This is a genomic window from Myxococcus sp. XM-1-1-1 (assembly GCF_020037095.1).
Taxonomy (GTDB): Bacteria; Myxococcota; Myxococcia; order Myxococcales; family Myxococcaceae; genus Myxococcus; species Myxococcus fulvus.
Map to the genome: position 1 here is coordinate 1 of NZ_JAIQDH010000023.1, position 56,469 is coordinate 56,469.

Below are 56,469 nucleotides of genomic sequence, written 5' to 3' on the forward strand. Positions count from 1 at the left end.
AAACCGCGTGGGAGAGTAGGTCGCTGCCGGATTCTTTTTGAGAAGCCCTCGTCGCCTCGTGCGACGGGGGCTTTTCTCTTTTCCAGCTCCCATCGCTGAACACATATCAGACCCCCAGCGAAGTTCGCGCTGAGGGTCCGAGGTATGGCTCAGGCAACTCGGAGCACGACCTTGCCCACGGTAGCGCGGGACTCCAGTTGCCGGTGGGCTTGGGTGGCGTCTTCCAGCCCGACCACCAACCCCAGCTTCACCCGAAGCCGTCGGGCCGCGAGGGCCTGACCCAATGCCTCTCGCGCCTGGCGCTGCAGGGCGGCCGGGTGCGGGGTGCGCAACCAGTACGCGCTGACCTTCAGCGACTTCGCGTAGAGCGCCTCCACCTCGAATGCCGGCGGAGGACCACTGGCGTTCCCGTACGCCACCAGGTGGCCGAAGGGCGCGAGCGACTCGAGGCTGCTCGCCCAGGTGCTGGCGCCCACCGAGTCCAGCACCAGCTCCACTCCGCTGCCTCCCGTCACCTGCTTCACCCAATCCGAGACTGACGCCGAGCCTCCGTACACGAAGACCTCGTCGGCGCCTGCCTCTCGCGCCAGTGCGGCTTTGTCCGTGTTCGACACGGTCCCCAGCACCACGGCTCCCAAGGTCTTGGCGAGCTGGATGGCGAGAAGACCCACGCCTCCCGCCGCGGCGTGGATGAGGACCCGGTGACCTTGCTGCACCTGCGCTGACGTGAAGAGGAGATGCCAGGCCGTGAGGCCCTGCACGAGGAGCCCCGCTGCCTCCTCGAAGGAGACGTGCTCGGGAAGCTCCAGGAGCTCATCCACCGAAGTCGTCGCCAACTCCGCATAGCTCTGCTGCGCGAGGGCCACCACTCGCTTGCCGACCCATCGTGAGTCGACACCCTCGCCGACCTGGTCCACGACCCCCGCGGCCTCGCTTCCGAGAATTCGTGGGAGCGGGGCCGTGGCGTCGTAGAGGCCTCGACGGCGTTCCGTGTCCGCGAAGTTCACGCCCGCAGCCCTCACCCGGATTCGCACCTGGCCAGGACCCGCTGTCGGGTCTGATACCTCTTCCAGCCGCAACACGTCCGGACCGCCTATCTCGTGGTAGCGAATCGCTCTCATCCCCGCGTCGTAACGACGAGGTGACTTCGTCGCCGCTGCTCGCTCGCGAGGATTCGCGCGACGCCGAGGTGCTCCTGCTCTCGCACTGGTCCCTGACTGAGGGCCGACTGGGTCCGCTGCGGCTGTCGCTGTTCCGCTGTTGTTGACCCATGGACGTGAAAAAGTGGGGGAACGAAGCGGGAACGCCTCGTGTGACTGGCCTCGGTCCACCGGGCTTGCTTGAGTGGCGCTCCCCCCACGCAAGAGGAGCCTCCTGAATGAAGCTGCTTCGTCCCTCGCTTGGTGTCCTGCTCGCGGCCGGTTTCTTCGTCGCGCCCATGCGCTCCGATGCCGCCACGGTCCGCGTCGGGCTCGGGGCCGACTATTGGATTGATCAAAGCGCGGCCTTCAGCTTCCTGCTGGGCGTGGAAGGCCGGCTCGCGGGGCCTCTCTCGGTGGGCGCTCGCTTCGGCGCCTCGCTCATCACCGATGGCAACGACGTGGGAATCCCCCTGGATGTCGTCCTCCGCGCGAACATCGCCAGCGCGGGGGTCTACGTCGAAGGACTCGTGGGGCCCTGGATTGTCATGGGCCGTGGCGATGCGCTTCGCGCGCATGCCGCCTTCGGCTTCGGCCTGCAGGGCAAGGCCGCGAGCATCGGCGTGGAGGTGGGCTACCTGGACCCCGACCCCGTCATCGGTCTGCGCCTGGGCTACAAGTTCTGAGGCTCAGTAGTGCGGTGGACGCTCTTGCTGACGGGCGTCCACCAGCCCGGGCTCGGCCTCCAGCTTCTTCTTCAGGAGGTCCAGCTCCACGCGCAGCGCCTCGATGACCCGCTGCTGCTGATAGAGCACGTCGCTCAGCTCCTGCAGCGTCTCCTGCTGCTGCATGTAGCGAAGCTCCAGCTCGGTGATGCGCGACTCGTCCATGGGGCCCACCCTTACCTCGGAGTGGCCCCCGTCGTCCCTCCCTCGCAGCTCCCCGGCGTCCTGCCATGAACGTCCAGGAACACCTCCAACGTGCGCGCGAGCTCCTCGCCCGGGGCCAACCCGAGCTGGCCGAGTCCGCGCTCAGTGACGCCATCGACGCCTCCGTCGCCCAGGAGGACCTGGTGCTCCTCACCCGGGCCCGCTTCGCCCTCGGAGAGCTGCTCTTCCAGCAGGAGCGCGATGACGAGGCCCTGCCCTACCTCCTCGCCGTCGTGCGGACCGAGCGTGTCGATGGCTCGGTGGACCATGAGGTCAAGGCCTCCGCGCGCATGCTCCGGCAGATTCGAGGCATCGAGCCTCGCTGAGCCCCGCGCCCTGTCAGGGGACGCTGCAGGACTGGCGGATGAGCTCCATCCGTCCGGAGAAGCGACGCTCGAGGTCCATCCGCGTCAGTCTCGCGTCGTCGATGCGCCGCGCCTCGAGCTGCATCGCGCACAGGGCCGCCAAGGCCTTGGGGCTTCTCAAGTCGAGTCGGTCCGCCTGTCTCAGGGCCTCCTGGGCACCGTCCACATCTCCCAGGCGGAACAAGGCCAGCCCCAGCTCGAAGTGAGCGAGCGAGAGCCTGGGGTCCTCCAGCGTCGCCTTGCGCAACACCGCCACGGCCTCCGCTCCCTGGCCGGCCGAGCGCAGTACCAGCGCCTGCTCCACCAGCAGCCGCGCGAGAGGGACCTTTCCCCGCAGCGCCATGAGCACCGCGAACGCCTCCGACGGCCGCTGGGCCGCGCTCAGCAGTCGCGCGTAACGAAGCCCGATGAGCGGCTCTCCCGGGGCCTTCTCGAACGCGGCCTTCATCGCCTCGGATGCGCCCACCGTGTCGCCACCCCGCTCCCGGAGCTCCGCTCGGAACACGTCGGGCCGGGCGTCCATGGGCGCCAGCTGGTTCGCCCGCTCCAATGCCGTGCGGACACAGCGCTCCATCCGCTCCACTTCACAGACGCGCGCGAGCAGCAGCTGCGTCTCCATCGCCTCGGGCTCCCGGCGCTCCGCCGCCAGGGCCAGCTCATGTGCCTCGGCCGGGGCGCCGTCGAGCAGCAGCTCCGCGGCTTCACGTAGCTCCGCGGCCGTCGCCTTCGGATGCTCTCGCAAGGGGAGCAGCAGCCTGACGCGCTGCTCGGGCAGCGGGGTGGCTCGAGCGATGCTCAGCTCCTGCTCCGGCATGTTCCTGGGCAGGAACAGCGGGATGAGGTGAATCAGGAACGCCACGCCACACACCACCAGCATGCCGCGCAGGCCCTGATCGACCCGCCAGCGCCGTCGCTTCCCGGCTGGCACCTCCTCGGTGAGGGGTTGCTGTCGCTCTGCTTCCATCCGCCGCACGTCCCGTTCTCGCCCAGCCGCTGGCGCGGCTCACACTGCCCGAAGTCGCGGCCGGAGGCCTCGAGGCAATTCGACCCCGCAGCTCCAGCACAGCTCGAAGTTGCCCGGGTTCTCCTCCCGACAGCCCGGACACTCCACCGTGCGCGAGGCCTCCTCCTGGTTCTCCTTCAGCTCCGCGACCACGGCTCGCGCCTGCTCCACGTCCTCGGGATGGAGCCAGAGCTCCACCCACGTCTCGCCGCTCGGAATCTCTCCGGTCAGCGGGGCCAGCGACTCGCCGCGCACCTGGACGGACATTCCCTCGGCTTCCAGCGTCCCCGCCAGCAGCCGCGCCTCTCCCACCGTGCGGTGCACGGAGAACTGCACACGCTTCATGTCTCTCTCTTCACAGATGACGGGGCGGTCGGCAACCACACCCACCGCTGCCGTGCCGCCTTCTCTCACCGAAGCCTGCTCGTCTGCTTATTGTTCATGCTTTGTCACAACCCACATGGGTCGACTGTCGCCTGTCCCCCGGTGTTTGCCTTTCACCGCGCGTCCAGGTGAAGATCAACATCGGCGGGGCGCCGCCCGAGCGTCTCCCGGTGCGCCCTCCACCCACTGTGTGAAGCCTTTGTCCAGGATGCGAGACGCCGTCCCATGCGTGCGCACGCTCTCCAATTCCGTTCGGCTCTTCCCACACACCTCGCGTGGGTTCGCTACGGCTTCGCCGTCCTCTGCGTGAGCCTCGCGGGACTCGCCGCGTGGTGGTTCGTCTTGCCTGGGGCCACGGCGCTCCTGCTGTCGCTCTCGGCCGTGCTGCTCGCGGCGCTCACCGGAGGCGCGGGACCCGCCGGGTTGGCGACCCTGGTGGGGACGCTCCTCTGCATGCTCGGTCCCGCATCGCCAGCGAGCCCCTCGGCGCCGAGCACCGTCGCCCTCTTCCTCATCGTGGGGGCGCTTGCCTCCCTGCTGGCGGGACGACGTGTACAGGTACCAGAGCGCGTCACGGCGCCCTCGCTCGTGACACCCGCGCCGTCCTCCGGCCTGGAAGCCCACTTGCTGCGAAGCCTCAACGACGCGGTCCTGGCCACCGACAACCGAGGCGTCGTGCGCTACCTCAATCCCGCGGCCGCGCACCTGCTGCAGTGCTCGGAGGCGGAGGCCCTGGGTGTTCCCCTCTCACACGTGCTGCGCTCCCGCCCCGAGTCGGGCTCCTTCCCGCTGCGCCAGGCGGCGCCTCCCAAGACGTGGTCCCAGTGGCCCCGCGCGCTGAAGCGACGCGACGGCGGAGAGCTGCCCATCGAGGAGTGCACCGTGTCCCTTCGCGGGGCCGATGACGAAGAGCTCGGCGCCGTGTGGGTGTTCCGCGACGCGACGGCGCGTCGACAGCTGGAGCTCGAGCGGACGCGGTTGCTCGAACGCGAGCACGCGGCGCTCGCCGAGGCCCAGGTCCAGCGCGAGCGGATGGAGTCACTCTTCCTCCAGGCCCCCGTCGCCATCGCCGTCTTCCGTGGGCCGGACCATGTCTGTGAGCTGCTCAATCCCCAGGCGTGCGCGCTGCTGGAGGTGGATGCCCACGCCATCGGCAAGCCGCTGCGCGACCTGCAGCCCGCCATGGACCCCGGCATGTTGCGGCTCCTCGATGACGTCTACCGCGACGGCAAGCCCTTCTCCGGGCGCGAGGTGCCCCTGGCCTCCGCGTCTCCCTACGTCACCCCGGCGCTCTCCCGACAGCAGCGCTTCCACGACTTCAGCTGGCAGCCTTGGTGTGATGCCCGAGGCGTCGTCCAGGGCGTGATGGCCGTCGCCGTGGAGGTGACGGGACTGGTGGTGGCCCGACGCGCCGCGGAGGACCTGGCGAGGGACTTGCGCGAGGTGGTCCAGTCCCGCGACGAGTTCCTCTCCATCGCGAGCCATGAGCTGCGCACCCCCATCACCTCCGTCCAGCTCCAGCTCCAGTTCCTGCTGCGCGGCGCGCCGGCGATGGGCTCCGAGGCCACGGCCTCGCTCGTGCGTCGCCGCGTCGAGTCCACGCTGCGCTCCGTCGCCCAACTGCACCAGCTCGTCGCCACGTTGTTGGACGTGTCCCGCATCCGCGCGGGTCGACTCGACCTGCATCGTGAGCGGGTGGACCTGTCGTCACTCACTCAAGAGATGGTGTCCCGCGTCCAGGAGGACGCGGCGGGCGCGCGATGCCCCGTGCGGCTCGTGGTGTCCGAGCCCCTCGTCGGCCACTGGGACCGCGTGCGGCTGGAGCAGGTCATCACCAACCTGCTGTCCAATGCCTTCAAGTACGGCGCGCAGCAGCCCGTGGACGTCCTCGTCACGCGCGAGGACGGCTACGCGCGCTTGAGCGTGAAGGACCATGGCATCGGCATCGCTCCCGAGGACCACGCCCGCATCTTCCAACGCTTCGAGCGCGCCGTGTCCCAACGCCACTACGGCGGCTTCGGGCTGGGTCTCTGGATCGTCCGGCAGATTGTCGAGGCGCTCCAGGGCGACATCCGCGTGGAGAGCGCGCCCCACGCGGGTTCCACCTTCATCGTCCGGTTGCCCTTGCAGGACTCGACCACCGCGGCCGACGCGGCCCTCTGACTACTCCTCCTGGCGGAGCTCGTGGGGCAACACCACGTGCGCATGGCGCGGCGCGCGGGTGTGCAGCTCCCGCGTCAGCAGGGCGTCCAGCTCCCAGAGCAGGAGGTCGTAGAGCGGGCCCGCGCCTTTCGCGGGAAGGCGCTCCGTGGCCAGTCGGACCCGAGGAGACTCCTCGTCCTCGAACGCGAGCGTCACGGCGAGCCCGTCGGGACCGCCCGCCTGGGGTACGAGCACCACGGGTGCCGGCTGGTGTTCCACCTGCTCGAGCAGGGGCATGAACGTGCGGACCTCATGGGCCGTCAGTTCCCGCTCGGATACCACCTCGCCCTGCTCCAGGACCGACAGGTGCTCGAGTCCCGTCAACCGCAAGGCCTGGGCCGCCGTGTTCGTCCGGCCGCTGCGCTCATAGGTCATCGTCCTCACGCCCATCACCTCCGTGCCAAGGAGGTAGGCACTCAGGCGCGTCCCGACATCCCCGCACGGACGAGGGACGGCCCGCAGCGCCGCCACACCGACACCCGGACGTACGCTTCAGGACAGCGTGGCGAGCCCTCCGCCCGAGTGTCCACCGCCGGGTCACTCTCTACGGTGCGGCCCTCTCGAGCACTCCCGCTCGGGAACGCCGGAGGTTCGCCCATGGGCAACAAGGGTAGCGGAAAGATGCCGAGCGCCAATGACCAGCGCTCCGACTCCAAGAATCCCAACAACCCCGCGCACAAGTCGTCGCAAGACAACCGCGCCAATCAGATGAACAAGGAGCACGCGCCGAGCAAGGGCCCGGGCAACACCATCCCGGGCGGCGCTCCGGGGAGCGGGCAGCCAGGCTCGAACACGCCGAAGCACTGAGGTCCCTTCTGGCGCGAGGCCCCCGCTCCCGGTGGACCAGCACCGGTGGAGAGGGAGCCGTAAGCCATCACGGCCGGCGCGGTGTGTCGCTTCCGCGACGGGTGCTCACCGCGCCGCCGTGTCGTGGGACGAAGTGCTTCAGCGCGCGCGGGGCTCGCACTCACCCTCGCCCCGGAAGTGGCCCGCGGTGCGGACCAGCGCCGTGACGAAGTCGCGCAGGTTGCGCACGTTGGCCGCGCCGCCCGTGCCGTACTGGTCGATGGGCAGCTCAGTGAGGTCCACCGCGGCCAGCTCCTCCAGCGTCACCTCGCCATCCGGTCCGGCGATGCCCAGCCTGTCCGCCTGGGCGATGGCGTCGAAGCGCATCTTCGCGTCCGGTGACTGGAGGTCGTCGAAGAAGAGGTGGTCCCCGTGGATGGTGAGCTGCACCGTCTCCTCGCCGTCCTTGGGCACCGTCACGCCCGCGCCCAGCTCGGGGCTCTCGCAGTGCTCGTAGACGGTGTTCGTGGTGAAGCCCCAGTTGAAGCGCTTCGTCTCGCGGTCCTTCGTCGCCTGGCCGGCGACGTACACGCTGTAGCCCTCCGTCTTCATCAGCGTCACGTCCGCCGCGTCCGCGTTGCCCGCCACCGCGTCCGCCACCGGCGCCATCGCGAAGCTGATGTGGTCCCACTTCTGCGCCGGGAGGTCCTTGAAGCTCTCCACCACGACGGGGCCGGGCTTGTGCACGTCGAACACGCGCGCCTGCGTCTGCTTCGCGGCCACCTCGTCGTGCGTCTCCACCGTCACTTCACTGAGCACCACGAGGAACTTGTCGAAGCGCACCGTCCACCCGTCGGTGAAGCCCGCCTCATCGCCCGCCGCGGGAGGAATCTGCTTCTCGATGAAGTCCTCTCCGTACGTGGTGAACGTCACGTTGCCCGTCCCATCACTGCAGGCGACGAGTCCCAGGCACGACAACCCCAGCATCCAGTTCTTCATTGCGCGGCTCCCTCTTCCCACGTCACCACGTAGGCGGTTGTGTCCTCCACGCCGCGCATCAGCGCATTGCGCGCCTGGCTGTCGGCGGGGAAGGTGTAGATGCCATCCGCGTCCGTGTCGGTCGCGGTGGCGAAGTCGATGCGGTCAACCCACTTCCTCAGGTCCACGGTGATGCGTACCCGGCCCGCTTCCAGCCCGAGGGACTTCTCGAAGCGCACTCCGGCCACGGGCTTGGGCAGGTCCGCCTCCACATCGAAGCGCACCTGACCTCCCTCCGCGTTCGTCGCCGTGCCCACCAGCCGCACTGCGTGGCCTTTCAGGACGCCTTGCGCGTCGGTGGTCGCCGTCGGGGGGGCGAGCGTCAGCTCCAGCGAGCCGTACTCGCCCGTCACCGCGCTCGCGGTGCCCAGTGGGGTGACTCCGTCCAGGAGGTCCACCGTGTGCGTCTCAAGCAACTCGCCCAGGGCGTCTCCCGGGGCGTAGTGGCCCGGGTGCGCGTGCGCCGTGCCTCCGAGGAGCGCGTACCAGTCGAAGGCGCGGGAGAGGAGCACTCGGCCTTCGAAGAAGCGCACCGGACCCAGGGAGACGTGCGCGGCGTCGAGGGTGATTCGCCAGCCTCGCTCGTTGGGTGTGTCGGACAGCGGGGCCGCGGTGGACTCCACGGTGAAGACGCGGCGCTCGGCCTCGCTGCCACAGCCGAGCAGCAGGGCCGCGACGGCCACCGTGCCCCTCAGGATGTGTCTGCGATTCATAGATGGACCTCCAGGGTGAGCGAGGCCATTCGAGGCGACCCCGCGGTGAAATGTCGGGCCGGGACGAGGCTCGCCGGGGCGCTCGGGTCGAAGCGGGAGCTGTAGACGAACTCGCCGTCACGCCAGCGCGCGTCCAGGAGGTTGCGCACCTCCAGCTTCAGTCCCAGTTCTCCTCGGCGCAGGCCCAGGTCCAGGTCCGTGAGGAAGACGGAGCGGCTCTTCTCGTCGAAGGGCAGCGGGCGCGGGCCGAGGAACGTCAGCCCCGTGCCCACCGTGAAGAGGGTGGGCTCGGCGCCCAACCAGGCCCACTCGAGGGGATGCTCCCAGCCCACGTCCGCCCTGGCGACGAAGGGCGCGAAGTAGGGGAGCAGCGTGTCGGTCCTCGTCACGTAGGCGTGCGCCACGGTGCCGCTCAGCGCCGCGACGAGGCCTCGCACGGGGCGCGCCTGGAGCGACGCCGTCACTCCCGAGCGGAGGGTCTCGCCCGTGTACACGGTGGTGCCCACGGTGTGGTCGAAGAAGAAGTCGTTCTCCACCTGCGAGCCGAAGACGCTGAGCTGCACGGCCCACGTCTCCCCGTCCTTGCGCGCGCCGACCTCCGCGCCGTGCACGGACACGAAGGGGGCTCGCTCTCCCTCGGAGAGGCTGCGTGCCTGGGGCGAGCGGAAGCCGTCGCCGTAGCTGGCGAACAGTCGCCACGGGGTCGCGTCGTCCGACAGCGCGTACTCGAGGCCCGCCTTCGCGCCCAGGTGCACGCCGAAGGCGCTGCGGGAGTAGCCCTGGCCGTCATGGAAGCGCGGGTCCCGGAAGGCGAGCGCGTCGAAGACCTCGACACCGAGCGCGTCCGCGCGGCCACCGATTCGGAGCGCCCAGCGGCCGAGGACCATGCGCCCCTCGGCCCAACCCCAGACATCCGTCTGGGTGAAGTGGGCGTCGATTTCGTCGGAGAAGAAGGTGCCGTCCGATTCGCGGTAGCGCCGCTGCGTCTGTTCCACTCCGTCACGCCTGGCGCCCAGGCCGAGCTCCAGGGTTACGGGACGGCCGAACATCGTCACCGTGCGGCGGTGCTCGGCGCGGGCTCCGAGGACGATGGAGTCGTTCGTCTGCTCGAGTCCGTCACCGCGCTCGTCCACCCGGAAGCCGGTGAAGTTGTTGCGCAGCCGCAGGTCCGAGAGGATTCCGAAGAACTCCAGCTTCGTGCGGCCCTGGCCCGAGCGGGGGAGGTCTACTCCGAGCAGGAGCTGGTGCCGGGAGACGGTGCCTCCCTGACGTGGCGTGGAGGCGGAGAAGAAGTCTTGCTGACCTGTGAGGAGCGCGTCCTCGCGTACGACGCCGGGCGAGTCGAAGCGGGTGACGTAGCTGCCCGCGAGGGCTCGTAACGTGAGTCCGTCGGTGAGTCTCGTCGTTGCCTGCGCGAGCAGGGAGGCTCGGCCATAGCCGCGCTGCGCACCGTAGTTCCTGGCCTCGCCGAGTTCCACCGCGGCGAACGTCTCCGGGTCCTCGCCCGGACGCACGGTGGCCACCAGTCGCCGCTGTCGGTACTGGCCCAGCGTGCCCGCGAGGTGCACGCCCTGCTCCTTGACGCCCAGGTCCATGCGCACCGCGCCGGCGACGGCGAAGTCACCTTGTGCCGCGCGATACGAGCCCTCCGTCACTTCGAGCGACTGGACGACCTCGGGGATGACGAAGTTGAGGTCCGCGTAGCCGAGCGCGTGGATGTGGCTGACCTCGTTCACCGGGAGGCCCGCGACGGTCAGCTCCACGTCCTGTCCGTGCAGGGCGTCGAAGCCGCGCAGGAAGAGCTGGTGCGCCTTGCCCTCTCCGCTGTGCTGCGAGGCCACGAGGCCCGGCACGGCGCGCAGCAGGTCCACGGCTCCGCTGCGCGGCGCCGCGTCCAGGATGTCCCGGCCGAGGGTGAGCTCCGAGGCGCTTTGTGGAGGCCGTGTGCCTCGGACCACCGTGTGGGTCTTCGGCTCCGTGGGTGGGGGCGCGCCAGTGTCCTGCTCGGACTGCGGGACCTGATGGGCTTGAGGCTCCGTGGGCGGTGTTGTTGCTTCGGCGCTCGGCGCTGCTTGCGCGGGCGTGCTGGAGACATGGCGCTGCGTGGATGGAGTGGTCGCTTCGGCGCTCGGCGCTGCTTGCGCGGGAGTGCTGGAGATATGGGGCTGCGCGGACGGTGTGGTCGCTTCGGCGCTCGGTTCTGCTTGTGGAGGAGGACTGGCGATTGGGGGCTGCGAAGACGGTGTCGTGGCTGCAATGCCCGGTGTTGCTTGCGGGGCTCGGGTGGCGATGCGGAGCTGCTCGGACGATGTCGTCGCTTGAGTCGTGCCCGGTGCTGCTTGCGAGGGCTGGGGGGCGGTGCGGAGCTGCTCGGACGATGTCGTCGCTTGCGTCGCGCCTGGTGCTGCTTGCGAGGGCTGGGTGGCGGTGCGGAGCCGCGCGGCCGGGGTTGCCGCTTCGGTGTTCAGCCCCGCGTGAAGAACTGGGGGCGTGGAGAGGGGCACTGTGGTGGGGGGAGCGGTCTTCGCTGTGTTCAGTGCGTGCGGCGTCGCCGTCGGAACAGGTGCTCCGGTGACGGCACGGCTCGCGTGTTGCTCCGTCGACGACTTGTCTGCTCCCGGTGCAAGCGCTTCGCGAGCAGAACGACTCGCGGCCGACTCCGCAGACGGCGTCGTTGCCGCGACGGTCCGCCTGGCGAGTGCTGCGTGGCTCGTGGCCCTGGATGGTGCGCCGGAGGTTGGCGCGCCGCTTGTGACCACGGACAGGTTCGTGCTCGCTCGTGCGCTCGTCGCCGAGGGCATGGTTGCCTCGCCGAGCGTCAAACGTGGCTTCGCCACCGCGAGCAGCGGTGCACAGAGGACCCACAAACCTGTCGATAGCGCGACGGTCACGACACTCGTGGACATGAAGGACACTCACGGCAGGTCGCCTCAATCCTCGTGCCCTCGTCCACGCGGCTCTCGCGTGACACTCCTGGCTCGAAGATGGAGACCCTCCGCCGTCATGGATGGGGGGCGATGACACGCAAGACTCCGCCACCTCATCGCGCACACCCGGCGCGCGGAGGTCCGAAGCTCACGTTCGATGGATTCGCTTCAGCGCGAGCGCCGTGGACCTATGGCCCTTGCGGCATCGCCGTCGGCCGGAGTGCCACACCCGGCAACCGCGTCGGCGCATGCACGGACTCGTGCTTCCACGACACCCACCGCACCACCGGCACCAGGGCCACGACCCACGTCGCCGCCACCACGCTCAGGTGCTCCACCGAGCCGGTCAGGTGCTTGTGGCCATCCGGACCATGTCCCGTCTCAGGCGACTGACGCGTGGGCTTCGGCGCAAGGCCACTCTCGTCCGGAGCGTCATGGCTGTGCGCCTGACCCCCGTGACTGTGCACATGCGCCGCGCCACCATGGCCCACCACCGCGTGCAGCACCGGCGCCACCGCGAGCCCGTACACCAGGACCATCAGGCCCAGGCTCGCGAGGTCTCGTCGGTCGTGGGGATTCAGCAAGGCGCTGGTCGACAGGGCAGGGGGTGGTCGCCTCCTACCCGGCTTCCCGGGCCCACGCAAGGCAGCACACCCGTGCCGCTCGCCCCAGTCCTCGTGCCCGCTCATGCGCCGACTCCATGCTCACGCAGCGCGACCTCGCGAACCGCGGGCCTCGTGCCGCGCGGTCACCTCGCGGGTGTCGGCGCGCAGAGCGAACACAAAGCCAATCGCAAACATCGGGCCCTCCACGCGCCTTCTTCGCCGCATGAGCAGGTGTTCCCAGCCCGTCGGGACGTGCCTCGTGCGCGGCCGCCCCGGCGCTTCGTGTCCCAGCGCATGTGGGTGACCCGGCTGCGCGCGAGACCCCGCCGCACACCCGCGCCGAGTCCCCGATGCAGGCGTCGGACACCGCGCTCAACCGGCCCGCCGCCGAGGTCCCCCGGGAACGGGCCCTCTGCCTCCCACCTGTCACTCCCCCTGGGAGACTGTCCACCGCACCCGCCCCCGGGATGTGGGTGCTGTGTCCCTCTTGACGCGGCGCATTGATTCCCGTGTCACCCAGGGCGGACCGTCATTACAATATGCGTGTGCGTTCTGAATCCGTAGCGCTCCGCCAGTTGTCCGCAGAGGGGGACATTCCGCCGACGAAGCCTCGCTCCGAGCGGCTGAAGGCCCTCGCCACCGAGGAGTTCGACCTGCTCATCATCGGGGGCGGTGTCACCGGCGCGGGCTCCGCGCGCGACGCCGTCCTGCGCGGACTCAAGGTCGCCCTCGTGGAGCGAGAGGACTTCGCCAGCGGCACGTCCAGCCGCTCGTCCCGCCTCATCCACGGCGGCCTGCGCTACCTCGAACACGGTCACCTGGGCCTCGTCTTCGAGTCCAGCATCGAGCGCCGCCGCCTCCTCAAGCTCGCACCCCACCTGGTGCGCCCGCTCGCCTTCGTGTGGCCCGTCTACGCCGGCGCCCGCGTGCCCCGCTGGAAGCTCAACGCGGGCCTCATGCTCTACGACGCCCTCTCCCTCTTCCGGAACGTGAAGGGCTACCAGCGCCTCAACCGCGACCAGCTCCACCAGTCCGAGCCCGGCCTGCGCACCGACGGCCTCAAGGGCGGCGCCCGCTACTACGACGCCGCCACCGATGACGCCCGCCTCACCCTGGCCAACGCGCTCGGCGCCTCCGAGGCCGGCGCCGTCGTCCTCAACCACGCCTCCGTCCAACGCCTCGACGTCGTCGACGGCAAGGCCCGCGGCGCCATCGTCGTCGACCACCTCACCGGGCAGCAGCTCACCGTGCGCGCCCGCGCCATCGTCAACGCCACCGGGCCGTGGAGCGATGAGATCCGCAAGCTCGATGCCCCCGACGGCAACGCCCACGCCGTGCGCGGCAGCAAGGGCGTGCACGTCGCCGTGCCTCGCAAGCGCCTGGGCAACCACGACGCCCTCACGCTCCTGTCCCCCAAGGACGGCCGCGTGATGTTCGTCCTCCCCGCCGACGACTTCACCATCATCGGCACCACGGAGACCTCCACGCGCGCGCACCCCGCCGAGGTCCGCGCGAGCGAGACGGACGTCGCCTACCTCCTCGAGTCCGCCAACGCCTTCTTCCCCGAGGCGCACCTCACCCGCGAGGACGTGGTGAGCGCCTGGGCCGGCATCCGCCCCCTGTCCGCCAGCGGCTACCACGGCACCACCGACGCGGGCAGCGCCAGCCGCGAGCATCACATCGACCTCAGCCCCACCGGCGTGCTCGCCATCAGCGGCGGCAAGCTCACCACCTATCGCGTCATGGCGCGCGACGTGGTGGACGCGGTGGAGAAGCACCTGGGCCAGCCCCGCCGCAAGGCCCCCACCGAGTCCCTGCCCCTGCCCGGCGGCGACATCCCCGACCTGAACGCCGAGCTCGCCGCCGCGCGCGACGTCGTCGGGGACGCGGCCACCGCCACGCACCTGGTGCGCGCCTACGGCAGCCGCTGGCGCCGCGTCTGGGCGCTCACCCGCGAAGACGCCTCCCTCGCTCGCCCGCTCGCTCCCGGCCTGCCCTACCGCGCCGCGGAGGCCGTGTGGGGCGTCACCCACGAGCTGGTGCACACGCTCTCCGACCTGCTCATCCGTCGACTCAAGGTCGCCTTCGAGACCCGGGACCTCGGCCGCGGCGCCGCCCAGGTGGCCGCCGAGGTCATGGCCCCCCGACTCGGTTGGGACGAGGCCGAGACCCGCCGTCAACTCGACACGTACGCCTCCGACGCGCTGCGTATCTTCGGCATCGACAGCGCTGAATCCTGAGAAGGCGGGCGAAACAACGAGCGTCCGTCCAGCGCCGTACGCCCGCGTGTCTCATGCCCCGAGACAGTCGTCCTCCGCCTGACAGGCCCGCGAGCAGCCGGACGGCTGGCGTGCTTAACTTGCGCGTGGGGAACGGGAAGCGGTGTCCTCTCGTTCACCCCGGCCGTCGAATCCGGACCGGGGTGCCCTCCGTACCTACCCGTTCGCCGGGGCGTTCAAGGAGAATGACGATGAAGCGTTGGGTCTGGCTCGGGTTGCTCGGTGGGGCGGTGGCGTGCACCAAGGTCCCCGACAGGGATCCCCCGGTCTCCGAGGAGGTCTGCCCCGGGACGGAGGCGCTGTCGCTGCCGGGCACCGCGCGTCAGTCGCTCAACCCGCTCGCCGGCGAGGATGGCGCGGAGCCGGTGCTCATCACCTACCGACCCCGCGTGTCCGCCAGCGCCGTGTCCAACCTGGACATGCTCACCGAGTCGGCCCGGCGCGTGGGCGCCCAGGTCCACCGCCGCTTCCCCCACCTGAACACCATCGCCGCGAAGGTGTCTCCCGAGGCCCGCCGGGCGCTCGAGCAGGACCCCGACGTGCTGCGCGTGGAGCCGGACCGCGTGGTGCGCGCGTTCGGGATGCCGAGCCCGCTGTCCCCGTCCCTCTTGCAGGGCGTGCTGCCCAACACGAGCGGCTCCACGGGCGAGTACACCGCGGGGCTGCACCGCGTGCAGGCGCCCCAGGTCTGGGACGCGAACAACGACGGCGTGCTGGATGACGGCGCGCCCTCGGGCACGGGCATCAAGGTGTGCATCATCGACAGCGGCTGGGACAACCGGCACCCGGAGCTGGCGGCGGCGTACCTGGAGGGCAAGGACTTCCTCGACGGGGACGACGAGCCGCTGGACCAGGGGCGCGTGAGCGGCGTGCTGAAGTGGGGCGGCGGCCATGGCACGCACACGGCGGCGACCATCGCGGCGCAGCTGGGCGCGGGCGCGCACGTGCGGCCCGGCGAGGAGCCCAACGGCGTGGCGGGCGTGGCGCCCACCGTGTCGCTGCTGGTGGCGCGCGTGCTCGACGTCAACGGCGACGGCAACACGTCCAACGTCATCGCGGCCATGGACTGGTGCATCGAGCGCGGCGCGCACATCGCGTCGCTGTCGCTGGGCTCCATCGCGCCCTCGCAGACGGAGGAGGCGGCCTTCCAGCGCGCGTTCGACGCGGGCATGGTGGCCATCGCCGCGACGGGCAACCGGGGCACGGAGGAGAAGTCCTACCCCGCGGGCTACGAGAACGTCATCGCCGTGGGCGCCATCGACGCGAACAACGCGTGGGCGCCCTTCTCCCAGTACGGCAAGGACTTCGTGTCGCTGGTGGCGCCGGGCGTGGGCATCCTGAGCGCGACCATCGTCGGCGGCGCGCCGTACGGTGACGTGGACGTGGGCGGCACGCGCTTCGCCTCCGAGCCGCTGGAGTACACCGGCGTGGGCAAGTACGCGGGGCGGATGGTGTACTGCGGCCTGGGTGAGCGCGTCTCGTCGTGCGGCGAGGGCGCCACCTGTGACGGCTTCGTCGCGCTGGTGGACCGAGGCGGCGGCATCCTGTTCAAGGAGAAGGCGCTCAACGCCATCCGCGCCGGCGCGAAGGCCATCGTCGTCGGCAACAACACCAGCGAGGACGGGGCGGGCAACTTCACGCTCACCGACCCGGAGGACTTCTGGGTGCCGACGACGTCCGTCACCCTGGTCAACGCCAACACGCTCAAGGGCCTTGTGGGCCAGGACGTGACGGTGGACGTGTCGGGCCTGGACTACCTGCGCCAGTCGGGCACGTCCATGGCCACGCCGCACGTGGCGGGCGTCGCCGCGCTGGTGCTGGGCGCGTGCCCCAGGCTCACCCATGTCCAGGTGCGCGAGGTGCTGGAGAGGACGGCGCTGGACCTGGGCGAAGCGGGCAAGGACATCAAGTTCGGTCACGGCCTGGTGCAGGCCAAGGCCGCGGTGGACGAGGCCCGGCGCATCTGCCCGCCTCCCGCGCCGTGAAGCGGACCTAGTCCCGACGCAGGGCCAGCACGGGTGAGGCGATGAGGCACGCGCCCACCCGGGCCTCCAGCGCGGCGGCGGCGTCCTCGCATGCCTCCACGCCTCCGGTGACGAGCACCTCGCGGCTCCAGGGCTCGTCCACGCCAGCGCCGCTCACGCCGCCCCGGGGCAGCACCAGCCCCACGAAGGCCACGGCGGCCGTGGCGGCCATCAGCATCATCCCCCAGTGTCGCCACGCGCCCTCGCGCGGAGGCTCACGCACGACGGGCGCCGTCGCGCGGGCGTGGAGGCGCGCCTCGAGCGCCTCGAAGCTCAGGGCGGGGCGGCGCGGCTCGCGGCGCGCGCGCTGGGCCATCCACCCGCGCTCGGCGCGCTGCCACGCCAGCGCGTGCTTGCAGGCGGCGCAGGCGTCCGCGTGCGCGCGCACCCTCGCGGCGTCCTCGGGTGAAAGCTCTCCGGCCAGCAGCGCGTCCAGCTCGCTCTCGCGGCACGTGCTCATGGGTGTCCTCCTCCGAGGTGGGCGGCCAGCTGCTCGCGCAGGCGCAGGCGCGCGCGGTGGATTTCGTTCTTCACCTTCTGCAGCGACCAGCCCATCACCGAAGCAATCTCCTCGTAGGGAAGCCCATGGTCGATGCGCAAGAGCAGCGCCGCGCGCCGCTCCTCGTTGAGCGTCCCGAGCGCCTGGGCCAGGAGCCCCTCCAGCTCCCGGTCCAACAACAAGTCCTCCGGTGACGGCGTGGGCAGCACCGCCTCCAGGTGCGCGGCGTGCTCCTCGTCCTCCACGTCCACGTGGACCCCCCGGGTGCGGCGGGACTCCAGATAGACATGCCGGGCGATGCCGAGCAGCCACGCGCCCACCCTGTCCTCGTCGCGCAGCGCCCCGAGCCTCGCGTGCGCGCGGACGAAGGTCTCCTGGGTGGCCTCGTCGGCGGCGGCCTCGTCGCGGAGCACGTCGCGCAGGAAGCGCCAGACGGCGGGGGCGTGCCGCTCGAAGAGCGTGCGGAAGGCGGCGGGGTCCCCCGTGCGGGCCCGGCGCAACAGGCGGCGCTCACCCTCCGTGTCGGATGGGGGCGCACCCACCAGGACCATCTTCACCGCGGAAAGAAGAGCCACGCCACCACCGTGTCACGAGACGCGCGGGAGTTTCAGCCGACCCGTCGAATCCGGCGCGCGCGGGTGCCCGCCTGCTCCGCTCACGAGGGCGGGGAGCCAACCTTGTTGGGGAACTGACGTTGTTGGTATGAGAATCCCATGTCTTCCCATCTCGCCCGTCCTGACGCCGCGGCGTCGGCGGCGCCTGCTCCGCGCCTGCATGGGCACCTGCCCGTGCTCGACGGCGTGCGGGGACTCGCGGTCCTCCTGGTCGTCTTCTTCCACACCACGCACCTGAGCGACCAGAGCGTCGCGGGCAAGGCGACGTGGTGGTTGGCCGGTGCGGGGTGGACGGGCGTGGACCTGTTCTTCGTCCTGTCCGGCTTCCTCATCACCGGCATCCTGTGGGAGGCGAAGGGGCAGACGTACTACTTCCGCAACTTCTACGCGCGGCGCGTGCTGCGCATCTTCCCGCTGTACTACGCGGCGCTGGCGGTGTCGTTCCTGGTGCTGCCGTCGCTGGCGGGGCGGCTGAACCTGGACGAGCGCATCACCACGGACGGCGCCGTCTGGTACCTGCTCTACCTGTCCAACTTCTACCAGCTGTGGGTGGACACGACGCACCCCATCCTCGGCGTGGTGTGGTCGCTGGCGATTGAAGAGCAGTTCTACATCGTCTGGCCGTTCCTCATCGCCGCCGTCTCGTACAAGGGGGCCATCCGCCTGTGCCTGGGCACCGTCGCCCTGGCGGTGGCGGTGCGGGTGGGGCTCACGCTGGCGGGCGCCAGCGAGGAGAGCACGTACGTGGTGACGTTCTGCCGCGTGGACTCGCTCGCGCTGGGCGCGCTGTTGTCCCTGGCGCTGCGTCACCCGGAGGGCAAGGGCCTTTCGGCCTTCCCGTGGATGCGCTGGGCGCCGTGGCTGGCCCTGCCCGTGGTGGCGGCGATGATTGCCCTGCCCATGGGCCCGGCGTTCAAGACGGTGGTGCGCACGGGCGGCTACACCGCGGTGGGCATCCTCTACACCGTGCTGGTGTATCGGGTGGTGGCGGCGAAGCCGGGCAGCGTGCTCCACCGCGTCTTCTCCAACCGGGTGCTCCTGACGTACGGCAAGTACAGCTACGCCATCTACCTGGTGCACTCGCCGCTGGACGCCATCCTGCGGCGCACCGTGCTCAAGACGCCGCTGCAGCAGGTGGCGGGCTCCGACTTCCCGATGCAGCTGGTGTTCTACGTCGTGGCCGCGGTGCTGTCGTGGGGCCTCGCGCTGGTGAGCTGGAACCTGTTCGAGAAGCACTTCCTGAAGCTCAAGGACTACTTCCCGTACAGCGAGCGTCCGGCCCCCGCGCCCGTCCCGGTGTCCACCGGCTCATCGGGCGCCGTGAGCTGAAGCGGCGCGCGCGTGGCGGTGCTTCCACGCGCGCGCCCGGGTGCTTCACCCGGCCTGCAGCAGGGCCTTGGCCACCATCAGCGCGTAGGCCTCCGCGGAGTCGAGCTCCGCGCGGGCGCTGTAGTAGCGCTCCAGGCTCTCGTCGGAGCCGTCGCGCAGGAAGATGGCGTCATGCAGCTCGCGCTGCGCACGGCTCAGCCACAGGCTGGCCTGCAGCCGCAGCTTGGCGGCCGAGTGAGGGTCCTTCAGCGACTGCGTGGGCGTCTGGAGCTCGTGTTCCTCGGGGTACAGCATCGTCATCTTGTTGTAACCGGCGTGCTCAAGTGTCGTAGTCATGAATTGAGAATGTGAACCCGAGACCAGGCAGGCACCTGTCCGCTCGGGCAACCCACTGTCTGCTTCCAGGCAGCGGAGCCCGCGCGAACGCCCGCAGCGGAGAATTCCGAACCCATCGCGCACCGCTGCGGCGCGTCAGGCTTTACTTCAGGCTCTTCATGTCGATGACGAACCGGTATTTCACGTCACCCCGGAGAATCCGGGTGTAGGCGTCATTCACCTGCTGGATGGGAATCACCTCCACGTCGGACACGACTTCGTGCTGGGCGCAGAATTCGAGCATTTCCTGTGTTTCGCGGATGCCGCCAATCATGGAGCCGGCGAGGTTGCGGCGGGTGCCGATGAGGGTGAAGGCGCCCAGCTCCAGGGGCTTCTCCGGGACACCGACGAGGACCATCTGCCCGTCGCGGCGCAACAGGCGCAGGTACGCGTTGAGGTCGTGCTCGGCGGAGACGGTGTCGAGGATGAAGTCGAAGGAGTTCTCGCGCGCCTTCATCTGGGCGGCGTCAGAGGAGACGACGAACTCGTGGGCGCCCAGGCGCAGGGCGTCCTGACGCTTGTTCTCCGAGTGGCTGAGGACGACGACGTGCGCGCCGAGGGCGCGGGCGAACTTCACGCCCATGTGGCCCAGGCCGCCCAGGCCGACGATGCCCACGCGCTGGCCGGCGCGGACGTTCCAGCGGTGCAGCGGGGACCAGGTGGTGATGCCCGCGCAGAGCAGGGGCGCGGCGCGCGCGGGGTCCAGGCTGTCGGGCACGCGCAGCACGAAGGACTGGTCCACGACGAGGGCGCTGGAGTAGCCGCCGAAGGTGGGCTGCTGGCCCTGGCGCTCGCGCGAGTTGTACGTGAACGTGGGGCCGCCCTTCTCGCAGTACTGCTCCAGGCCGTCCTTGCAGGACGTGCAGACGCGGCACGAGTCCACCATGCAGCCGACGCCCACGGAGTCACCAGCCTTGAAGCGGGTGACGTTGGTGCCGACGCGCGTGACGCGGCCGATGATTTCGTGGCCGGGGACCATGGGGAAGATGGAGCCGCCCCACTCGTCGCGGGCCTGGTGGATGTCGGAGTGGCAGACGCCGCAGTAGAGGATGTCGAGCTCGACGTCGTCGGCGCCGGGCGCACGGCGCTCGAACTGGAAGGGGGCGAGAGGGGAGCGGGCGTCCTGGGCCGCGTATCCGCGTACGGTGGTCATGGCTTTCGGTCCTTGGGAGGAGGGGAGACTTCTTTCTCCAGGAGTATGCGTAGGCGCGTGCAGGGGGGAAATCTGTGGAATCCACAGGGGCTGTGTAGGAAAACTTCCGAATGGCCTTCACCCCGCTCAATGCCTTGAATGCCTTCCTGGCGGTGGCCCGCAAGCGCAGCTTTGCCGTGGCGGCGCGGGAGCTGGGCGTGTCCGCCTCCTCGCTCAGCCAGAGCGTGCGGCAGTTGGAGGCTCGACTGGGCGTGGCGTTGCTCACCCGGACCACGCGCAGCGTGGCGCTCACCGATGCGGGCCGGAGGCTCCTGGAAGGTGCGGGCCCGTCGGTGGACCAGGCGCTCGCGGCGCTGAAGGTCGCGGCGGCGGAGCCCGGGGAGGTCACGGGCTCGGTGAAGCTCACCGTGCCGAGCATCGCGGTGCACCATGTGCTGCCGCCCATGCTCGAGCGCTTCCTGAAGCGCCATCCCCGCACTGACGTGGAGCTGCGGGTGGAGGACGCGATGGTGGACATCGTCGTGGAGGGATTGGATGCGGGCATCCGCATGTCCGAGTCGCTGGAGCGCGACATGGTGCAGGTGCGGCTGTCGGAGGGCTATCGCTTCGTGGTGGTCGCCGCGCCCGAGTACCTGGAGCGTCGAGGCGTCCCGGAGAAGCCCCGGGATTTGCTGTCCCATGACTGTCTTTGCATCCGCTCCAACACCACGGGGGCGCTCTACCAGTGGGAGCTGGAGCGCGGCGCGAAGAGCTGGCGGGTGCCGGTGCGCGGGCCGCTCAGCTCCACGAGCTTCCAGGGCCTGTTCCCGTTGGTCGAGCAGGGCGTGGGCTTGATGTATGCCTTCGAGCCGGACGTGGCGGAGCGGGTGCGGCGGGGCGCGCTGCGAATCGTCCTGGAGCCCTACGCGGCCCACGTGGATGGCTTCTATCTCTACTTCCCCAGCCGGGCGCGGGTGTCACCGGCGCTGCGCGCCTTCGTGGACGTGGCGCGCGAGGTGGCGGCGGAGCGGCGCGCGGGGTCTCGGGAGGTGCCCCGCTCCCCGAGGCGCCGCGCGTGAGCGCGGGCTTCAGGCGCTGGGGATGCCCCGGGCGCGGGCCCTGACGCGGGCGGCCTCGTCGAGCGCGCCCGCCTCCTCCAGCGCGGTGGCGGCGCGGTAGTAGAGCAGCGCGGCCTCCATGTGACGGAAGGCGGAGGCCTCCGCGTTGGCGGCGGCGACGAGGAAGGGCGCGGCGCGCTGGGGCTCCTTGCCCTCCAGCCAGTGCTGCGCGACGACGACGGGCGCGGCCTTGCGCTGCTCCAGGGCGCTGGCCAGCCGGCGGTGCAGCAGGGGCACCAGCGAGGGGGGAATCGCCTCGCGCACCACGTCGAAGAGCAGGTCATGCGTGAAGCGCTCGCCGCGCAGCACGTGCGCGGCCTCCAGCTCGGAGATGTGCGTGGCGAGCGACATGGGCGTCATCTCCAGCACCTCGCTGGCCAGCTCCAGCGCGAAGGACGTCTTGGCGAGCGCGGCCAGCCGGGCCACCTGGAGCGCGGGCGCGGACAGCCGCTCCAGCCGGCGCTGAATCAAGTCGCGTCCACGCCCGGACGGGTGCACGTGCTCGGGCCAGCCGCGCTCCAGGCCCCCGGACTCCAGCAGGTGTCGCAGCGCCTCCATGATGAACAGGGGGTTGCCGCCCGTGTAGCGCATCACGTTGTCCGCGAGCCCCTCCGCGCCCGCCAGCTCCAGGCTGCCCAGGAGCGTGCCCACGGCCTCCGAGTGCAGGGGCTCCAGCTCGATGACCACCGCGAGCCCCGCCTCCACGAGCTGCTGGATGCAGGCGGCGGCGATGGGTGTCAGTTCGCCGCGGCGGTACGTGTCGACGAAGCGGGGGAAGACGCCGTCCGAGGGGATGTCGTGCCGGCGCGAGAGCATGAGCAGCGCGAACTCCGCGGTGGCCGCGTCCATGTACTGCAGGTCGTCCGCGACGATGGCGTCCATCCCCGCGCACAGCTGGTAGATGGCCAGGCAGTTGGCCTCCAGGAAGCGGCTGCGCTCGGCCTCGTCCACCATGGGCGGCGGCGGCCCCTCCGTGCCGGCCATGTCCGGCATCAGCCGCGACAGCTCCCGGCGCACCCAGGGCGCCAGCGTCGTGTCCGGACACCGGGCCATGATCTGCCGCAACAGGCGCACGTGCGTGGAGTAGGCCACGTGTGTCTCGCCGGGCCGGGACTCCAGCACCATGTGCACGCCGCGCGAGGCGGCGAAGTCGTGCGCCAGCCGCGTCTTGCCCACCCCGGGCTCGCCGCTCAGGAAGATGGTCTTCCCCTCGGCCCAGGCCTCCTCCATCCGCGCCCACTCCCGCTCGCGCCCCACCAGGACGGGCGGGCGCAGCACGGACAGGGGCAGCTTCGCCGGGGCGCCGCGCGGGGGCTGGGGCGTGGCGGGGCCGCGCTCTATCTCCCGCGCCAGGGCCACCGTCTGGGGCAAGGGCTGCGTGTCCAGCTCCTCGCGCAGGAGGCGACGGCAGCGCTCGAAGGCGTTGAGCGCGGCCATCCTGTCCCCGGCGATGTAGTGCAGCCGCATCAGCCGGCGCCACGCCTCCTCCGAGTACGGGTCCATGGCGAGCAGCTTCTCCGCCAGCACCAGCGCGCCGGACAGGTCCCCCGCGCGCTCCTTGGCCTCCGACTCCGCGGACGCGGCGCGGCGGCGCAGCTTGTCCAGCCGCTCCCGCGCGCTCTCCAGCCACGCCTGGAACTCCGGGCAGTCGTCGAACTCCAGCGCGCCCAGCAGCACGCCCTCCAGCGCGAGCGCCTGCGCGTGACGTCCGGCCAGCACGTGGGCCTGCAGCTCCGCGGCGTCGATGGTGACGCCCTCCACGAGCGACAGCACGTCCGAGCCCTGCACCAGCTCCGCGCCCACCGACAGCCTGAGCCGGCGCAACAGCTGGCGCATGTTGTTGCGGGCCGTGGCCTCGCTCGACTCGGCCCACAACAGGCCCGCGAGGCGGTACTTCGGATGCGGCCCTTCCAATGCCAGCCATGTCAGCACGGCCGCGGTGCGGCGCTCCAACGGCAGATGGGCGCCGCCATGCCGCAGGCGGGCCTCGCCGAGCAGCGCGAGATGAAAGACTGGCGTCCCTGCCGCGTCGTCGCCTGCCATGGCCTCCGAGGTTCCAAGAAGGGAAGAGCGTGTCTTGCCTAACGTAACACGTCGCACCGGACGCTCCCTCGCGGGTAGGGATTAACCCAGGCAGGGTGGCTTTCATCACGCGGTGCGGCTCGAATTCCCAGTACACGGCAGCTCGCCGCCACGAGCGGACAGCATTGCGAATCGACCTGTGCGGTCACACCCTGGTCACACCTCGTTCGTTATGAATCAAGCCAGACTGGTGAACCACGGGGGTCGCAATGGTTTGTGACAAGCAGCAGGCCGACATGGAGGTCGATGTCATCATCAGCGGCTGCGGTCCCGTGGGAGCACTGACAAGCAATCTGCTGGGCTCGCTGGGCGTGCGCACGCTGGTGCTGGAGCAGGACCTGGCGCCGCATGGACAACCGCGGGCGTTCTCCTGCGACGACGAGGGGCTGCGCATCTACCAGTCCACGGGGCTGGGCGCCGAGCTGCAGAAGGACATGCGGCAGAACCATTTCGCTGAATATGTGGGCGAGACGGGCAGGCGCTTCGCGGAGGTGCACACCAGCTCGGCGGACTTCGGCTTCGGGTACTCGCCGCTGTGGTTCTTCCACCAGCCGCTGGTGGAGGGGGTGCTGCGCGGCGGGCTGGAGCGCTTCCCTCACGTGACGCTGCAGCTGGGCGCGAGCGTGGAGTCCCTGGAGCAGGACGGCGCCGGGGTGACGGTGCGCTACCGCCTGGTGGAGAAGGGTGAGACGCGCACGGTGCGGGGCCGCTTCCTGTTGGCGTGCGACGGGGCGCGCAGCCCGGTGCGCAAGGCGCTGAACATCAAGATGGCGGGCCGGGCGTACGGCGAGCCGTGGCTGGCGGTGTCGGGGCAGGTGGAGGGCGACGCGCCGGAGCTGTGCCGCTTCGTGTGCGACCCGAAGCGTCCGGCCTTCGTCGCCACGGGCGCGGTGGGGCAGTTCCGGTGGGAGTTCATGCTGATGCCGGGCGAGACGCGCGAGGAGATGGAGCGCCCGGAGACCATCAAGAAGCTGCTGGAGCCCTACATCGACCCGGCGCGGGTGCACGTGGAGCGCGCGCAGGTGTACACGTTCCACTGCCTCAACGCGGCGCGCTGGCGCGACGGCAACGTGTTCCTGCTGGGGGACGCGGCGCACACCATGCCGCCCTTCATGGGCCAGGGCCTGGTGTCGGGCATGCGCGACGCGTCGAACCTGGCGTGGAAGATTCAGCGCGTGGTGCAGGGGCTGGCGCCGGCGTCGCTGCTGGACACCTACGAGGAGGAGCGTCGTCCGCACGTGGAGGCGGTGCAGAAGCTGTGCGTGCGCGTGGGGCACCTGTTCCTCGCGCGCAACCGCTGGGTGGCCAGCGCCCGGGACATGGTGATGCGCGCGCTGCAGCGCATCCCCCGGGTGCGGCGCTTCATCCAGGGCTTCGAGTTCAAGCAGCCGCCGATGCACGAGCAGGGCTACTACCTGGGCGGCAAGCGCGAGGGCGCGCAGTCCGCGGAGGGCACGTACTTCATCCAGCCCAAGGTGCGGCTGCCGTCCGGCCAGGAGGTGTTGCTGGATGACGCCATCGGCAACGACTTCGCGGTGCTGTGCCGCGCCAACGCTCCGTCGGCGCAGCTGGCCGCGGCGCGCGGGCTGGCGGAGGCCCTGGGTGGGCGGCTGCTCGCCGTCCAGTCGGCGGGCGAGCACGGCGGCGAGGTGCCCGCGGTGGAGGACATCACCGGCAAGCTGGGCGACTGGTTCTCGCGCCATGGCTCGGACGTGGTGGTGCTGCGGCCGGACCGCTTCGTGTTCGGCGCGGTGAAGGCGGAGCGGCTGCCGGAGCTGCGCGACGCGCTGGGCGTGTGACGCTGGAGTCGGGTGCACCCCGTGGGAGGCCGAGGGGTGCGCCAGACTCCCTCCTGACGGGCACGCGGCGTGGCGCCCCGTGTGTCCCCGGCCCCTCGTGCGAGCCCGTGTAACCCGGGCTCCGGAGCCCGGGCGGTGTCCCTACCTTGACGGCTGGAAAGCCCACGAGGGGGGACACCGATGAGGACGCGCGGAGCACGACGACACGTTCATTCCATCCACTGCATCCTGCCGCCGTATCTGCTGCGCTCCATCGCGGAGAACGGCACGCCCCAGCAGCGCGTGAAGGCGCTGCGCACGGTGGCGACGGACAGCACGTTCCGGGCGCTGCGCTTCGCCGGGGGACGGCTGGCCGCCGCGACGCCGTCGCTCCGACGGGTGCCGGCGATGATGGTGGAGTCCCAGCGGCAGCGGAGCATCTACGACCTGAAGGGCGAGGAGGCCTTCCCCGGGACGCTGGTGCGCTCGGAGGGGCAGGCGCCCTGCGGGGACCTCGCGGCGGACGAGGCCTATGACGGCCTGGGCGCCACGTATGACTTCTTCTGGGAGGTGCTGGCGCGCAACTCCATCGACGGGGATGGGATGCCGTTGCAGGCGTATGTCCATTACGGGCGCGACTACGACAACGCCTTCTGGGACGGCCGGCGCATGGTGTTCGGCGACGGTGACGGCGAGCTGTTCAACCGGTTCACCGTCTGCCTGGACATCATCGCGCACGAGCTGTCGCACGGCGTGACGGAGGACGAGGGGCCGCTGTGGTACTTCCGGCAGGCGGGCGCGCTCAACGAGTCCATGTCGGATGTCTTCGGCTCGCTGGTGAAGCAGTGGAAGCTCGGCCAGACGGCGGACCAGGCCGACTGGCTCATCGGCGACGGGCTGCTCGGCGAGGCCGTGCAGGGCAGGGCGCTGCGCTCGATGAAGGAGCCGGGGACCGCCTTCGATGATGACGTGCTGGGCAAGGACCCACAGCCCGGACACATGCGCGACTACGTCAACACGTGGGAGGACAACGGCGGGGTGCACATCAACTCCGGCATCCCCAACCGCGCCTTCGTGCTGGCGGCGCTGCGGCTGGGAGGCCAGGCGTGGGAGCGGGCGGGGCGCGTCTGGTACGAGGCGATGAGAGACCCACGCATCCTGCCGGACACGAACTTCTCCGACTTCGCGCGCATCACCGTCATCGCCGCCACGCGGCTGTACGGCCCGGGCGAGGTGGAGGAGGCGGTGAAGGAGGCCTGGGAGGAGGTGGGTCTGCGCGTCACCCGCGACAGGGTGTCGGTGTCGCAGTGGAGCCAGGGCTCGCAGCCCGCTGGAGCCTGAGCCATGTCGACACGCATCACGCTCTCGCAGGAGGGCGGACTTGGGGCCTTCCCCGGGCTCGCCCGTCCGAGGAGCGTGGAGCTGGACGCGCTCCCCGCCGAGGAGGCCCGGGCGCTGGAGGAGGGGCTGCGCGACACGCGCTTCCAGGCGCTGCCCCGCGTGGTGGGCGGCGCGGGCGTACAAGGCGCGGACCGGCGTCGCTACACCCTCACCGTCGAGGAGGGGACACGGCGACACACCGTGGACCTGGTGGAGCCCGTGGAGGACCCGCGCCTGCGGGAGCTCCTGTCCCTGGTGAAGCGAGCCACCCGGAAGCGGCGCGGCGGTTCGAACTAAGGGCTTAGTTGACGAAGAACTAAGGTCTTAGTAGTTTACTGGCCACGGAGGACCTCCATGGCCAGACAACCCGAGCCCGAGGCGCCCCGGCCGTTGACGCCGGTGGAGCTCGAGCTGATGCACATCGTGTGGAAGCAGGGCGAGGTGAGCGTGGCGGACGTGCTGGCCGCGCTGCCGCCGGAGCGCGCGTTGGCGTACACGTCCGTGTCCACGGTGCTGCGCATCCTGGAGCAGAAGGGTGTCGTCGTGAGCCGCAAGCAGGGGCGGGGGCACCTGTACTCGGCCACGCTGCCGCGCGAGACGTACGAGGCGCAGAGCCTGCGCCACCTGGTGGACACCGTGTTCGACGGGACGCCCTCCGCGCTGGTGGCGCGGCTGGTGGAGGCGGTGCCGCTGGCGCCCGACGACGTGGAGCAGATCCGCAAGCTGCTCAAGGCGAAGGGCGGCAAGCCGTGAGCGCGCTGGTGTCGCTGTATCTCGCGGTGGCGCTGGTGCTGCCGGTGGCGCTGCTCCTGGCCTGGGGCGCGATGGCGGTGCTCGCGCGGCTGGGGTGGGCGCTGTCGGCGCGGCAGGCGCTGAAGGTGGGGCGAGGGGCGCTGCTGCTCGCGCTCGTGCTGCCGCTCCTGGTGATGGGCGCGCGGGCGCTGTCTCCCGCGGGGCCGCTGTTCGACTTCGAGCGCTCCGTGGCGCGGCAGGCGCAGCGGCTCCCGTCGGCGGTGTGGACGGCGAGCGCGGTGGGCAACGCGGCTCCCGCGGCGTCGAAGGCGACCGCCGTGCCCGTCGGGGTGTGGATGGGATTGTCCGGCGCGTGGCTCGTGGGCGTGGCGCTCTTCGTGGGGCGGGCGCTCTGGCGACACCAGGGATTGCTCCGACGGCTGGAGCGGCTTCCCCGGGTGCGCTCGGTGCGGCGGGTGGCGGTGGTGCTGGGCGAGGATGGGACGCCCGCGTTCTCGGCGTGGTTCCCCCGCTCGGGCTCGCGACCGTCCGCGTGGGTGGTGGTGCCCGCGGCGCTGCTGGAGGACCCGGAGGCGCTCCGGCTCACCGTGCTGCACGAGTTGCAGCACCACCGTCAGCGCGACACGCACCTGGCGCTGGGCCGGCTGTGGTTGACGGGGTTGTTCTTCTGGCATCCGGCGGTGCACGTGTTGTCGCGCTGGCTCGCGTCGCTGCAGGAGCTGGCGTGTGACGAGGCGCTGGTCGCCAGTGGACGCGCACAGGCCCAAGCGTATGCGCGCTGCCTGCTCCAGGCGGCGCTCCGACTCCCGGGCGCCCGGCCCGTTCCCGCCGGTGCCACCGGCATGTCCCATCCCACGCAGAGGAGAATCCACATGCTGTTCCAGCCGCGTCCCCGTCGCACCCACGCCGTCCCCGCGCTGCTCGCCGCGCTGTCCCTGTTGCTGCTCCCCGTGGCCGTGCTCGCGCAAGGCGCGGCGAAGGGCCGCACGGTGACTCGCGCCGAGGTGGAGGCGCTCGCCCGGACGAGTCAGCCCCAGGGGGATGTGTCCATCGTCGTGGACGACAAGGTGGTGGAGAACCTCAACAAGCTCATCGGCACCGAGAAGGGCCGCGCCTTCATGAAGCGCGCGCTGGAGAACCTGGGCACGCACCGCGCGGCGATGACGTCGACGCTGAAGGCGAAGGGGCTGCCCGAGGGACTGCTCGCGGTGGCGGTGGTGGAGTCCGCGGTGACGAACATGCCGCAGACGGATGGGCGGCCTTCACTCGCTCCGGGGATGCGTGGCGCGGGCGTGTGGATGTTCATCCCCGAGACGGCGCGTCGCTACGGGCTGGAGGTGAGCGCGACGAAGGACGAGCGGCTCGACGTGGCGCGGGAGACGCAGGCGGCGGCGACGCTGCTGTCGGACCTGCACGCGCGCTACCAGGACTGGCGGCTGGCGCTCGCCGCGTACAACCAGGGTGAGCGCAAGGTGGACCAGGCCCTGAGCGAGGGTGGCAGCCGCGACACGACGGTGCTCCACACCGCGGGGCACCTCAATGACTATCCCGCCACCGTGCAGGCGGGGCTGCTCGTCGTGCGCAACCCGCACCTGCTGGACTGAAGGGCCGCGGTCCGGCTTCGCTCGGTGCGTCGTGTCTGGGTGTGTCGACTGCCCCACCGTGCAGGCAGGGCTGCTGGGCCTGGCCGGCTTCGCTCGGTGCGTCGTGTCCGGGTGTGTCGATCGCCACCGTGCAGACAGGGCTGCCTGTTGTTGAAGCAAACCGTCCGGTGTCCCTCGGTGTGAGTGATTCGCGGGTCGCGCCCGGGCTGTGTCGACTCCGTGGGTGGCTGTCCCGTGTGTCTGGGGCATCCGCGAGGGCTGTGCGGAGGCGACTGGACCGGCTCGACTCCGTGAGTGGCTCCGCGACGCGCGGAGGTGAAGCTCCTCATGACCGTCTGGCGGATGCGGACCCGGCGCTGTGCTCGCAAGGACAGCTCGTCCCGTGCCGTCCTCACCTGTGAGCCATGGGAGCGGCGAGTTCGACCGGGTCTGCTCGAGGCAAGCCAGGCCGCATCGGGTGGAGTGAAACCGTGTCCGCGCGAGAGGTGTGCCGTCACGCGCGTCGGAGTGAAGTCACGGCCCGCCTGACTTCATTCAGGCGGGCTTCTTCGTGTGCGCGGTTCGTGCGGTCGATGCAGGCAGCGCGCTCACGGGTGGAGGCCGCGAACCACCCCGCGCTCAGCTCACGACGCCGCACTGCCTCCCAGCATGCGCAGCGCCAGCTCCGCGTGCAGGTCCGCGAGCGTGTCCACGTCGAGCGCGCTCCCGGGCTCGTACCAGTAGGGCAGCCGCACGCCCATCGCGGAGATGGCCGCCGCCGCGACGCGCGGATGCGGCGGAGAGAAGCTCCGCTGCGCCACGCCCCGCTCAATGACCTCCGCGAGCAGCGCGGCGGACTTGTCCCGCAGCAGCACCGCGGGCTCGGCCAGCTCCGGCGTCAACGCATACAGCTCCTCGTTGACCACCACCGCCAGCTGCGGGTGCAGGGCGTGGGTCCGGGTGTGGGCTCGCACCAGCGCCCGTACCTGCTCGGCCGGCTCCGGGCCGGAGCTCTTCAGCGCGGCCTGCAGCGCGTCGTGGTGGGCCTCGTGGCCGATGCGCACCAGCTCCGCGAGCACGTGCTCCTTGGAGGAGAAGTGCGCGTACAGCGCACTCGGCTGCAGCTCCAGCACCTTGGCCAGGTCTCGGATGGAAGTGTCGTGATAGCCGCGGCTGGCGAAGAGCTGGAGCGCGGTTTCCAGGATGCGACGACGGGTGCCGTCCGACGGAGCGGAAGGCGGAAGGCTCGCCGGATGGGCGCGAAGCCGCGAGCGGGTCGGTGGGCTCATGTCAGTGGTTGATGAACGAACGTTCATTCAGCTAGGGTGTGGGGAACTGCTGTTATTTCGCGCCAGGAGTTCTGGATGTCCACGCTTCAGCTCGCGGATTCGTCTCTTCACTACGAAGAGTCTGGGCACGGCATTCCGGTCTTGCTGCTTCACGGCCTTGGCTCCTCGGGCGCGGACTGGGAGCTGGTGACACCGAGGTTGTCAGGGAATTACCGACTGCTGGTGCCAGATGCACGGGGGCATGGGACGAGTGGGAAGCCCCCTGGGACGTACGGAGTGCCACTGTTCGCCCGCGACGTCGCGGCGCTGTGCGACGCGTTGGGGCTGAAGAAGGTCCATGTGGTGGGGCTGTCGATGGGCGGGATGATGGGCTTCCAACTGGCGGTGGACCGGCCGGACCTGGTGCGCAGCCTGGTCATCGTGAACAGCGGGCCGGAGCTGGTGGCCCGCACCCTGCGTCGCAAGTTCGAGTTCGCGCTGCGGCTGACCTTGCTGCGGCTGCTCGGGCCCGCGGGGCTGGCCAGGGTGCTGGCGCCCAAGCTGTTCCCCAAGCCGGAGCAGGAGTCGCTGCGTCAGCGAGCCATCGCCGCGTTCTCCGCCAACGCGCCGGACGCCTACCTGCGCGCCACGCGCGGGCTCGTGGGGTGGAGTGTGATGGCTCGGCTGAAGGACATCACCTGCCCGGTGCTGGTGGTGCACTCCGAGCGCGACTACACGCCCCTGGCCTCGAAGCAGGCGTATGTCGAGCTGCTGCCGGACGCGCGCCTGACGGTGCTGGCGGACTCCGGGCATGCCGCGCCGCTGGACCAGCCCGAGGCGCTGTGTGACGCGGTGGAGGTCTTCCTCCGCGAGGTCGATGGCGCCGCCGCCGGTGCCACGCCTGGCGTTCGCGCCGGGCCTTGAGCGAGCTCCCCAAACAGGAGGCTGGACGATGTCGATGCTTCGACGTGGTGGCGCACTCTCGCGGTCGCTGTGGCTGCTCTCGGTGGTGGTGACGCTCGGCGTGGGGGCCTCCGCCCACGCCGGCTCGTGGGTGCATGGCATCCACGTGGGCTCCTCGGGCGCGCGGGGCTATCAGCTCTGGGTGCCCACCGGGTATCAACCCGGGACGCCCAGGCCGCTCCTGGTGGCGCTGCATGGCTGTCTCCAGAACCCGGACCAGTTCGCGGGCCTCACGCGCCTCAACGAGAAGGCGGACGCGGAGGGCTTCCTCGTCCTGTATCCGAACCAGGCGATGTTCGTGAACGCCACGCAGTGTTGGAACTTCATGCTCGGCACCAACATGGAGCGCGGCAAGGGCGAGCCGGCGCTCATCGTCGGCATGGTGGAGGCGATGAAGCAGCAGTACTCGGTCGACGCGCGCCGCGTGTACGTGGGCGGCGTCTCCGCGGGCGGCGTGCTGACGGGCACGCTGATGGCCTGCTACTCGGACGTGTTCGCCGCGGGCATGGTGGGCGCGGGCGCCATGTACAAGGCGGCCACCACGGTGTCCGGCACCGCCTTCGCCATGCTCTTCGGCAGCGTCTACTCGCCGGATGACCGGGGCAAGGACGCGTGGACGTGCTCGGGCCGGCCGCGACGCACGGTGCCGGTGCTGGTCATGCACGGTACCGAGGACAGCGTCGTCAACCCCCTCAACGGCGAGCAGGCGATGAAGCAGTTCCTGCAGACCAGCGACTACGGCGACGACGGCGTGGCCAACGACAGCGTCCGCGGCACGCCCACGAGCACCGCCACCTTCCGCGCCGCCGGGGGCCGCGACTACACGGTGAAGAACTACGTCTACGGCGGTGAGCTCGTGGGACAGAAGCTGGAGGTCCGCGGCATGGACCACGCCTGGCCCGGAGGGGATTCACGCTATCCCTTCGCGGACCCCGCCGGTCCCGACGCCACGACGTTGATGTGGGACTTCTTCAAGCAGCACGCGCTCGACGTGCCGTAGGCGTCAGTGCTGGTGACCCAGGCGCACCGCCACCTCGGGGTGTGCCTGGGCGAAGGCGCGCAGCTTCTCGAAGCTCTGGCGGCCGCGCGCCGCGTCGGCGGTGAAGGTGCCCGGCTCCACGTCGTGCTCCCAGCCCCAGCGGGTGTGACTGGCGTCGCCCACCAGCAGCACGGGGCCCTTCGTGGAGCGCACCAGGTACGCGGTGCTGCCCGGCGTGTGGCCCGGCACCCAGAGCGCCCACACGGAGCCGTCGCCGAAGATGTCCACCGCGCCGTCGAAGGGGCCTTCCGTGTCGGGCGTGTACGTCCACTCGGACACGGCGGCCTTGCCCGACAGCGCGCGGTCCGCGATGGACTGGGTCAGGACGTTGAGGAACGCGCGCGTCGTCGTCTCGCCCGGCCCTGCGTAGACGGGAGTGCCCGCGGGCACGTCGGCCATGCCGGTGAGGTGGTCCAGGTGCAGGTGCGTGAGGAACACGCCCGAGAGCGGCCCGGGCTGCTTCGCGAGCCACGCGCCCAGCGGCTCCTTCACCTGCATCTTCTCCTTCACCTTCATGGCGTCGGCGAGCAGGCCGCGCAGGGCCGCCTGCTCGGGCGCGTCACGCAGCGCGTTCTCCACGCCGGTGTCGACGATGTAGAGCCCCTTCGTCGGGTGGCGCAGCGCGTGGAAGAAGACCTGGATGGGCTCGTCGCCGTCGACCAGGCCCGCGGACTTCGCGGTGGGGTGGCCCAGGTTGACGAGGCCGCCGCGGTCCACGGCCCAGTCCGCCGAGGCGATGGACTCCAGCTCCACCGGGCCGGGCTCGCTCAGGAGCGCGAGCAGCTCCGCCGAGGGCCGCGCCGCGCCGAGCGTCGAGCGCTGGTGGGGATGCGAGGTGGTCGCGGCGCCCACGAGGACCAGGGTGGTTGCCGCGACGAACAGGACGGCGACGGCGACGAGGAGGATGCGCTTGGCGTTCTTCATGGGAGCCAAGGTAGCGATGCGCTCCTGCATGGAAAATGGCGATTCTGGTATGAAGCCATGCATTCATGGATATCTCCTGGGAGGACGCGCGGCTGTTCCTGGCCATCGCGGAGACGGGCAGCTTCAGCGCGGCGGCGAAGCGGCTGCGCGTGGGTCAGCCCACGGTGAGCCGGAGGCTGGCGGCGCTGGAGTACGCGGTGGGCGCCAAGCTGTTCCGGCGCGGCGTGGAGGGCGCGGCGCTGACGGCGGCGGGTGAGCGGCTGGTGATGCCGGCGCGGAAGATGGCGGAGTGGGCCGGGGAGCTGCAGCGCGCGGCGGAGTCGAGCGACTCGTCACCCAAGGGCCTGGTGCGCGTGACGGCGAGCCCCTTCCTCAGCTTCGACTTCCTGGCGCCCTTCGCGAGCCACGTGGCGGGCAAGCACCCGGGGCTGCGGCTGGAGGTGCAGTCCACCATCCAGTACGCGGACCTGGGACGTGGCGAGGCGGACCTGGCGCTGCGCACCCAGTGCACGCGCAACGCGGACCTCACGTGCCTGTTCACGCTGGAGGTGCACAACGCGGTGCTCGTCTCGCGCGCGCTCAAGGAGAAGCTGCCCAAGCGCCCCACGCTCCAGCAACTGCCGTGGGTGGCGTGGGCGCCGCCGTACGAGGCCGTGCCGCCCAATCCGCAGCTGGAGTCCATCATCCCGAACTTCTCGCCCGCGTTCACCTCGGACAACTACCTGGTGCTGCTGTCGGCGGTGGAGGCGGGCGTGGGCGCCACGGTGTGCGGGCACGTCCCGCACCGGTTCAGCACGCGGCGCGAGCGCAACCTGGTGGAGCTGGACATCGACCTGGGGCCCTACGCGAAGAGCGAGCTGCATCTCATCTGCGCGAAGTCGGCGCTGGACATCCCCCGGGTGCGCCGCGTGTCGGAGCTGCTGGTGCAGGAGCTGGAGCGCGCGCGGAGGCGCTGACGCCTCGCGCGCTCGTCGAGGTGGTTACGGGGTGCCGCCGTCCAGGCCCGGTGGAGGTCCCATGCCGCCATCCCAGCCCGGGGGCGGACCCATGCCACCGTCGCCGCCGGGAGGCGGCCCGCCTCCGCCGCCACCGTTGCCGCCGGGAATCTGGCACTGCGCGGTGTCGAGCGAGGAGCGGATGATGAGCGTCTTCCACGCGAGCAGGGCGCCGTCGTCCTGGCGCGCGGTCTGGAAGAGGTAGTCGTTCACGGACTCGGCGGACACCACGTTGTCGTTGGCGTTGGTCGTGTCGCGGGGGCCGCGCGTGTCGTAGAGCGGCTGGTGGTTGATGATGTCGTCGTTGAGCGCGTCGTCGAAGAAGAGCTGTGACGTCACGTACTCCGCCTCGCCGAGGCGCACGGTGAAGTGGATGTGGACGGTGCGGCTGCTGTACCAACCGGGGAAGCAGGTGTCGAAGTCGCAGCGGCCGTCCGCGTCCGTGACCTGCACGCCGCGGAACCAGCGGGCGCTGGTGGCGGACGGGTCATCGGAGGTGCAGAAGGTGCTGGCGTCCTCGCCCGAGTAGAGCCCTTCCGGGGCGGCGTGCCAGATGTCGACGGAGGCGCCCTGGATGGGGCGGCACTGGTCGTCGAGGATGCGGAAGGCGAGCCGCACGGGCAGGCCGTCGTGGCCCTCGCTGATGTCCTTGCGGACCAGGGTCTGGGCGTAGCAGGGGCCCAGGGTGGCCGCGCAGGTGAGGGCGCAGGGGGTGCCTGACTCGTCGGTGAAGGGGTCGGCGTAGGTGCCCGACATGGCGGCGGTGCCGCCGGTGGCCCAGGCGGTGGCGCCGGTGCCTCCGTCCGGGGGGGAGCCCGAGTCGGCGTCGCCTCCGGAGGAGGGTGAGTCCTCGGGGCCGCAGGCGAGCACCTGCACCAGCGGTATCGCCGCCAGCGTCAGGCCCATGCCGCGCAGCACCTTGCGGCGGCTCATGATGGCCGAGGTGAGGGTCTTGGTGTCCTGGTTGCTCATCGCGAGTCCTCTTTGGGGGTCGATGGGTCCGGCCCGAACAGCCCGTGTCCTCGGGCTCGAGAATCGCTATACCCAGGGAGTTCTTAAGCAGACCTTACGTGCCACCCACGGAGACGCGCGCATGACGACACTCAAGGGGAAGACGCTGTTCATCACCGGGGCCAGCCGGGGCATCGGCAAGGCGATTGCGCTGCGTGCGGCTCGGGACGGGGCGAACATCATCATCGCCGCGAAGACGACGGAGCCGCACCCCAAGCTGCCGGGCACCATCTTCACGGCGGCGGAGGAGATCGAGAAGGCGGGCGGTCGGGCGCTCCCCATCGCGGTGGACATCCGTGAGGAGGACCAGGTCGTGGCCGCGGTGGCGAAGGCGGTGGAGACGTTCGGCGGCATCGACGTGCTGGTGAACAACGCGAGCGCCATCCACCTGACGGGCACGGTGGACACGCCGATGAAGCGCTATGACCTCATGCACAGCATCAACACGCGTGGGACGTTCGTGTGCTCGAAGGCGTGCATCCCGCATCTGAAGCGCTCGAGCAATCCGCACATCCTGAACAACTCGCCGCCGTTGAACATGGAGGCGCGGTGGTTCGCGCCGCACGTGGCGTACACGATGGCGAAGTTCGGCATGAGCATGTGCGTGCTGGGCATGGCGGAGGAGCTGCGTGACGACGGCATCGCGGTCAACGCCCTCTGGCCGCGCACGGTCATCGCGACGGCGGCGGTGCAGAACCTGTTGGGCGGCGAGGACACCATCAAGGGCAGCCGCACGCCGGACATCATGGCGGACGCCGCGTACGCCATCCTCACCAAGCCCAGCCGCAGCTTCACGGGCAACTTCTGCATCGACGAGGACGTCCTGCGCGCCGACGGCGTGACGAACTTCGACAAGTATCAATCCGTGCCCGGCGAGGACCTGTTCCCCGATTACTTCATCTGAGGCCGGGTGTAGGGCGACGGTCCATGTGCATGTCGTGGCATGGACCGTGTATCCACCTCGGGCTTCGACATGGCGCCATCGGCGAGGAGGGTGTGGAGGATGGGTAAGGGTGACTCCGGGCAGTCCGGGGATGGAGCCGGTGAGTTCCTGGTCTATGTCGGTGACGACGGTGCTTCGAAGGTCCACGTCCGGCTCTTCGAGGGCACGGTCTGGCTGACCCAGAAGCAGCTTGCCGAGCTGTTCGGCAAGGATGTGCGGACCATCAACGAGCACCTCCAGAACATCCACGAGGAGGGAGAACTCGACCCGACGGCAACCCTCCGGAAATTCCGGATAGTTCAAATCGAGGGTTCCCGAGAAGTCACGCGATGGGTGGACCACTACAGCCTGCCAGCCATCATCGCGGTGGGCTACCGCGTCCGCTCCACGCAAGGGACACGCTTCCGTCAGTGGGCCACGGCCCTGTTGGACGAGTACCTGGTCAAGGGCTTCGTCCTCGATGACGCTCGGCTCCAGTCGACGTCGCAGCCAGGCGAGGACTACTTCGACGAGCTGCTGGAGCGGATCCGCGAGATTCGCGCATCGGAGCGGCGCTTCTACCAGAAGCTCACCGACATCTATGCGCAGTGCAGCGTCGACTACGACGTCCAGGCCGAGGTCACGCAGACCTTCTATGCGACGGTGCAGAACAAGCTGCACTGGGCCATCCACGGACACACGGCGGCCGAGCTGATTCACGAGCGCGCCGATGCGAGTCAGCCCAACATGGGGCTCGCGACCTGGAAGAACGCTCCGAGCGGGCCCATCCGGAAGTCAGACGTCACGGTGGCGAAGAACTACCTCTCGGAGGAGGAGCTCCGGGAGCTGAGTCGTGTCGTCACCATGTACCTGGACTACGCGGAGGACCAGGCCAGGAGACGACGGCCGATGACGATGCGGGAGTGGGTGACGAAGCTGGATGGCTTCCTGCAGTTCAACGAGCGAGACGTCCTGTCTCATGCGGGAGGTATCAGCCACGAGCTGGCGACGGCCCATGCGGAGGCCGAGTTCGACCGCTACCGCGAAGCGGGACGCAAGCTGGAGGCGAGCCTCCCGAACTCGGACTTCGACCGCGCCGTCGAGACCACCCGGCAACTCGCGGGGCGGAGCCGGGGGCGCGGGAAGAAGCCTTGAGCCACGCCGGCGAGCCCGTTCGCCTGGAGGGAAGACGACTTACCTGCGAAGTGTTGGGGAACAGAGCATTCCAGCGTCACTGATTGCACGCTTGTGGACGTGACACTAGAAGCGCAGGCCACTTCCATTTTTCCTCCGAGCACTGATGTCCGAGCAGGACTCCCCCCCGAAGCGCGCCGCGGCATTCCTGGAAGGCCACCTTGGCGGAGGTGGCGAGATGGCGGACCTGGTCCGCTCCAAGGACTGGTCCCAGACCCCCCTGGGTCCTCTCGAGGGCTGGCCCACCAGCCTGCGCACCATGGTCGGCGTCGTGCTGGGCAACCGCTTCCCCATGCTCCTGTGGTGGGGCCCTCAGCTCCTCCAAATCTACAACGACGGCTACCGCCCCGTGCTGGGCATGAAACACCCCGCCTCGCTCGGCGCCCCGGCGTCCGTCATCTGGCAGGAGATCTGGGACGTCATCGGCCCCATGGCGGAGGGCGTGCGCCAGGGCGGCCCCGCCACCTGGAGCGAGCACCTCCAGCTCTTCATCAACAGCCGCGGCTTCGTCGAGGAGACGTTCCACACCTTCTCGTATAGCCCCGTCTACGACGAGGGCGGCGGCGTCGGCGGTGTGCTCGTCACCGTCCAGGAGACCACCGAGCAGGTCCAGGACAACCGCCAGCTCAAGCTGCTCGGCGAGCTGGCCACCAGCTCCGCCTCCGCGAAGACGGCCGAGGAGGCCTGCCAGACGGCCGCGCGCATCTTCTCCGCCTACGGCGAGGACCTGCCCTTCACCCTCCTGTACCTGCTCGACGACGCCGCCACCCAGGTGCGCTGCGTGGGCTCCAGCGGACTGGATGGCTACTCGGGCCCCGCGAAGCCGGAGTCCTGTCCCTTCCCTCCGATGCCCGACGCGCCCCAGACCTGGCCCTTCGCGCAGGCCGCGCACACCGGCCGCGAGGTGCTCGTGGAGGAGCTGGGCGCGCGCTTCGGTGTGCTGCCCCGTGGCCCTCGCGGGGTGGTGCTCTCGCGGGCCGTGGTGCTGCCGCTGGCGCGCTCGGGGCAGTCGCACCCGTATGGGTTCCTCGTCGCCGGCGTCAGTCCCACCCGCTTGCTGGACGAGCGCTACCTGGCCCTCTTCCGGCTGGTCGCGGACCCGGTGGTGACGGCCATCGCCAACGCGCGCGCATACGAAGAGGAGCGCCAGCGCGCCGAGGCCCTGGCCGCCATCGACCGCGCCAAGACGGCCTTCTTCAACAACGTCAGCCACGAGTTCCGCACCCCGCTGACGCTGATGCTCGGCCCCACCGAGGACGCGCTGGCGTCGTCGGCGCGCGCGCTGTCCGGCGAGGGACTGGAGACCGTCCACCGCAACGCGCAGCGCCTCTTGAAGCTGGTCAACTCGCTGCTCGACTTCTCCCGCCTAGAGGCCGGCCGCATCCAGGCCCGCTACGAGCCGGTGGACCTGGCCGCCCTCACCGCGGGCCTGGCCAGCGCGTTCCACTCCGCGCTGGAGCGCGCGGGGCTGGGCTTCGACATCGACTGCGCCCCGCTGCCCGAGGCCATCCACGTCGACCAGGACATGTGGGAGAAGATTGTCCTCAACCTGCTCTCCAACGCGCTGAAGTTCACCTTCGAGGGCCGCATCGCCATCTCCCAGCGGTGGGTGGACGGCCAGGTCCAGCTCCAGGTCTCCGACACGGGCATCGGCATCCCGGAGCAAGAGCTGCCGCGCATCTTCGACCGCTTCCACCGCGTGCAGGGCGCCCGCGCGCGCACGCACGAGGGCTCCGGCATCGGCCTGGCGCTGGTGCACGAGCTGGTCCGGCTGCACGGCGGCTCGCTGTCGGTGGCGAGCACCGAGGGCCAGGGCACTACCTTCACCCTGCGCATCCCCGCGGGCACCGCCCATCTGCCCCAGGAGCACCTGGGCGCTCGCGACACGCGGGCCTCCACCGCCCTGGGCGCCGCGCCCTTCGTGAACGAGGCGCTGCGCTGGCTGCCGGGGGGCCTGGAGGTGGAGTCGCTCGAGGTGGGCACCGAGGTGCCTCCGGAGGACAAGCGCCCCGGCTCCGCGCGCATCCTGCTGGCCGACGACAACGCGGACATGCGCGAGTACCTGAGGTCCCTCCTGTCCCGTTACTGGGAGGTGGAGACGGTGGCGGATGGTCTCGCGGCGCTCGAGTCCGCGCGCGCGCGTCCTCCCGACCTGGTGCTCACGGACGTGATGATGCCGGGGCTGGATGGCTTCGGGCTCCTGCGCGAGCTGCACGCCGATGAGCGCACGCGCCACGTGCCCGTCACCATCCTCTCCGCGCGCGCGGGCGAGGAGGCCCGCATCGAGGGACTGCGCGCCGGCGCCGACGACTACCTGGTGAAGCCCTTCTCCGCGCGCGAGCTGATGGCGCGCGTGGAGACGCAGCTGACCAAGGCGCGCCTGCAGGCCATCCAGGAGGCGCACGGGAGGATGCTCACGCGCGTCTTCCAGTTCGCCCCCGTGGGCATCGCCATCCTGCGCGGCCCCCAGCACGTCTACGAGTTCGTCAACGCGGGCTACCTGCGGCTCATCGCCAACCGGTCCGTGGTGGGCGTGCCCATCGCCCAGGCGCTCCCCGAGCTGGCCGGCCAGGGCATCTTCGAGCTGCTCGACAACGCCTACCGCACCGGCGAGCCGTACATCGGGCGCTCCCTGCGGGCGACCATCATCTCCGGCGAGGGCGGGCCTCCGCAGGAGCGGTTCTTCGACCTGGTCTACCAGCCCATGCTGGATGACGCCGGTCAGGTGGACTCCATCGTGGTGGTGGCCTTCGACGTGACGGACCTGTCCAACGCCCGGCGCGAGGCGGAGTCCGCCAGCCGCGCGAAGGACGAGTTCCTGGCGATGCTCGGCCACGAGTTGAGAAACCCGCTGGCCCCCATCCTCACCGCGCTCCAACTGCTCCGGCTGCGCGGCGGCGAGGCCGTGGAGCGCGAGCGCACCGTCATCGAGCGGCAGGTGCACCACCTGGTGCGGCTGGTGGATGACCTGCTCGACGTGTCCCGCGTCACGCGGGGCAAGGTCGTGCTGCGGCGCGAGCGCGTGGAGCTGGCGGAGGTGGTGGCGAAGTCCATCGAGCTGGCCAGTCCCTTGTTGGAGCAGCGCGGCCATCACCTGACGGTGGAGGTGGCGCGCCAGGGCCTGCCATTGGACGCGGACGCGACGCGGCTGGCGCAGGTGTTCTCCAACCTGCTCACGAACGCGGCGAAGTACACCGAGCCCGGGGGACGCATCACCGTCCAGGGCGCGCGCGAGGGGGACGCGCTGGTGGTGCGGGTGCGCGACAACGGCACGGGCATCAGCGCGGAGATGCTGCCGCGCATCTTCGACCTCTTCTTCCAGGAGCGTCAGGAGCTGGACCGCTCGCAGGGCGGCCTGGGCCTGGGGCTCGCCATCGCCCGGAGCCTGGCGGCCCAGCACGGCGGCACCCTCCACGCGGACAGCGAGGGGCGGGGCCAGGGCAGCACCTTCACGGTGCGGCTGCCCGCGCTCGAGGCGGGAGTGGAGGCCTCGGCGACGGTGGCCACGGATGAGGCGGCCTCGCCGCGGGAGGCGGTCCCGATGCCGCACCGGGTGCTGATTGTCGACGACAACCGCGACGCGGCGGACGTGCTGGCCGAGGCCCTGGACATGCTGGGATGCGAGACGCGCGTCACCTACGACGGCCCCAGCGCGCTCCAGGTGGCGCCCACGTTCCGCCCGGAGCTGGCGCTGCTCGACATCGGCCTGCCCGTGATGGACGGCTACGAGCTGGCGAAGCACCTGCGCACCCAGCGGCCCGACGGCGGGCTCCAACTGGTGGCGGTGACGGGCTACGGCCAGGAGTCGGACCGGTTGCGCTCAAAGGAAGCCGGCTTCGACGCGCACCTGGTGAAGCCCATCGACTTCAACACCCTGGGCTCGCTGCTCAAGCGCCTGGGGCCCGTCTCCTGACGGACGGGGAATCCACGGCATGGCGGCTGAGCTATGCTGTGGGCCTCCGGATGGCTTTGGGGGGTGGGGCCCGGGGAGAACAGACGAGGCGTTCGGGATGAGCAGCGACGTGGCGGCAGCGAAGGACGCGGTGGTGGTACTCGATTACGCGAAGCTGGTGGAGGGCGCGGACCTGTCCGCGGACATCGCCCGCGCGTATGGCCCGGATGGCATCGGCCTGCTCATCGTCCGGGGGATTCCGGGGCTGGTGGAGCTGCGCCAGGGCCTGTTGCCGCTGGGCTTCCGCTTCGCCGCGCTCCCCAACGAGGTGAAGGACCGCTACGTCCACGAGCGCAGCAGCTACTCGTTCGGCTGGAGCCACGGCAAGGAGGTCCTCAAGCCCGGCCAGTTCGACGAGTTCAAGGGCTCCTACTACAACAATCCCCAGTACGACGCGCCCGCGGTGGCGCCGGCGCTGGTGGAGAAGTACCCGGAGAACTACCTGCCCAACGTGTGGCCGGACGCGGACTTCCCCGCGCTGCGCCCCGCCTTTCAGTCGCTGGGACGGAAGATGGTGGACGTGGGGCTGCTGGTGGCCGCGCAGTGCGACCGCTACGTGAAGGCGAAGCTGGGCGAGCGGCTGTCCCCGGACGCGAGCCTTACGCGCACCATCCGCGAGTCGCGCGCGTGCAAGGCGCGGCTGCTCTACTACTTCGCCATCAACGAGGACGCGACGCCGCGCACGCGCGACTCGTGGTGCGGCTGGCACAGCGACCACGGCTCGCTGACGGCGCTGTGCCCCGCCATGTACTTCGACGCGGAGCCCGGCGCCCCGGAGCCCACGCGCCAGGACATCCCGGTGCCGGACCCGGACGCGGGCCTCTACGTGCGCACGCGCTCCGGCGAGGAGCGAAAGGTCGTCATCCCCAAGGACTGTCTGGCGTTCCAGATTGGCGAGAGCGCGCAAATCGTGACGGGGGGACTGCTGCGCTCCACGCCGCACGCGGTGCAGGCGCTGGCCCACCCGGCGAGCCGCAACATCTCCCGCTCCACGTTCGCCGTCTTCATGCAGCCCGACAACGAGGAGCACCTGCGGCCGCCCGAGGGCACGGACCCCGCCGAGGTCCGCGTGGGCGCCTTCCAGCCGGGGATGACCTTCGGCGACTTCGCGCGCGCCACCTTCGCGCGGTTCTACAACCCCTACGCGTGAGCCCCGCTCGCGCGGGGTGTCGCTTCTTCAGAAGACGGACACCTCGCGCAGCTGGGTGAAGTAGCCGCGGGACGGCGTGGGCAGCCCCGGGACGGTGCCGAGCGAGTACACCCGCACCTTGTCCACGAGCGGCGCGCCCCCGGCCAGGGGGATGTCCACGTCCCGCTCGAACGAGAACTGCGTGTTGACGTCATCCGTGTAGGGCGCGTCTCCCAGCTCCGGCGCCGGGGCGCTCTGGCCCAGCGCCACCCAGGCTCCGCCCTCCAGCGAGCCCTCCACGTGGAAGACCTCCTGGGGGCGCGTGCCGGTGTGGCCCCGAATCAGCACCCGTCGCGGGCGGGTGGGCTCGCGCAGCCGGAAGACGAGCTCATCCTCCAGTGAGCCGAAGCGCGAGATGGGCACCCGCTTCGATTCGAGCTTCCCGTCGGTGAAGGGGCACGGGTCCACCACGGCGTCCGTCTCACAGGGCTGTCCCCGGCTGACGGGGACGGCGCCGGTGAAGGGCAGCGGCACCGGGGGCGCCTCGTGCACGTCCGTGTATTCGAGCGCGCTCTGGATCCACGAGCGCTGTCCCCGCGCGCGGGCCTGCACGTACGCGAAGGGCGGCGCGAAGTCCTCCAGCATCTCCGGTCCCAGGAAGGCCTCGCCGGAGCGCGTGTCCTGGGTCCACACCACGCCCCACTCACCGCGGGCCTGCACCGCGTAGGTGTGCGAGGGGATGTCCGCCAGCGCGGGCACGTCCACCCAGGACAGCTTCACGCCGGCGGCGTCTGGATGGGATTGGACGCGGCTGTCCCAGCGGCGCAGGGGCGGCACGTCCACGTCCAGCACGAAGTGGAGGGCCAGGAAGTCCCGCGCGCCGTCCACGGGGGGCAGGTGGAGCTGGAAGTTCTTGAGGCTGGCCCAGGGGGTGGGGCGCTCCAGCAGGTCCGCGCCGGTGTCTCGCGCGGACAGCTCGTGCAGGAACAGGCCATCCGCGTCCGGCGTCACCTGGGCCCACGGCTCGTAGGCCAGCGTGGGTTGGCCGGTGGGAGGCTCGCCCGGGAGCGGCCTGGGGCCCGGGAGCTTGCGCGGGCGCATCAGCGTCAGCGGGCCGCCGCGCCAGGGCGTGCCGTCGGTCTCCAGCACGGTACCGGAGAGGAAGACGGGGGTCTCCGGCTCCAGCGCGCAGCCGGAGGTGAGGAGGACGAGGGGCAGGGCGTGACGCAGGTGCATGTCAGAAGGTCCCCTTGGCGCCGAGCGTGGGCAGAATCACCGGGATGCCGAAGTCCTTGCGCTTCAGGCGCACGGGCTGGCCGTCCTCACCCTCGTAGCCGTAGTCCCGCGTGAGCACCTCGCTGCGCGCGGTGACGTTGAAGACATCCAGGTACACGTCGAGCAGGAACGAATCGAAGACGAGGGTGCGCGAGGCGCGGAAGTCGAGCCGGAAGAACGAGGGCAGCCGGTCCACCGCGCCCCGGCCCACGGGCTTCCACTCGGGCTCGCCGTCCGCGCCCACGCCCTCGCGCATGGTGCGGTAGCCGAACTGGCCCGTCTCCGGACGGCCGGTGTTGAAGTGCGCCACCGCGCCCAGGGTGACGAAGTCGAAGCGGTAGCTGAGCGCGGCGTTGATGGAGTGCGCCTGCTCGAAGGTGTAGGGCAGATAGCCTTCGGCCATGCCGAGCTCCTCGCCATTGGGGCCCACCTTCGCGTAGCGCTCGAAGCGCTTGCTCTGGTTGAAGCCATACGTGAGCCAGCCGAACCAGCGGCGGCCCAGGGGACGACGCACCATCAGCTCCAGGCCGTAGCTGTGGCCGTGGCGCTCCACGTCCTCGGCCTCGAGGCCCCGGCGGCGCAGGTTGCTCAGCACGTCCTCGAAGTTGAACTCCAGCGTGCGCAGGAGCGGGTTGAAGTAGCCCTCCGCCGTCACCTCCCAGCCGTTGAGGGGGCGCCACTCCGCGCCGAGCGAGAACTGCGCCGCGCGCTGGAGGCCGCGTTCGAGCGCGAGCATCTCGCCCGCGGGCACCGGCAGCAGCACGGTGGCGGGCTGGTGATACAGGCCCGCGCCGGCCTTCAGCGTGAGGCCCTCCGTGAGCGCGTGCCGCACGGCGAGCCGGGGCTCCAGCGCCAGCCGCGTGCGGTCTCCGAAGCCGTGGTAGCTGTCGAGCCGCAGGCCCGGCACCAGCACCCAGCGCGCGGAGGGCGTGTACGTCAGCTGCGTGCCCACGCCCGCGAAGGTGCCCAGGATGCCGGGGCGCGAGTACGCGTCCTTCCCGTCGAAGGGCCCCACGGGCCGGAACCGGCCGATGGCCAGCATGCTCGCCTCGCGGCGCTCCGCGTGGCTGAAGAGCTCCAGCTTCAGGTCCGCCGAGAGCTCCCGCGTGTAGCCCGCGCGCAGGGCCACGCTGCCCTGCGACAGTTCGTAGGAGCCCGGCTGACGGAGGCCCTTGCTGTAGGCGAGGCCGAGCCGGTCATACCCGAGCGTCAGGCCCACCTCGGCCTCGCCTCCCGCGAGGGGGTGACGGCCTCGCAGGTCCAGGCGATGGAACAGCAGACCCACGCCGCCCGAGTCGCCCGTCTCCGGCTCGCGCGCGGTGAGGCCCACCGCGTCCGACGTGCCCAGCGCGAGGAGGCGGAGCTGTCCTTGGCCCACGCGCTGCTCCACGCGGGCCTGATAGTCCCAGTAGTCCGCGTAGACCTTGGGCTCGCCGGAGTCGCGGTACACGGTGCCGTCGCCCGAGGTGTACGAGGAGGGCGCGTTGACGGTGTTGATGACGCGGGTGATGACCAGGCCCGTGTAGCTGACGCGCGCGGCGGCGGCGACGGTGGTGCCCGTCTCGGGGATGGGCACCTCCAGGAAGGCGCCGGCCTGGATGAGGTCCGCGTACGCGCTGCCGTGGAGGCCCTCTTCGCGAGGCCGGCTCACGTGCGCGTCCACCGCGCCGCCCAGCAGGCTGCCGTAGCGCGCGGAGGGGACACCGACCTGGAAGTCGAGGGACTCGACGAGGTCCGGGTACACCACCGCGTTGCCGAGCATGAGGTGGTAGAGGAAGGGCACGCGTACGCCGTCGACGAAGAAGGCGCTGGCGGCGGGCTGTACGCCGCGGACGACGGGGTAGGAGAGCCCGGAGGCGAGCGTCGTCACGCCGGGCATCAGCATCACCACGCGGAACGGGTCGCCCATGGTGCCGGGGACCTCGCGCAGCTCCTGCTCGTGCAGCGTGACGCGGGAGACCTCGGTGCGCGGCCGGTCCGCGCGCACCACCGTCTCGTAGGGGTTCACCGCGAGGGGCTCCAGTGTGTAGAGCACCTCCAGCCGCTGTCGGGCCTCGACCGTCTCGGTGAGGTACAGCAGGCGGTGGCCCGGCGAGGTGACTTTCAGCGCGTGCTCGCCGGGAGGGAGCTCCAGTCGGAACAGGCCCTGGGCGTCGGCTTCGACCGTCGCCGTGTGGGTGCGGATGATGGCGCCGGCGAGCGGCTTGCGGCTGCCCTTCGCGCGCACGCGGCCGGTGAGCACCGCGCGGGTGTCCTCCACGGGAGGGGGCTCGAAGCGGTAGGTGAAGGGGACGCGAACGGCGACGGGCTGGCCCTGCGAGGTGGCGGGGTGGAAGCGCAGGCGGGGCGCGGCGTGCAGCGCGGCGCGGGCGAGCGCAACCGGCGGCTCACCGACGACGCGGGCCTCGACGACCTCGCCGGCCTCGTCGAGGGTCAGCTCCAGCTCCACGGAGACAGGCGCGTCCAGGACCTGGCCCTCGGGCAAGCGCGCGGGGGCGTCCTGGGCGAGGGTGGGAGCCACGAGGGCCGAGGGCTCGTCGGCAGACGAGGCCCGTGCCGGGAGGACACCCAGGAGCAGCAGGAAGAGGAGGCCGAGGCGTGTCATCGCGGGGGAGGGGAGACAATCCTTCCATACGCGGGCACTTCGGGATTCAGGTCGTTGCCGGGTGTGAGGAGGTTCCGATTCACCCACCACGGCGCCGTGTCGGTGCGCCGCCCGAGCGCGATGCTGGGCCCGGGGGACAGCAGTGCCGTCGCTCCCCCGGGCAAGGAGTCGTTGTCTCCGGGGAGGGAGCCCCTGCCGGAAAGACGACGGTCGTCGGAGTCTCATCGCCCACCTGGGACGGCGACTCACGGCTCCGGTCCGCAAGAAGAGAGGTCGAGCCCGCGCGTGAGGTTCGCAGGGCGCGAGGCGCTGCACGACGGCGGACCTCCGTGTGGAGGGGGCCCTGGACCTCGACGCGGAGCTGCGTCGCGATGGCGCGGGACGCGGAGACGACACCGCCCCGGAGCGCGGCTCACGGGGCGGTGAGGCGTTCGAGTCAGACGTTCGAGGCGCTGAGTCGTCGGGCGCACCAGGCATCCACGGCGGTGGCTCCGAGGACGAAGGCGACGGCGCCCGCGACGTTCTCCTTGCGAGGGCTGTGCTTCACCGCCGGGCCGAGGCTCGCGAGGTCCAGCAGGTCTCCTCCCACGCGTGCCCAGACCCACGGCGTGGGATTGGCGCGGGTCAGGATGCCGACGCCCGCCGCGATTTCGCGCAGGCCATAGGCGCGCAGCAGTCCGGTGCCTCGTCGTATGCCGAGGAAGCGGGCCAGCGCGCCGGGCGCCACCAGCTCACTCAACCCCAGTCCGATGCTCACCCATCCGAGCACCCTCGCCACTTTCCTTGCGTTCACGATGAATCCTCCCGAGGGCATGGCCGGCATGGCCGCGCCCGACGTGTGCGGAAAGGATGGGGGCGATGCTCGCGCGGTGACGCCAGGGGCTGCTCGCCTGCGTGCCGGGGTGGACGGCTTGCGGGCCCGGTGCATGGCGCGGGTCCGGGCGTGAGGGCTCCCCCGTCGCTGAGGGCTGGGACGTGTCGTCGGCGGCCCGTGGCTTCCCGGCACGGCGCTGTCCGGAAGTGTCGCCCGTGCACGGGCTGGAGTAGGTACGAGGGGTGATGCCCACCCGGTCCTCTCGTCGCCTTGGGTTGCTGTGCCTGCTGCTCGTCTGCGCCGCGTGCGCGCGTGCGCCCCGTCCCCCTGTCACGCGTCCGCAAGATGCGCTGGTCGCCGAGCTCGCCTCCAACGTGGCGCTCATGGACGACGCGGACCCGGCGTCGCTGCGCGTGGCGTTGGACCAGAGCCTCAGCTGGCTGCGGACCCGACCCGTGGACCACCGCTTCGTCTACGGGCCTCGCGAGGTGACGGCCGGCGAGCTGGTCTCCGCGCTGGAGCGGCTGCGCGCGCGGCTGACCGACGGCATGTCCTCGCTCGACGTGTCCAAGGCGGTGATGGAGGACTTCGAGCTGCTGGAGTCCGCGGGCGGCGAGGACGGCACGGTGCTCTTCACCGGCTATTACGAGCCGGTCATCGAGGCGAGCCTCGCGCCCACGGCCGAGTACCGCATCCCCGTGCTCTCCGCGCCGGACGACCTCATCGAAGTCCCGCTGGAGCCCTTCGCGGAGCGCTTCGCCTCCGAGCGCGTCTTCGGCCGGCTCGAGGGCAGGCGCGTCGTCCCCTACTGGAACCGCGCCGAGATTCGCGGAGGGAAGCTGGGCGAGCGCAAGCTGGAGCTCGCGTGGGTGAAGGACCCGGTGTCGCTGTTCTTCATGGAGGTGCAGGGCAGCGGCACGCTGCGCCTCATCGACGGCACCGAGCGACGCGTGGGCTACGCCGCGTCGAACGGCCGCCCGTACCGCAGCATCGGCGCGCTGCTCATCCAGGAAGGCGCCATCCCTCGCGAGCAGATGTCCATGCAGGCCCTGCGCGCGTGGCTCGCGGCGAACCCGAGCCAGCGCGAGCGCGTGCTCGACTACAACGAGTCCTATGTCTTCTTCCGCTTCCTGCCGGGCGCGGCGGTGGGCTCACTGGGGCGCGAGGTGACGCCGGGGCGCTCCATCGCCACCGACGCGCGCCTGTTCCCGAAGGGGGGCCTCGCCTTCATCCACACGGACCATCCGGTGCGGATGGCGGACGGCTCGGTGCAGTGGCGGCCGTTGTCGCGCTTCGTCTTCAACCAGGACACGGGCGGCGCCATCCGGGGCGCGGGCCGCGTGGATGTCTTCTGGGGCCGAGGCTCCCAGGCGGAGCTCGCCGCCGGCATGATGAAGCAGAAGGGCCGGCTGCTCTTCCTGGTGCCCAAGCCCCGCGCCCCCGCCGTGACGGCGCGGTGACGCGGGGCACGCAGGCGCGCTAGCGGGTGGCCACGCCGGCCTTCTTCAGCTCCTCGTCGATGACGCGGCGGAACTGGTCCACCGGCACCGCGCCGAGGATGGGCCGGCCGTTGATGAAGAACGTGGGCGTCCCCCCGGCGCCCACGCGCGTGCCCTCGCGCGAGTCCTCGGCGATGACCGCGTCGAACCTCCCGGAGTCGAGCGCCTGGTTGAAGCGCGCCACATCCAACCCCAGCTGCTTCGCGTAGCCCTCCAGCGCGGGCCGCTCGAGCTGGCGCTGGTTGGCGAAGAGCAGGTCGTGGAACTCCCAGAACTTCCCCTGCTCATGTGCCGCCAGGGACGCCGCGGCCGCGAGCCTCGCGTTCGGGTGGTTGGGCAGCGGCTGGTGCTTGAAGGCCACGCGCAACTTTCCCTCGTACTCCTTCTCCAGCGTCTTGAGGGTGGGCACGGCGCGCGAGCAGAACGGGCACTCGAAGTCCGACCACGCCACCAGCGTGACGGGCGCGTTGGCGGGGCCGCGCGACGGCGCCTTGCCCACCTCCACCTGCTGGCGAGCCCCCTCCGCGGGCGCGGGCGGCGCGGGCGGGCGGTCCACGCCGCGCTCAATGGTGCGCGCATAGACCTCCGCGCGCGGCACGCCGCCTTTCACCAGCGCCTCCGCCTTCGCCAGCTCCTCGTCGATGACGCCGGTGAAGACCTCCACCGGCTGCGCGCCGTTGATGAAGCGCCCGTTGACGAAGAAGGCCGGGGTGCCGGTGGCGCCGACCAGGCGGGCCAGCGTCTCGTCACGGCGCACGCGCTCGGCGAGCTTCGGGTCCGCGCGGTCCTTCCTCCAGCGCTCCACATCCAACTTCAGCTCCTTCGCATAGCGCTCCAGGTCCTCCTCCTGCTGCGCGCGCGGATTGGAGAAGAGGACGTCGTGGAACTCCCAGAACCTGCCCTGCTCCCCGGCGGCCAGCGCGGCGAGGGCGGCGGGCCGGGCGCGCGGGTGGCGGTCCAGCGGGAGGTGCTTCATCACCAGGCGCAGCTTGTCGCCGTAGCGCTGCTGGAGCTGCTTCACGGTGCCGTGGCCGCGCGAGCAGAAGGGGCACTCGTAGTCGGAGAACTCCACCAGCGTGACGAGCGCGGACTCGGAGCCCTGGACGAGCGAGCCATCCACGGGGACCTTGTAGACGACGGGCGAGATGGGAGGCCGCTGCCGGGGGGAGGGCGGGGCCGCGGACGGCGCGCGCGGAGCTTCCGCGACCTTGGCGGGCACGGGCGCGAAAGTGCGTCCTCCCACGAACCCCAACACGAGCCCCACGACGAGGCTCACCCACACGGATGCTTTGTGCACGACGCGACTCCCGGAATGAAGACACACCCCGGGCGCGGTCGGCCCGAGCCACCGAGGGGCTGGGCGCGTGTGGCCCGGCGTCCCTTCAGTGCGGCGAGGGCGCGGGAAGTTTCAGCGCGCATTTCCGACGCGCGCCGGAGCGGGCCGCCGCCGCGTCAGCCGAGCCGACGGCGGACCTCGTCGTCCCCGGAGGTGAAGGGCGCGGGAAGCGTCCAGAGCGCCGAGGGGTGGCGGTAGCCCAGCTCGAAGGCGGTGAGGATGGCGGGCCAGCGGTCCGCGAGCAGGGCCCAGTTGTACTCGGTGGGCTTCGAGGTGAGCGGGTTGGAGTCGCGGTCTCGCTGCGTGGCCGCGTAGTCGGCGAAGTTCCACGCCACCGTGCCCAGCTCCAGGCGCAGCAGCGGTGTCATCGCCAGGGTGAGGTCCGCGCGCGAGATTTCTCCGGGGAGCCGCTCGGGAGGCGTGAAGGCGGGCTGCACGGCGTCCGCCTGCTCGCGCCAGGCGAAGCAGTTGTTGGCGACCTGGATGAGCGCATCCCGCGCGGCGGGGCCGGGGCACTGTCGGGCGCGCTCCAGCAGCGCGAAGCCGGCCACCACGAGGCTCATGGCGGACATGCCCGGGAAGCGGCGCGCGAAGTCGGAGGGGGCGGGCTTCTCGTGGGTGAGGCCCTGCAGGATGGTGAAGGCGTGCTGGGACTCGTCGGGCTTCGCGCCCGCGAGGGTGAAGTCGCTCAGCACGCGCTCGGGGGTGACGCCGCCCGTGTCGGGTCTCCAGTCGAGGTAGCGCAGGGCCGCGCCGCCGATGTCGGTGAAGATGGCGACGTTGCCCTCGTTGAGCATGCGCTCCAGGGTGATGGCGAGCGACTCCGCCTTGTCGAGCGGCAGGATTCCCGGGGCCTGGAAGAACAGCCGCGCGAAGCGATGCGCGGTGGCCCAGAGCGTGCGCGGGTCCCCGAGCGGCTCCAGGTTCATGGCCCCCGCGAGCGCGCCGAGCGCGGTGGCCGCGTCCTGGGGCAGGCCATGTCCACCGAGCGCCTCGGAGAGCTGCTCCGCGCCCTTCCGCGCGGTGCCAGTGAGGCCCATGCGGTCATAGGTCCGGGCGGGGCTGGGGAGGGGCTCGCCCTGCGCGAGGTCGATGATGCGCCGGGCGATGGCCGCGCCGAGCATGCCCTTGCCGGCCTCGTGCGAGGCATGGATGGCGAAGGCGAACCAACCGGGTGTGGCCTGGCTGCCGTGCGTCGGATGGAACTCCGGGTCCACCAGCTCCTGGAGCGTGCGCGCCAGGCGCGTGTAGCCCTCGGTGATGAACCGGTTCTGCTGGAGCGGTGTGCCGGCGGGGACCCCCGTCACCGGCGCGAGCAGCTCCGGCGCGGGTGCGCTCAGGGCGTTGGCGGGCGGGGGCCAGTTCGGAACACGAAACCCGGGTTGGGTGGGCGTCTCCTCGGGGGATTTCGTCGTGATGGCCGTGCTCCGGAGCCGGGGTGGGGCCGCACTATCGCCCGATTCGCGGCGGCAGGCAGGTGTGTTGCCGTGCCTGGTGCCGAAGGGGCGCACTCCCGGCGGCTTGCTCCCCGTGCGCCGGCCTGCCCTGTCGCTGGTTGTCCATGGGTGGGCAGGCCCCATCTTCCAAGGACGAAGGGAGGCCGTGACCATGCGTCATAGAGCGGCTGGGATGGCGGTGGCGGTCGCGGGCTTCTGCGTCCTGTTGTGCGGCGGGGGTTGCACGGCGAACGCGCAGTCGAACGAGGCCCCGAAGACGACCTCGGCGGTGGCGGCGCCCTCGCGTCAGGCAGAGCCCTCGGCGGGCGAGGTGTCCGAGCTGTGGAACAGCATCTCGGGGCTGCGCGCGGAGGTGCGCCAGCTGCGCCAGGAGGTCTCCAGGCTGCGGGCCCAGATGGACGCGGGAGCGCCGCGCGGCACGGACGCCCAGGCCCAAGGCACGGGCGCTCAGGCGCAAGACACGGGCACCCAGGCACAGGGCACGGACGCTCAAGCACAAGGCACGGGCGGCTCGGGCACCCAGGCGCGCCCCGAGGACGGCACGGGGACGGCGCGCGACGTACCGCCCGCGGGGACGACCGTGCCGGCGCCGGTGGGGACCGCGGTGGTGAAGGCCACGTACTCGGGCGTGGTGCGCTCGGTGGCGCCGCCGGAGGTCGTCATCGGACAGGACTCCGGTGAGGCGCTGACGCTGGAGGTGGGCCCCAGGACGCGCGTGCTGCGGGAGGGCCGGAGCATCGGCGTGCGGGACCTGGACCCGGGAGACCGCGTCTACGCCGTGGTGGACATGGTGGGCCGACACGAGACGATAGAAATCTCGGTGGTGCGGAAGGAGGACCCCGAGGACTGAGGGCGCGAGGTCCGCTCGCGTCAGTCGTCCGCTCCCAGCCTCGTCGTCGCACGAAGGGAGGTTCCCGTCATGACGGCCTTTGACCGATACCGCGCACTCCTGCGCAAAGTCTCGAATGTGCGAGCGCGACATCCGGAAGGTGGCTCGCCCGAGGAAGATGCCTTGCTGGACGACCTGGACGACGTCTGGTCGGAGATGAGCGAGGGTGAGCGCGCCGCGGTGGCTTCCGAGCGCGCCCAAATCCTGGGGCTCGCGGAGTCGGAGGACTCCGCCCCGCCGCCCCCGGGCTGATTACTTGCGAGCCGTGGGCATGGGCGTCCCCCGCGTCCCATGCCCGTCGCCCACGGGAGGCCGCGCGGCCTCACGAGGCTTCATCCGGGCTCGCAGCACCGCGCGCGTGTAGTCCACCACCGACGCCAGCGACAGCAGGGCGATGAGCGCCACCAGCGGGCGCACCGCCGGGGGGAACAGCAGCACGCACAACAGCGCGAGCAGCTGCAGCGAGGTGACCACCTTGCCGAGCATCCGCGCCTTGAGCTCCACGCGCCGCAGGGCGGGCACCCCTCGCGCGACGACGAAGCCCACCGCGGTGCCGATGTCGCGCACGAGCAGGAGCAGCACCTCCGGCAGGGACACCAGCCCGTCCAGGTAGCACACGAGGATGGCCGTCACCATGAAGGCGCGGTCGGCCACCGGGTCGATGAGCGCGCCCAGCCGTGTGGCCAGCCCCTTGTTGCGCGCAATCCATCCGTCCAGGAAGTCCGACAGCGCCGCCAGCACGACGAGCGTCGCCCGCACCATCGCGTCGGGCACGAGGATGAAGGCCACCGCCATGGGCAGCCGGGACAGCGACAGGATGTTGAGCAGCACGAGGCTCGCCTGGCGGCGCATCTTCTCGCAAAGGTAGTGCTCGCCCGTGGTCACGCACCTGCCGTGGAGGACGGGCTGTCGTCGTTCCACTGGTCGTCACCCGGACAGAGGGCAGGCGACCTCACCGCCCCGCATTCGAGGGCTGCGAGGGAACTTCCGGCCGGCGACAATCCTCCCAGCAAGAGCCCCGAAGCCTCCTGGAGTCCCACGCTCGTGATTGCCCCCGAACACCCGTCCGTCCTCCCTCGCCGCTCCTGGCTCCTGGTCGCCGCGCTCCTGGGCCCGGGCCTCGCCGGCGCCGCCCCGTCCCTGGACGTGCGAGGCGAAGTGCTCACGAGGACCGTCGCCCAGGCCCCTGTGTCCGACGCCGAGCCCCGGGCCCCCACGCGCGAGGAGCTCGCCCGCTACACGTGGCTGTCGGAGGACGCGCGCATCCGTCCGCTGGACCTCGCCGTGCCCCCACCGGAGGGCTACACGCGGGTGGGCGTGGAGGCGGGCACGTTCGCCGCGTGGCTGCGCGGCCTGCCCCTGCGCGCGCCGGGGACACCCGTGCTGCACTTCAAGGGGGGACAGGTGTTGCCCGCGGACGACGCGCGGCTGGCCGCGGTGGCGGAGCTGGACATCGGCACGGCCAACCTCCAGCAGTGCGCGGACTCCGTCATCCGGCTGCACGCCGAGTGGCTGTGGTCCGCGAACCAGAAGGAGCGCATCGCCTACCGCTTCACCAGCGGCCACCTGGCCTCGTGGACGAAGTACGCCTCCGGCGAGCGGGCGAGGATCTCCGGCTCCAAGGTGACGTGGGTGAAGAGCGCGGCGGCGGACAGCTCGCGCGGCGCGTTCCGCGCCTACCTGGACCTGGTCTTCATGTACGCGGGCACGCTGTCGCTGGAGGGCGCCAAGGGCCGGCCCACGAAGGACGACGTGCGTCCCGGGGATTTCTTCGTGCTGGGCGGCAGCCCGGGACACGCGGTGCTGGTGCTGGACGTGGCGGCCGACGCGGGGGGCCGCCGCGTGGCGCTGCTGGGCCAGGGGTTCATGCCCGCCCAGGACTTCCACATCCTGTCAGGGGGAGGGGACACCGGGCCCTGGTTCCCGCTGGAGACCGACGCGGTGGCCACGCCCTTCTGGAAGCCCTTCCCCTGGACGTCGCTGCGCCGCTTCCCCTGAAGGGAGGCCGCGAGCGCGCGCCCGGGCGCTACGAGTGCAGCGGCAGCCGGACGCCCGAGGTCTGCGGCGGCGGCGCGGTGGGCAGCGACTCCTCCAACCCGGAGCCCGGCGTGCGCGTCAGGTACTGCACCAGGCTGTTGTGCTTGCCCAGGTACGTGTCGAAGCGGTTCACCCCGTCCTCGAGCAGCCCCGCCTGGTCCAGCGCGTCGTGCATCACCGGCAGGTTGTAGAAGGGCACGGACGGGAACGCGTGGTGCGTCAGGTGGTAGTTGCAGTTGAGCGGCGCCACGAAGAAGTTCTCCAGCAGCGTGCCCTTCACGTCGCGCGTCTCGCGCGTCTCGTCGCCCTTGGGCTCGATGTCCAGCGGGTGCTCGCCCAGGGCGCGCATCCGGAAGAACGCCATCATCACCGTCGTCGTGGGCAGCACCCACAGGAGCAGCCAGTGCAGCCACGCGCCCGTCGTCACCAGCGTGGTCACCAGCAGCGCCACGTACGTCCAGTAGCGAGCGTGCTCGGCGGCGCTGATGCGGGGCTTGGCGCCACCCAACAGCCGCCCCCAGTACGTCCAGGGCAGCACGACCTTCAGGTGGTTGGGTGCGTACAGGCCCAGCGCGTCGCCCACGAACACCGCCGCGGCGCGCAGCGGCGTGCGCGGGAAGTGCCAGGACGCGTCGCCCTGCATGGAGGCCCAGTACGGGTCCTGCTGCGTGTTGACGTACCGGTGGTGCTCCATGTGCTGGTGCCGGTAGCCCGCCGTCGTCATGTTCAGCGGGAAGGCGCACAGGAAGTCCGCCACCACGTCGCCCACCTTCCGGTTGGACAGGAAGTGGTAGTGCGCCGCCTCGTGCATCAGCGCCAGCATCGCGTGCTGCCGCGTGGCGATGATGAGCGCCGCGATGGGCCACGCCCACCACCGGTCCACCCACACCACCCCGGCGAACGCCGCCGCGATGACGAGCCACTGGGAGGCGAGCGCCCACACCGCCCGAGCATTGCTCACCCGCGACATCTCCCGGGTCAGCTTGGACAGCGCCTGGCGATCGACGCGCCGCGCGATTTGGACATCCGCCTCGTCAACGACTTCGGCGTACATGAGGGGGCTCCTTCGTTTCACGAGCAAGCGGGGTATTCCAGGACTCTTTCTCGCAAGAACGGCCAGTATGGCAAGAAATTTCTCTCTGTAACGTACGCACGCCCTTTTCAAACAGCCACAAGCAGTCCGCGAAAACCCCTTGGGGGTCAACAATGACTGCCTTTCGAGGCCCCGGGCGGGTGTGATTGGACTCCGGTGGGAGGGATTCGGTCACTGAAGTCAGACGCCAGACATGCGCGGGGCCCTGGAGACCGATGAAGGTCCACAGGGCCCCGGGCAACGACATGGGAGCTGTCACGCGCGAGGCGTGAGCGGGCTCAAGGCGTGGCGTCCCACTCCACCTTGAGGTGCCGCATCTGGCGCAGGACGATGCTCTGCCACGTGCCGTAGTCCTGGTTGGGCACCAGGCGCGGGTGGGCGACGGCCTCCACGAGGATGCGGGTGGTGATTTGGGTCTGGAGGCGGGCCAGCGGCGCGCCCAGGCAGAAGTGGATGCCGCGGCCGTAGGTGAGGTGCTGGGGCGGCTTCTCGCGGTCCACGTCCAGCTTGTTCGCGTGCGGGCAGAGCGACTCGTCGCGGCTGCCGGCCGCGTACAGCAGCAGCAGCCGGGAGCCCTTGGGCAGTTGGATGCCGCCCACCTCCACGTCCTCCAGGGCGGTGCGAATCATGGCGTGCTGGACGGAGTCGAAGCGGCTGCCCTCCTCGATGAACTTGGGGATGAGCTCCGGGTCCTCCCGGAGACGTCCCCACAGGCCGTGCTCGAGCGCCAGCTTCCAGGTGTTGGCCATCAGCGCCGTGGTGGACTCGTGGCCGGCGGACAGGAAGGACGCGCCGATGGCCATCACCAGCTCGTGCACGCTCAGCGCCTCGCCGTCCGCCTCCACCTCCACCAGGTAGCTGGTCAGGTCCTCACGGGGCGCCTTGCGCCGCTCCTCGATGAGGTTGACGCAGTAGCGCTGGAACTCCAGCACCCCCCGCGCCATCTCCGCCTGCTTCTCCGCGGGCACGTGCTCGAAGGTGAGCGACTGCCAGTCCGCGCTCCACTTCTTTATCTTCCACACGTCCTGCT

General features: G+C 70.9%; 49 protein-coding genes (1 of these 49 only partly in view). 24 read left to right on the forward strand and 25 right to left on the reverse strand.

Annotated features, from left to right (window positions below):
• Positions 1-149 precede the first annotated feature (149 nt).
• Positions 150-1,121 (reverse strand): quinone oxidoreductase, encoded by a 972-nt coding sequence (locus K8640_RS33485; protein WP_223750790.1) that lies wholly within the window; start codon positions 1,119-1,121, stop codon positions 150-152.
• 257 nt (positions 1,122-1,378) lie between these two features.
• Between K8640_RS33485 and K8640_RS33490 the strand changes: the two genes are divergently transcribed.
• Positions 1,379-1,825, forward strand: a complete 447-nt coding sequence (locus K8640_RS33490; RefSeq protein ID WP_223750791.1) for a hypothetical protein — start codon at positions 1,379-1,381, stop codon at positions 1,823-1,825.
• Between the two features lie 3 nt (positions 1,826-1,828).
• Here K8640_RS33490 and K8640_RS33495 read toward each other — a convergent pair whose 3' ends face one another.
• Positions 1,829-2,029, reverse strand: a complete 201-nt coding sequence (locus K8640_RS33495) for a SlyX family protein (RefSeq protein WP_046717116.1) — start codon at positions 2,027-2,029, stop codon at positions 1,829-1,831.
• Between the two features lie 65 nt (positions 2,030-2,094).
• Here K8640_RS33495 and K8640_RS33500 point away from each other — a divergent pair, with 65 nt between their 5' ends.
• Positions 2,095-2,394 (forward strand): hypothetical protein, encoded by a 300-nt coding sequence (locus K8640_RS33500; RefSeq protein WP_223750792.1) that lies wholly within the window; start codon positions 2,095-2,097, stop codon positions 2,392-2,394.
• Positions 2,395-2,407: 13 nt separating this feature from the next.
• On the opposite strand, the gene K8640_RS33505 is transcribed toward K8640_RS33500, so the two are convergent.
• Entirely contained in the window at positions 2,408-3,397 is a 990-nt protein-coding gene (locus K8640_RS33505; RefSeq protein WP_223750793.1) for a hypothetical protein, read from the reverse strand.
• A 39-nt stretch (positions 3,398-3,436) separates the two neighbouring features.
• Positions 3,437-3,781, reverse strand: coding sequence for a putative signal transducing protein (locus K8640_RS33510; RefSeq protein ID WP_141331910.1), 345 nt, complete (start codon positions 3,779-3,781; stop codon positions 3,437-3,439).
• 381 nt (positions 3,782-4,162) lie between these two features.
• On the opposite strand from K8640_RS33510, the gene K8640_RS33515 reads away from it, so the two are divergent.
• Positions 4,163-5,983 (forward strand): ATP-binding protein, encoded by a 1,821-nt coding sequence (locus tag K8640_RS33515; protein ID WP_223750794.1) that lies wholly within the window; start codon positions 4,163-4,165, stop codon positions 5,981-5,983.
• Here the strand turns inward: K8640_RS33515 and K8640_RS33520 are convergent, their stop codons facing one another.
• Positions 5,984-6,406: a hypothetical protein gene (locus K8640_RS33520; RefSeq protein WP_324289136.1), complete on the reverse strand. Its 423-nt coding sequence runs from the start codon at positions 6,404-6,406 to the stop codon at positions 5,984-5,986. It lies immediately after the preceding gene.
• A gap of 213 nt (positions 6,407-6,619) precedes the next feature.
• Between K8640_RS33520 and K8640_RS33525 the strand changes: the two genes are divergently transcribed.
• Positions 6,620-6,829, forward strand: a complete 210-nt coding sequence (locus K8640_RS33525; RefSeq protein ID WP_223750796.1) for a hypothetical protein — start codon at positions 6,620-6,622, stop codon at positions 6,827-6,829.
• Positions 6,830-6,967: 138 nt separating this feature from the next.
• Here the strand turns inward: K8640_RS33525 and K8640_RS33530 are convergent, their stop codons facing one another.
• The 4 genes from K8640_RS33530 to K8640_RS33545 form a co-directional block, all read right to left on the reverse strand.
• Positions 6,968-7,807 (reverse strand): hypothetical protein, encoded by an 840-nt coding sequence (locus K8640_RS33530; protein WP_223750797.1) that lies wholly within the window; start codon positions 7,805-7,807, stop codon positions 6,968-6,970.
• A complete protein-coding gene (locus K8640_RS33535) occupies positions 7,804-8,559 on the reverse strand; it encodes a hypothetical protein (protein WP_223750798.1) in 756 nt (251 codons plus the stop codon). Before K8640_RS33535 ends, K8640_RS33530 begins: the two co-directional genes overlap by 4 nt.
• The gene (locus tag K8640_RS33540; protein ID WP_223750799.1) at positions 8,556-10,517 is read right to left on the reverse strand and encodes a TonB-dependent receptor domain-containing protein; all 1,962 of its coding nucleotides are present in this window, start codon (positions 10,515-10,517) and stop codon (positions 8,556-8,558) included. The genes K8640_RS33535 and K8640_RS33540 overlap by 4 nt, the downstream gene beginning before the upstream one ends.
• A 1,157-nt stretch (positions 10,518-11,674) precedes the next feature.
• The gene (locus tag K8640_RS33545) at positions 11,675-12,070 is read right to left on the reverse strand and encodes a hypothetical protein (protein WP_223750800.1); all 396 of its coding nucleotides are present in this window, start codon (positions 12,068-12,070) and stop codon (positions 11,675-11,677) included.
• Between the two features lie 566 nt (positions 12,071-12,636).
• On the opposite strand from K8640_RS33545, the gene glpD reads away from it, so the two are divergent.
• Together glpD and K8640_RS33555 are read left to right on the forward strand one after the other, a co-directional pair.
• A complete protein-coding gene (gene glpD / locus K8640_RS33550; RefSeq protein WP_141332325.1) occupies positions 12,637-14,331 on the forward strand; it encodes a glycerol-3-phosphate dehydrogenase in 1,695 nt (564 codons plus the stop codon).
• A gap of 230 nt (positions 14,332-14,561) precedes the next feature.
• Positions 14,562-16,355 carry a S8 family serine peptidase gene (locus tag K8640_RS33555; protein ID WP_223750802.1) on the forward strand — a complete coding sequence of 598 codons (1,794 nt, stop codon included), beginning with the start codon at positions 14,562-14,564 and terminating at the stop codon, positions 16,353-16,355.
• A 7-nt stretch (positions 16,356-16,362) separates the two neighbouring features.
• On the opposite strand, the gene K8640_RS33560 is transcribed toward K8640_RS33555, so the two are convergent.
• Both K8640_RS33560 and K8640_RS33565 read right to left on the reverse strand, forming a co-directional pair.
• Positions 16,363-16,854 carry an anti-sigma factor gene (locus K8640_RS33560; RefSeq protein ID WP_223750803.1) on the reverse strand — a complete coding sequence of 164 codons (492 nt, stop codon included), beginning with the start codon at positions 16,852-16,854 and terminating at the stop codon, positions 16,363-16,365.
• Positions 16,851-17,468 (reverse strand): RNA polymerase sigma factor, encoded by a 618-nt coding sequence (locus tag K8640_RS33565; protein ID WP_223750804.1) that lies wholly within the window; start codon positions 17,466-17,468, stop codon positions 16,851-16,853. Before K8640_RS33565 ends, K8640_RS33560 begins: the two co-directional genes overlap by 4 nt.
• 138 nt (positions 17,469-17,606) lie before the next feature.
• Here K8640_RS33565 and K8640_RS33570 point away from each other — a divergent pair, with 138 nt between their 5' ends.
• The gene (locus K8640_RS33570; RefSeq protein ID WP_223750805.1) at positions 17,607-18,836 is read left to right on the forward strand and encodes an acyltransferase; all 1,230 of its coding nucleotides are present in this window, start codon (positions 17,607-17,609) and stop codon (positions 18,834-18,836) included.
• Positions 18,837-18,881: 45 nt separating this feature from the next.
• Here the strand turns inward: K8640_RS33570 and K8640_RS33575 are convergent, their stop codons facing one another.
• Both K8640_RS33575 and K8640_RS33580 read right to left on the reverse strand, forming a co-directional pair.
• Complete coding sequence (locus K8640_RS33575) at positions 18,882-19,172, reverse strand: FruA-associating protein, FapA (protein WP_141332330.1); 291 nt, start codon at positions 19,170-19,172, stop codon at positions 18,882-18,884.
• 142 nt (positions 19,173-19,314) lie between these two features.
• On the reverse strand, positions 19,315-20,364 hold the full coding sequence (locus tag K8640_RS33580; protein ID WP_223750806.1) for an NAD(P)-dependent alcohol dehydrogenase: 1,050 nt from the start codon (positions 20,362-20,364) through the stop codon (positions 19,315-19,317).
• Between the two features lie 110 nt (positions 20,365-20,474).
• Here K8640_RS33580 and K8640_RS33585 point away from each other — a divergent pair, with 110 nt between their 5' ends.
• A complete protein-coding gene (locus K8640_RS33585; RefSeq protein ID WP_223750807.1) occupies positions 20,475-21,422 on the forward strand; it encodes a LysR family transcriptional regulator in 948 nt (315 codons plus the stop codon).
• A gap of 9 nt (positions 21,423-21,431) precedes the next feature.
• Here the strand turns inward: K8640_RS33585 and K8640_RS33590 are convergent, their stop codons facing one another.
• Positions 21,432-23,504 (reverse strand): BTAD domain-containing putative transcriptional regulator, encoded by a 2,073-nt coding sequence (locus K8640_RS33590; protein WP_223750808.1) that lies wholly within the window; start codon positions 23,502-23,504, stop codon positions 21,432-21,434.
• Positions 23,505-23,752: 248 nt separating this feature from the next.
• On the opposite strand from K8640_RS33590, the gene K8640_RS33595 reads away from it, so the two are divergent.
• The 5 genes from K8640_RS33595 (at position 23,753) to K8640_RS33615 (ending at position 29,058) form a co-directional block, all read left to right on the forward strand.
• Positions 23,753-25,342 carry a bifunctional 3-(3-hydroxy-phenyl)propionate/3-hydroxycinnamic acid hydroxylase gene (locus tag K8640_RS33595; RefSeq protein WP_223750809.1) on the forward strand — a complete coding sequence of 530 codons (1,590 nt, stop codon included), beginning with the start codon at positions 23,753-23,755 and terminating at the stop codon, positions 25,340-25,342.
• A gap of 180 nt (positions 25,343-25,522) precedes the next feature.
• Positions 25,523-26,662 (forward strand): M4 family metallopeptidase, encoded by a 1,140-nt coding sequence (locus K8640_RS33600; RefSeq protein WP_223750810.1) that lies wholly within the window; start codon positions 25,523-25,525, stop codon positions 26,660-26,662.
• 3 nt (positions 26,663-26,665) lie between these two features.
• A complete protein-coding gene (locus tag K8640_RS33605; RefSeq protein ID WP_223750811.1) occupies positions 26,666-26,998 on the forward strand; it encodes a protealysin inhibitor emfourin in 333 nt (110 codons plus the stop codon).
• Between the two features lie 57 nt (positions 26,999-27,055).
• Positions 27,056-27,454, forward strand: coding sequence for a BlaI/MecI/CopY family transcriptional regulator (locus tag K8640_RS33610; RefSeq protein ID WP_141327371.1), 399 nt, complete (start codon positions 27,056-27,058; stop codon positions 27,452-27,454).
• Positions 27,451-29,058 carry a M56 and MltD domain-containing protein gene (locus K8640_RS33615; RefSeq protein ID WP_223750812.1) on the forward strand — a complete coding sequence of 536 codons (1,608 nt, stop codon included), beginning with the start codon at positions 27,451-27,453 and terminating at the stop codon, positions 29,056-29,058. Before K8640_RS33610 ends, K8640_RS33615 begins: the two co-directional genes overlap by 4 nt.
• Before the next feature lie 623 nt (positions 29,059-29,681).
• Here the strand turns inward: K8640_RS33615 and K8640_RS33620 are convergent.
• On the reverse strand, positions 29,682-30,326 hold the full coding sequence (locus K8640_RS33620; RefSeq protein ID WP_223750813.1) for a TetR/AcrR family transcriptional regulator: 645 nt from the start codon (positions 30,324-30,326) through the stop codon (positions 29,682-29,684).
• A 75-nt stretch (positions 30,327-30,401) separates the two neighbouring features.
• On the opposite strand from K8640_RS33620, the gene K8640_RS33625 reads away from it, so the two are divergent.
• Positions 30,402-31,229 (forward strand): alpha/beta fold hydrolase, encoded by an 828-nt coding sequence (locus K8640_RS33625; protein ID WP_223750814.1) that lies wholly within the window; start codon positions 30,402-30,404, stop codon positions 31,227-31,229.
• Between the two features lie 28 nt (positions 31,230-31,257).
• On the forward strand, positions 31,258-32,268 hold the full coding sequence (locus K8640_RS33630; RefSeq protein ID WP_223750815.1) for a PHB depolymerase family esterase: 1,011 nt from the start codon (positions 31,258-31,260) through the stop codon (positions 32,266-32,268).
• A gap of 3 nt (positions 32,269-32,271) precedes the next feature.
• Here the strand turns inward: K8640_RS33630 and K8640_RS33635 are convergent, their stop codons facing one another.
• Complete coding sequence (locus K8640_RS33635) at positions 32,272-33,231, reverse strand: MBL fold metallo-hydrolase (RefSeq protein WP_223750912.1); 960 nt, start codon at positions 33,229-33,231, stop codon at positions 32,272-32,274.
• Positions 33,232-33,296: 65 nt separating this feature from the next.
• On the opposite strand from K8640_RS33635, the gene K8640_RS33640 reads away from it, so the two are divergent.
• Entirely contained in the window at positions 33,297-34,187 is an 891-nt protein-coding gene (locus K8640_RS33640; protein ID WP_223750816.1) for a LysR family transcriptional regulator, read from the forward strand.
• A 24-nt stretch (positions 34,188-34,211) separates the two neighbouring features.
• On the opposite strand, the gene K8640_RS33645 is transcribed toward K8640_RS33640, so the two are convergent.
• Entirely contained in the window at positions 34,212-35,198 is a 987-nt protein-coding gene (locus K8640_RS33645) for a protocatechuate 3,4-dioxygenase (protein WP_223750817.1), read from the reverse strand.
• 121 nt (positions 35,199-35,319) lie between these two features.
• Here K8640_RS33645 and K8640_RS33650 point away from each other — a divergent pair, with 121 nt between their 5' ends.
• The 4 genes from K8640_RS33650 (at position 35,320) to K8640_RS33665 (ending at position 42,455) form a co-directional block, all read left to right on the forward strand.
• Positions 35,320-36,141: an NAD(P)-dependent oxidoreductase gene (locus K8640_RS33650; RefSeq protein ID WP_141327381.1), complete on the forward strand. Its 822-nt coding sequence runs from the start codon at positions 35,320-35,322 to the stop codon at positions 36,139-36,141.
• Between the two features lie 99 nt (positions 36,142-36,240).
• The gene (locus tag K8640_RS33655; RefSeq protein ID WP_223750818.1) at positions 36,241-37,314 is read left to right on the forward strand and encodes a virulence RhuM family protein; all 1,074 of its coding nucleotides are present in this window, start codon (positions 36,241-36,243) and stop codon (positions 37,312-37,314) included.
• Positions 37,315-37,531: 217 nt separating this feature from the next.
• Positions 37,532-41,266, forward strand: a complete 3,735-nt coding sequence (locus K8640_RS33660; protein ID WP_223750819.1) for an ATP-binding protein — start codon at positions 37,532-37,534, stop codon at positions 41,264-41,266.
• 97 nt (positions 41,267-41,363) lie between these two features.
• Positions 41,364-42,455 (forward strand): 2-oxoglutarate and iron-dependent oxygenase domain-containing protein, encoded by a 1,092-nt coding sequence (locus tag K8640_RS33665; protein ID WP_223750820.1) that lies wholly within the window; start codon positions 41,364-41,366, stop codon positions 42,453-42,455.
• 27 nt (positions 42,456-42,482) lie between these two features.
• On the opposite strand, the gene K8640_RS33670 is transcribed toward K8640_RS33665, so the two are convergent.
• The 3 genes from K8640_RS33670 to K8640_RS33680 form a co-directional block, all read right to left on the reverse strand.
• Entirely contained in the window at positions 42,483-43,670 is a 1,188-nt protein-coding gene (locus K8640_RS33670; protein ID WP_223750821.1) for a hypothetical protein, read from the reverse strand.
• Position 43,671: 1 nt separating this feature from the next.
• Positions 43,672-46,230 carry a TonB-dependent receptor domain-containing protein gene (locus tag K8640_RS33675; RefSeq protein ID WP_223750822.1) on the reverse strand — a complete coding sequence of 853 codons (2,559 nt, stop codon included), beginning with the start codon at positions 46,228-46,230 and terminating at the stop codon, positions 43,672-43,674.
• Between the two features lie 520 nt (positions 46,231-46,750).
• Complete coding sequence (locus tag K8640_RS33680) at positions 46,751-47,107, reverse strand: hypothetical protein (RefSeq protein ID WP_223750823.1); 357 nt, start codon at positions 47,105-47,107, stop codon at positions 46,751-46,753.
• Between the two features lie 266 nt (positions 47,108-47,373).
• Here K8640_RS33680 and K8640_RS33685 point away from each other — a divergent pair, with 266 nt between their 5' ends.
• Positions 47,374-48,588, forward strand: a complete 1,215-nt coding sequence (locus K8640_RS33685) for a murein transglycosylase A (protein ID WP_223750824.1) — start codon at positions 47,374-47,376, stop codon at positions 48,586-48,588.
• A 19-nt stretch (positions 48,589-48,607) separates the two neighbouring features.
• On the opposite strand, the gene K8640_RS33690 is transcribed toward K8640_RS33685, so the two are convergent.
• Positions 48,608-49,924, reverse strand: a complete 1,317-nt coding sequence (locus K8640_RS33690) for a thioredoxin domain-containing protein (protein WP_223750825.1) — start codon at positions 49,922-49,924, stop codon at positions 48,608-48,610.
• Positions 49,925-50,079: 155 nt separating this feature from the next.
• Positions 50,080-51,270 carry a hypothetical protein gene (locus K8640_RS33695; protein ID WP_223750826.1) on the reverse strand — a complete coding sequence of 397 codons (1,191 nt, stop codon included), beginning with the start codon at positions 51,268-51,270 and terminating at the stop codon, positions 50,080-50,082.
• A 301-nt stretch (positions 51,271-51,571) separates the two neighbouring features.
• Between K8640_RS33695 and K8640_RS33700 the strand changes: the two genes are divergently transcribed.
• Entirely contained in the window at positions 51,572-52,270 is a 699-nt protein-coding gene (locus K8640_RS33700) for a hypothetical protein (RefSeq protein ID WP_223750827.1), read from the forward strand.
• Between the two features lie 162 nt (positions 52,271-52,432).
• Positions 52,433-52,561, forward strand: coding sequence for a hypothetical protein (locus tag K8640_RS42685; RefSeq protein WP_255653685.1), 129 nt, complete (start codon positions 52,433-52,435; stop codon positions 52,559-52,561).
• Here the strand turns inward: K8640_RS42685 and K8640_RS33705 are convergent, their stop codons facing one another.
• Complete coding sequence (locus K8640_RS33705) at positions 52,562-53,161, reverse strand: CDP-alcohol phosphatidyltransferase family protein (protein ID WP_223750913.1); 600 nt, start codon at positions 53,159-53,161, stop codon at positions 52,562-52,564.
• Between the two features lie 294 nt (positions 53,162-53,455).
• On the opposite strand from K8640_RS33705, the gene K8640_RS33710 reads away from it, so the two are divergent.
• Positions 53,456-54,307, forward strand: coding sequence for a DUF4846 domain-containing protein (locus K8640_RS33710; RefSeq protein WP_223750914.1), 852 nt, complete (start codon positions 53,456-53,458; stop codon positions 54,305-54,307).
• A 28-nt stretch (positions 54,308-54,335) separates the two neighbouring features.
• Here K8640_RS33710 and K8640_RS33715 read toward each other — a convergent pair whose 3' ends face one another.
• Both K8640_RS33715 and K8640_RS33720 read right to left on the reverse strand, forming a co-directional pair.
• Positions 54,336-55,400: a fatty acid desaturase family protein gene (locus tag K8640_RS33715; protein WP_223750828.1), complete on the reverse strand. Its 1,065-nt coding sequence runs from the start codon at positions 55,398-55,400 to the stop codon at positions 54,336-54,338.
• A 317-nt stretch (positions 55,401-55,717) separates the two neighbouring features.
• Positions 55,718-56,469 carry the 3' portion of a cytochrome P450 gene (locus tag K8640_RS33720; RefSeq protein ID WP_223750829.1) on the reverse strand. It continues 541 nt past the right edge of the window, so 752 of the gene's 1,293 nt are visible here — the last part of the coding sequence; its start codon lies off the right edge, out of view; it ends in the stop codon at positions 55,718-55,720.

Bases quoted from the DNA above. Each gene is read 5' to 3' on its own strand.
- K8640_RS33595 (WP_223750809.1), top strand. From the start codon at position 23,753: ATGGTTTGTGACAAGCAGCAGGCCGACATGGAGGTCGATGTCATCATC.
- K8640_RS33495 (WP_046717116.1), bottom strand. From the start codon at position 2,029: ATGGACGAGTCGCGCATCACCGAGCTGGAGCTTCGCTACATGCAGCAG.
- K8640_RS33665 (WP_223750820.1), top strand. From the start codon at position 41,364: ATGAGCAGCGACGTGGCGGCAGCGAAGGACGCGGTGGTGGTACTCGAT.
- K8640_RS33705 (WP_223750913.1), bottom strand. From the start codon at position 53,161: ATGCGCCGCCAGGCGAGCCTCGTGCTGCTCAACATCCTGTCGCTGTCC.
- K8640_RS33560 (WP_223750803.1), bottom strand. From the start codon at position 16,854: ATGAGCACGTGCCGCGAGAGCGAGCTGGACGCGCTGCTGGCCGGAGAG.
- K8640_RS33700 (WP_223750827.1), top strand. From the start codon at position 51,572: ATGCGTCATAGAGCGGCTGGGATGGCGGTGGCGGTCGCGGGCTTCTGC.
- K8640_RS33580 (WP_223750806.1), bottom strand. From the start codon at position 20,364: ATGACCACCGTACGCGGATACGCGGCCCAGGACGCCCGCTCCCCTCTC.
- K8640_RS33640 (WP_223750816.1), top strand. From the start codon at position 33,297: ATGGATATCTCCTGGGAGGACGCGCGGCTGTTCCTGGCCATCGCGGAG.
- K8640_RS33660 (WP_223750819.1), top strand. From the start codon at position 37,532: ATGGCGGACCTGGTCCGCTCCAAGGACTGGTCCCAGACCCCCCTGGGT.
- K8640_RS33535 (WP_223750798.1), bottom strand. From the start codon at position 8,559: ATGAATCGCAGACACATCCTGAGGGGCACGGTGGCCGTCGCGGCCCTG.
- K8640_RS33585 (WP_223750807.1), top strand. From the start codon at position 20,475: ATGGCCTTCACCCCGCTCAATGCCTTGAATGCCTTCCTGGCGGTGGCC.
- K8640_RS33715 (WP_223750828.1), bottom strand. From the start codon at position 55,400: ATGTACGCCGAAGTCGTTGACGAGGCGGATGTCCAAATCGCGCGGCGC.
- K8640_RS33635 (WP_223750912.1), bottom strand. From the start codon at position 33,231: ATGAAGAACGCCAAGCGCATCCTCCTCGTCGCCGTCGCCGTCCTGTTC.
- K8640_RS33650 (WP_141327381.1), top strand. From the start codon at position 35,320: ATGACGACACTCAAGGGGAAGACGCTGTTCATCACCGGGGCCAGCCGG.
- K8640_RS33570 (WP_223750805.1), top strand. From the start codon at position 17,607: ATGTCTTCCCATCTCGCCCGTCCTGACGCCGCGGCGTCGGCGGCGCCT.
- K8640_RS33655 (WP_223750818.1), top strand. From the start codon at position 36,241: ATGGGTAAGGGTGACTCCGGGCAGTCCGGGGATGGAGCCGGTGAGTTC.
- K8640_RS33625 (WP_223750814.1), top strand. From the start codon at position 30,402: ATGTCCACGCTTCAGCTCGCGGATTCGTCTCTTCACTACGAAGAGTCT.
- K8640_RS33645 (WP_223750817.1), bottom strand. From the start codon at position 35,198: ATGAGCAACCAGGACACCAAGACCCTCACCTCGGCCATCATGAGCCGC.
- K8640_RS33590 (WP_223750808.1), bottom strand. From the start codon at position 23,504: ATGGCAGGCGACGACGCGGCAGGGACGCCAGTCTTTCATCTCGCGCTG.
- K8640_RS33490 (WP_223750791.1), top strand. From the start codon at position 1,379: ATGAAGCTGCTTCGTCCCTCGCTTGGTGTCCTGCTCGCGGCCGGTTTC.
- K8640_RS33630 (WP_223750815.1), top strand. From the start codon at position 31,258: ATGTCGATGCTTCGACGTGGTGGCGCACTCTCGCGGTCGCTGTGGCTG.
- K8640_RS33575 (WP_141332330.1), bottom strand. From the start codon at position 19,172: ATGACTACGACACTTGAGCACGCCGGTTACAACAAGATGACGATGCTG.
- K8640_RS33605 (WP_223750811.1), top strand. From the start codon at position 26,666: ATGTCGACACGCATCACGCTCTCGCAGGAGGGCGGACTTGGGGCCTTC.
- K8640_RS33670 (WP_223750821.1), bottom strand. From the start codon at position 43,670: ATGCACCTGCGTCACGCCCTGCCCCTCGTCCTCCTCACCTCCGGCTGC.
- K8640_RS33485 (WP_223750790.1), bottom strand. From the start codon at position 1,121: ATGAGAGCGATTCGCTACCACGAGATAGGCGGTCCGGACGTGTTGCGG.
- K8640_RS33525 (WP_223750796.1), top strand. From the start codon at position 6,620: ATGGGCAACAAGGGTAGCGGAAAGATGCCGAGCGCCAATGACCAGCGC.
- K8640_RS33530 (WP_223750797.1), bottom strand. From the start codon at position 7,807: ATGAAGAACTGGATGCTGGGGTTGTCGTGCCTGGGACTCGTCGCCTGC.
- K8640_RS33610 (WP_141327371.1), top strand. From the start codon at position 27,056: ATGGCCAGACAACCCGAGCCCGAGGCGCCCCGGCCGTTGACGCCGGTG.
- K8640_RS33685 (WP_223750824.1), top strand. From the start codon at position 47,374: ATGCCCACCCGGTCCTCTCGTCGCCTTGGGTTGCTGTGCCTGCTGCTC.
- K8640_RS33505 (WP_223750793.1), bottom strand. From the start codon at position 3,397: ATGGAAGCAGAGCGACAGCAACCCCTCACCGAGGAGGTGCCAGCCGGG.
- K8640_RS33600 (WP_223750810.1), top strand. From the start codon at position 25,523: ATGAGGACGCGCGGAGCACGACGACACGTTCATTCCATCCACTGCATC.
- K8640_RS33510 (WP_141331910.1), bottom strand. From the start codon at position 3,781: ATGAAGCGTGTGCAGTTCTCCGTGCACCGCACGGTGGGAGAGGCGCGG.
- K8640_RS33620 (WP_223750813.1), bottom strand. From the start codon at position 30,326: ATGAGCCCACCGACCCGCTCGCGGCTTCGCGCCCATCCGGCGAGCCTT.
- K8640_RS33555 (WP_223750802.1), top strand. From the start codon at position 14,562: ATGAAGCGTTGGGTCTGGCTCGGGTTGCTCGGTGGGGCGGTGGCGTGC.
- K8640_RS33500 (WP_223750792.1), top strand. From the start codon at position 2,095: ATGAACGTCCAGGAACACCTCCAACGTGCGCGCGAGCTCCTCGCCCGG.